Here is a 57,671-nt window from a genome sequence, read left to right on the forward strand (position 1 = left end):
CAGCATCATCATCCCCATTGACATCAGGATCGAGGCCGTCACCATATCAATGACCAGAAAGGGCAGGAATAACAGGAAGCCGATCTCGAAAGCGCGGCGCAGTTCCGAAATCATAAAGGCCGGAATCAAAACCTGCAGCGGCGTGTCCATTGCTTCCTCAACGCGTTCCAGCCCTGTGCGTTTTTCGGCAATACCGAGAAACAGCTCCAGATCTTTTTCACGGACATTTTTCAGCATGAATTTTTTGAAGGGTTCCGTTGTGCGCTCGAAAGCCTGTACTTCTTCAATCTGGTTATTCACCAGCGGTGCGATGCCGTCTTCATAGGCGGCGGTCAGTGTCGGCGACATAATGAAAAAAGTCAGGAACAGCGCGAGGCTGATCAGAACGCTGTTGGGAGGCGTTTGCTGCGTTCCCATCGCCGTCCGCAGGAAAGACAGCACAATGACGATACGGGTGAAAGAGGTCATCATCACCAGAATAGACGGCGCAAGCGACAGCACCGTCATTAAGGCGACAAGCTGGACAACACGTCCGGCCATAGAGCCGCCGCCTCCGCCTGCGACGGCATTTTCACCCAGATCAAGCGTGATGCTTTGCGCCAGCACGGCATCGGGCAGGAACAGCGCCGCGCAGCTAAAAAGCAGCGCTGCAGCAGCAAGCAGGAAATGCAGGGCTTTACGCTTTTTCATGCGCCTCCGGCTCCTGTTTTTCCAGATCTTTTTTATCAAGTGTGATTCCGGCGGCGATAAGGCTTTCGGATTGCGGGCCGAGCATGATCATATAGCCTTTTTTATTATATTCGATCAGGACGAGGCGGCGGCGGTAATCCAGCGGCGTGGAATCAACAACTCTTAAACGCCCGCGGGTATTACTGAAAATTTTCGCGTTTTTTGCGGCACCTGCAACAGCCTGCCCGCCCCAGCGCTTTGCCGCAAAGCCGATGAGATACATCAGGGCGATGACAAAGACAAAGGCGGCAAGAACCTTGAAATAGTAGAAGGAAGAATCCATAAGGGGTCAGTCCGTATCTTTTTCGTCGCCGTCTGTTTCGGATTCAAAATTGCGGATGGCGGCAACCAGCTTGTCCAGAGCGCCGATCAGACCGGAGAGTTTTTCTTCCATCCCTGCGGCTTCATTTTCCGGCAGTTCACCGATATCATTGCAGATGTCCTCGACATTTTTATCAAGCCCGACCAGCGGGATGACTTCGCCTTTTGTAATGCGTCTTTCGCAGTCCTGAATATAGGTTTTGACCTGCTCGATCCGCGCAGTAATTTCCTGTGCCGACATGGGGGCGCCTCGTGCCTTGTGTTAAAGTTTTCCGTTTGCCTTATAAACATAGGCCAAAATTTCGGCAACGGCAACCAAAGCTTCTGAGGGGATGGAACTTTCCGTGCCGATCTGGGCCAGCATTTCGGCAAGATCGCTATCCTCGCGGATTTCGATGCCTTTTTCACGCGCCAGCGCGATGATTTGCTCGGCAATCACGCCATAACCTGACGCGGTGATTTTCGGAAGTTTGAACTCGCCCGTTTCCTCGTCGTAACTTTTCAGTGCGACGGCGGTTTTGCGTTTATCCTTTTCGGAAATCTCATCCGTCATGGAAAGTTACGCCATCGGGTGGCGGTAATCGGCGGAGTAATGTCCGGTGACGTAATGTTCCAACTGGCGTTCGATATCGCCCAGCAGGCTGGAGGCACCGAAACGGAACAGATCGGGCTTTAGCCAGTCATTGCCGAGTTCTTCCTTCATCAGGGCAAGATAAGCCAGCGAATCTTTTGCCGTGGAAATACCGCCTGCGGGTTTATAGCCGATTTTGTAACCGGTCTCGGCGAAATATTCGCGGATCATCCGGACCATCACCAGGGAGACGTCGAGATTGGCATTGATGCTTTCTTTTCCTGTCGAGGTTTTAATGAAATCAGCCCCTGCCATCATGGCGACCATGCTGGCTTTGGCGACATTGCGCATCGTGGCAAGCTCACCCGTTGCGAGAATCGCTTTCAGATGCGCCTCACCGCAAGCAGCGCGGAATTTGGAGACCTCGTCATAAAGACCGCGCCAGTTCTGTGTCAGCACATGGGCGCGGGTGATGACGATATCAATCTCTTTTGCACCCGCTTTGACGGAGGCTTCGATTTCCTTGATACGCTGCGGCATCGGTGACAGCCCGTGCGGGAAGCCTGTGGAAACGGCGGCAACGGGGATATTGGTGCCTTTCAGTTCGGCAACGGCGGTCGGTACCATTTCATGATAGACGCAGACGGCGCCGACGGTTAAATCCAGATCCTGTGCGCCGAGCGCTTCGAGAAGGTCGGTGCGGACAGGGTGTTTTGCTTTGGCGCAAAGGCGGCGGACGCGGCCTTTGGTATCATCGCCGGACAATGTCGTAAGATCCATGCAGGAGATTGCGCGCAAAAGCCATGCGGCCTGCCATTGTTTCTTCACGCTGCGGCGGCCGCCCAGTGTTTTGGTGCGGCGTTCAATGGCGCTGAAATTGGCCTGAATATGATCCAGCCAGTCCAGATTTAAATCCGTTCCGGGGTTGCGGGCATGGGCGTGACCGTCAGTATGGGACGGTTTAACATTTAAATGATGGACAACGGGACCGGCGCCATCGCCTTGCCTCGTTGTTGAGTGCGTTGTTGACATTTGCGCCTCCTTGCAGTATCGATAGGGTGGCATCATAGAGCAAGAGAGCACGGTTTTCAAGCAATTTGCATTTATTGAAGAGAAGGAAGACAGCGACAGTGCGTTTTCTGTTTATACTGAGTTTTTGTATTATCGCATTTACGGCAACCCAGGTCATCGCACAGCGTGACGCGCCGGGCTTTGGCGATCCGACAAAACTGAAAAAATACCATCCCGACCCGTCGCATCTGCCGCCCGGTTACGTTCCGCCCGAAGGCGGGATTACCGATATTCAGGTCATGCGGCAGAACAAGATCGAAAAGGCGCAGCGTGTCGAGATGACATGTTCGTCAAAAGATATTTTTGTTTCCTATCGTACGACCATTCAGCGCGATAATAAATATCACTTTAATGACCCTGATAACGAATATCTGTTTATTGTCGAAGGGTTAACAGAGGTACCGCGCAACGGCTATACGTATAATCTGGTGATGGAGAAGGTAAAAAGCGATACGGTTTACCTGCGCCTGCTGTTGATACCGCCGCCGCCCGGCACGAAGAACAGCCTGAATATTGCCGAGAGAATTCCGTTTGGCGGCAAAGTCGCGCTGGGGAATAACCCTGTGACAAAAGCGCAGTTAACACTGGATTACAGCGACGGAAACACAGCCGTCATTAAATGCAGCAATTAATATTCAACAAGAAAGTAACCGCATTATTCACATGACAACAGCCACCGCAGAGAAAAAAATCACATTTCGCGACCTTGGTTTGAGCGAAGCTATTTTAAAAGCCATTGATGATATGGGTTACGAACACCCGACTCCGATTCAGGAGGCGGCGATTCCGCCTGTGCTGATGATGCGCGACCTTGTCGGCATTGCCCAGACGGGGACGGGGAAAACCGCCTCATTTACCTTGCCGATGATCGAAATTCTGGCCGGTGGTCGTGTGCGTGCGCGGATGCCGCGCTCACTTGTGCTGGCACCGACGCGGGAGCTGGCGATGCAGGTTTCCGAAAATTTTGAACAATACGGCAAATATCTGAACTTGAACCATGCCGTGCTGGTGGGCGGTATTTCCATCGAACCGCAAATCCAGAAACTGGAACGCGGCGTGGATGTTTTGATTGCAACGCCGGGGCGGCTTCTGGATTTGTTCGAGCGCGGCAATGTGCTGCTGGCCGATATTAAAATTCTGGTGATTGACGAAGCCGACCGTATGCTGGATATGGGTTTTATTCCCGATATTGAAAAAATCATCGGTTTTCTGCCTGTGATGCGGCAGACGCTGCTGTTTTCCGCGACGATGGCGGACCCGATCCGTAAATTGTCAAAGAAATTTATGATGAACCCGAAAGAGGTCTCCGTTGCCTTGTCGTCAAAACCGACGGAAACGGTTGACCATGTGATTGTCGAGGTTTCAGAGCGTAATAAGAAAAAATCGCTGGTGAAAATCCTGTCGGACGAAAATGTCACCAATGCTTTTATCTTTTGTAACCGTAAACGCGATATTGACGGGCTGAAACGGTCATTGGAGCGTGAAGGTTTTAAAGATGTGGCGGCGCTGCATGGTGATATGGACCAGCACAGCCGTACCCGCGTGCTGGACAGCTTTAAAAGCGGCGAAACAAAAATCCTTGTCTGCAGTGATGTTGCCGGACGCGGATTGGATGTTGCCGGTATTTCACATGTGTTCAATTACAATGTGCCGCACCATGCCGAGGATTATATTCACCGTATCGGACGGACGGGACGCGCCGGTTTGAAGGGCAAGGCCTTTACCTTTGCCACGCCGGAAGATGTCAAATATGTCGAGAATATCGAGAAATTGATCAAGGGCGGCATTCCGCGTTTTGAAATTGCCGGCGGAAAATCTTCCGAAGGAAAACCTGTGGCCGCAAAAGCCAAAGAACAGGATGAAAGAAAGCCGTCACGTAGCCGCAACACAAAACCCGCAGGGAAAAAACCGCCGCAAGAGAAACCGGCACAGACGGATTCTAAGGCGGATTCCAGAGAAAAATCCGCACAGAAAAAACCCGTGGAAAAACAAGCCGAAAAACACGGCATCCGCAACCAGCGCCCCGCAGCGGCAAAACAACGGGATGGCGGCAGTGACAAGACCAAAGGTTTTGGCGAAGACGTGCCTGATTTCTTTCGTTAATCACGCGCCAATCTGATTACTTTTTCTTTTTTCAGGAAAAAAACAAACGACCTTTACGGGTCGTTAACTTTTGGGATGTTATGCTGTGCGCACTTCACAAAGCAGTTACGCAAACCAAAAACCAAAGGAGCATTTCCCATGGAGATTAAAAACCAGATCATTCTGATTACAGGCGCAAACCGCGGTATTGGCCGTGCCTATGTTGAAGAATTCCTGAAAGACGGCGCAAAGAAAATTTATCTTGGCGTGCGCGACCCTGACACGGTGAAAGAGCTTCTTGGCAAACATCCGGGTAAACTTGAAGTGCTGCGACTTGATGTCACCAGCCCTGCGGATATCCGCGCCGCTGCGGAAAAAGCAAAAGATGTGACACTGCTGATCAGCAATGCCGGTCTGCTGGAATCCGGTGCGCTTTCCGATAAAGAAGCGCCGTCACGCGGCCGCCGTGAAATGGAGGTCAATTATTTCGGCCCGCTCGCGCTTTTGAACGCTTTTGCGCCAATCCTGAAAAACAACGGCGGCGGCGGTTTTCTTGGCGTCTCCTCAATCGCAGGTTTTCTGCCTTTCCCGGGTCTTTCCACCTATACGGCATCAAAATCGGCAATGCATTTCCTGCTGATGCAGGCGCGGACGGAGCTTGGCCTGCAAGGCACAAAAGTATTCGGTGTTTATCCCGGCCCGGTCGATACCGATATGGCGCGCGACATTGATATGCCGAAAGTGTCGCCCGAACATATTGCCAAAGAAACGCTGAAAGGCTTGCGCGAAGACCGCGAAGACATTCTGCCCGATCCTTATGCGCAGGAAATGTATGCGCTGTACCAAAAAGATCCGAAAGAAGTCGAGCGCAAAATGCGCCGCCAGTTCCAGGATATGGTTGAGGCTGCTTAATAAAATTTCCAAAATATCTCGTGCTAAAGCGCCGTCCGTTTCCATGCGGGCGGCGTTTTTTTATGAGGAAAGCGGGCTGCTTGGAGGCCGAAAGAAAGTTTTTCGTAAAGACGGTTTGCGTTTTTTGACCGGCGCGGCATCGGGGTCAACGGAATGGTTGAGCGCGCGCATAAATGTCGAGAAGCCCGTTTGCAGTTCTGCCGTGCTTTTGTCTTTATGATGATCGGCGGAAATTTCGCGGATAACGGGGATCAGTTTTGACAGGCTGTGCGAAAAACCGGGGGCGGCATAATGCATTTTGATACCGGCGGGGTCAACCGCCATCATGCGTAGTAATGCGGCGGTAACGGCATGGCAGTTTTTCGCCTTTTGCGCCAGCGACACACCTTTATAGCGGTTCTCGCTACGGTTAACGGCGGTGCCGACCTCCATTGCCGATAGCCAGAGCGGCATAATATCCTCGAATGAGCCGATTTTGACAGGCACGGTGCGGTCACCCACTTTGCTGCGCCGCGCGCCATCGGTTGCGTAAACTTTGAGTTTGCTGATTTTTTTCTCATAGCCGCAGAATTTTGCGACTCTGTTGAAAACACGGTGTATACCCATATCGGCAGCCAGCAAATTGAAGATATTCAAGACGGATTGACCGCCGAGCCCCAGCTTTTTTTGCAGCGGATGATAAGATGTGCCGTGAATTTCCGAAAGGATTGTGCCGTGATCGGCATCCTTTAACACCAGAAAAGAATGGGAGGCATCGCGCCCAAAAACGAGATTATCAAGATTGCCGAGATCAAGCGGCGTTTCATGCAGGTCGATCCTTAAATTCTCCGGGAAATTTGTTCTGTATTTCAAAACCCTCTTCTCCGCAAAAAAATCAAGTCATGACAATATATTACAGTAAAAATATGAAAAATTTGTCAATTTTGCGGGTTTTTCAGCTTTACGGTTTAAGCCGCATCAGCGAGAAGCGAGATAAAGCGGTTGGTGATGGGATAGCGGCGGTCGCGTCCGAAGGATTTCGGTGTGATTTTAATGCCGGGCGCACCTTGGCGGCGTTTGAATTCCGCGCCGTCCAGAAGGTGCCAGATTTTATTGACCAGTTCCGGCGCGTGGCCGCGGGCGGTAATCTCGTCCAGCCCCAGTTCCTTTTCAATCAGGCAATAGAGAATATCGTCCAGCTCTTCATAAGGCGGCAGGCTGTCTTCGTCTCGCTGATGCGGGCGCAGTTCCGCCGTCGGGGCTTTGGTCAGGACGGTTTCGGGAATAACGCGTCCCTGCGGTCCGCGCGAGAAGTCGGGATAGTTGCTGTTGCGCCAACGCGTTAGCGCATAAACCAGCGTTTTATAAACATCTTTCAGCGGTGCATAGGTGCCGCACATATCGCCATAGAGTGTGGCATAGCCGACGGCGCTTTCCGACTTATTGCCGGTGGACAGCACCATATGTCCCGTCGCATTGGAGAGAGTCATTAAAAACATGCCGCGGCTGCGTGCCTGAATATTTTCCGCTGTGATGCCCTCGATAGCGGCCAGCGGTGCGGCCATACCGGTCAGGGCATCCATTGCCGGTTCAATCGGCACGGTTTCCAGCCGCGCACCCATCAGCATGGCGCAGGTTTTCGCATCTTTCAGACTGTCATCACTGCTATGCGGGGATGGCATGGCAACGCAGAGAACATTCTCCGCACCCAGCGCATCGACAGCCAGTGCCGCCGTCAAAGCACTGTCAATGCCGCCGGACAGGCCGACGAGCACGCCGGAAAAACCGTTCTTTTCCACATAATCGCGCAGACCGAGCTGCAGAGTCTGGTAAATGCCCTGCATATCATCGTAAAGCGGGACGGAGGCAGGGGCATCGGTACAGGCCAGAATGCGCCGCGCATTGCTTTCGGGGTCGGGTGCCCATGAGGTAACGGCGACATGTTCGCAATGCGAGGGGCAGAGCAGAACCTGCTGCCCGTGTTTATCCAGAATGAAAGAACCGCCGTCAAAGACGATTTCATCCTGTCCGCCGGTCTGGTTGATATAGATCAGCGGCAATCCGCTTTCTTTGACGCGGTTTCTGGCATGATCGACACGGGTGTGAAATTTTTCGATTTCAAACGGGCTGCCATTGGCGGCGATCAGGATTTCCGCGCCTGTTTTGCGCAAATGTTCGGTGACGGCAGGTTTCCACATATCCTCACAGGTCATCAGGCCGAGGCGGTAGGATTTGAAATTCACCGGCTCGGGCAGTGGTCCGGCATCGAAAATCCGCACCTCGTCAAAAACGCCGTAATTGGGCAGTTCGTGTTTCGGGCGGACGGCGGTAATATGACGGTTCTCGATAAACAGAATGGCATTGTAAAGCTTGCCGTCCACGGCACGCCACGGCGTGCTGAGCGCCAGCGCGGGGTGAAGATCGGGCAGGTTTTCAAGGATATAATCGACATAGTCATGGACGCGGTTGATGAAAAACGGCTTGCGCGTCAAGTCTTCCAGCGGATAGCCTGTCAGCACCAGCTCGTTAAAAACAACCAGATCGGCCTTACCCGTCAGATCATGGCAGGTGGACAGGATTTTCTCCGCATTTTCTTTTAAAGCGCCAAGAACGGGGTTCAGCTGCGCCAGCGCAATTTTTAACACGCGGCCTGTCCCCAATCTTCGTCATTGCCGCGCAATTCGCGCAGTTTCTCCGCGACCTGAAAGGCCACTTCAATCGCCTGCCGCGCATTCAGACGCGGGTCGCAATGGGTGTGATAACGCTGGGATAAATCCTCGTCACTGATGGCAATGGCACCGCCTGTGCATTCCGTGACATCCTGTCCGGTCATTTCCAGATGGATGCCGCCGGGCCATGATTTCTCCGCCTTATGGACATCAAAGAATTGTTTGATTTCCGTCATCAGATTATCGAATTGGCGGGTTTTGTAACCGCTGGAGGATTTCTCGGTATTGCCGTGCATCGGGTCGCAAATCCATGACACGGTGCGGCCTTCGCGTTTGACCTTGCGGATCAGTTTCGGCAGATATTTTTCCACCTCGCCCGCGCCGAAGCGCGAGATCAGCGTAATGCGTCCGGCTTCGTCCTTCGGGTTCAGCGTATCAATCAGTTTTATCAGCTCGTCAGGTTTCAGGGACGGGCCGCATTTGATGCCGATCGGGTTTTTCACGCCGCGCAGAAATTCGACATGCGCGCCGTCCGGCTGGCGGGTACGGTCACCGATCCACAGGAAATGTGCGGAGACGTCATACCAGTCGCCTGTTGTGGAATCGGTGCGGGTCAGTGCTTCTTCATAGGGCAGCAGCAATGCCTCATGCGAGACAAAGAAATCGGTTTCGCGCAAAGCGGCGGCACTGGCAGTATCCGCGCCGATGGCTGACAGGAAGGCCAGCGCATGTTCGATTTCCCGCGCCACGCGCATATAGCGTTCGCCTTCGGGACTGTCTGCGGCGAAATCCAGAATCCATTTTTTGACGCGGTGCAGATCGGCATAACCGCCGCGGGCAAAACTGCGCAGCAGGTTCAGTGTTGCCGTTGCCTGATTATAGGCCTGCAAAATACGGTTGGGGTCGGGGCTGCGTCCGTCTGCGGAAAATTCCAGCGCATTGACGATATCGCCGCGATAGGCAGGCAGGGTTAATCCGTCTTTGACCTCGACATCGCTGGAGCGCGGCTTGGCAAACTGTCCCGCCATACGTCCCATTTTCACAACCGGCAAGCCGCCGGCATAGGTTAGAATAACGCTCATTTGCAGCAAGACGCGGAAGGTGTCGCGGATATTCTGCGGGTGGAATTCGGCAAAGCTTTCGGCGCAGTCGCCGCCTTGCAGCAGGAAGGCTTTTCCTTCGGCAACTTTGGCCAGTTTGTCCTTTAAATCACGGCTTTCCCCCGCGAAAACCAGCGGCGGCATATTTTTCAGGAAACGCAGGGTTTCTTCCAATTGGCTTTTATCCGGATATTCCGGCAGTTGCTGCGCCGGATGTTTTTTCCAGCTTGTCGGCGTCCATTTTTTCGCGCTCACGTGACTTCATTCCCTCTTTTCGCATTTTTCAGGAGTTCTATTTAACACGAAGTTGCAGGTTTCCAAAAGCATTATTGTATGTTATGCTAAACAACTTTTTAAAATGACTTTATTTACAGCCATTCCCTGCGGGAGGTACCTATGGGCCATATTTTTTACGACCTTGAAACCTCGGATCTCGACCGTAATTTCGGTCAAATTTTTCAAATCGGCATGATCTATACGGATGATGATTTGAACGAGATCGAGCGTAAGGAAATCCGTGCCCGCCGTAACCCGTGGATTGTTCCCTCCCCCGGTGCTTTGTTGACGACAGGCTTTGGCGATGAGGAGCTGGAAGATGAAAAAACCTCGATGTTCGAATTCGTCACCGAGCTGAAATCATGGCTGAATGATAAAGACTGGCCGCTGACTTTCTGGGGTTATAACAGCCTGCGCTTTGACGAGCCTGTTTTGCAAAATGCGCTGCACCAGAATCTGGAAGAGCCGTTCCTAACCTCTTCTGCCAAAAACTGGGGCGAGCCGCGCAACAGTAAATCCGATGTTTTGAGTTTTGTGAAGGCCGTACATATTTATGCGCCTGATGTGCTGACGCTGAAGGAAAAGAACAGCTTTGGCAGTGTTTCGATTTCGCTACTGAAAGTTTGCGGGCAGAACGGTATCGGGCTGAATGAGGAAACCGCCCATGATGCGATGGCCGATATTGAAGCTACGCTGGAGGTTGCGCGTAAACTAAAGAAAGAAGCGCCGAAAATCTGGGACCAGATGATGAAAATGCGCAGCAAGGATGATGTTGAAAACTTTATGAAGGAAAACAGCGTCTTTGCCTATAGCAATGCGCCGCAGCGCGGCAATTTCGTTGCCGAGCATATGATGGCGACGGCAGTGGCGCAAAATGCGGGCTATGCCAATGAGCATATTGTGTTCGATCTGCGTTATGATCCGGCGGAATATCTGGATAAAACCGTGGATGAGTTGGTGGCGCTGCTGAAAACCGAAGATGAAGATCATTGGAAACAGCCGCTGCATACGCTGCGCAAAAACCAGCAGCCGATTTTGATGCCGCAGGAACTCGCCGGGCCGGTCATGCCTGATGATCTGGATGAGGAAACGCTGAAAATGCGGGCGAAGATGGTACACAGCAATGCCGACTTCCAGAAACGCATTGCCGAAGCGGCGAAAAAAGCCCGTCCGGTTTTTGAAGACGGGGCGGAGCCTGAGCAGCAGATTTTCGACTTTGTCGGGCGTGCGCATAACAAGGATGTCAAAAACTGGATGGAAGATTTTAAATCCGGTGACTGGGACCGACGCGCGGAACTGATTAAGGACTTCCCGAAACGGTTTGAACAGGCACTGAAAGACCAGCCGTCAATCCGCCGTTTTCAGACTTTTGCCCAGCGTATCATGTTTGCGGATGCGCCGGAAAAAATGGATGATACGGCGCAACAGAAATATGCGGAGGCGCTGTATAACCGCCTGACGACGGAAGATAAAGATGTGCCGTGGATGACGCTGCCGAAGGCGCGCGCACAGATCGAGGAAATTGTCGAAGACCGCAAAACCAATCCCGATACGCGCTGGAAGGAAAAAACCGATGAGCAGATCGCGGAACTGCGCACATATTATGACCGGCTTGAAACACGGCTAAAGACAGCCGCGTTCGGGGCGAGCGACCCGGGAAACGACAACGCGTCCGAGGCAAATAAGACGGCGCAGAAACAGAACCGTAACCCGAAACGCGGTATGTGACGGCGAAATGGCGCGTTTTCTTTTTATACTGGCGGCGTGTCTTTTTGTTTTTCCCTTTGTAACGGCAGCTTCTGCGGAAGATACGGCTCCGGCTGTTGCGCGTGATGTGTTGTGCAAAATTTTCTTTGAAGACCCCGAAGCTTTTGAAAATGAAGACACCGAAAAATGTGACTGCATTCCCTTCGGCACGGTCGAGGTTTGCCAGTGTTTCGATGGCGGACGGCAGGCTTTGACGCCAAACGGGCAGCCCTGCCTGCGCGACCCTGCCGCCGAAGACCCGCGCCGGGTGAAACCGCTGGAGCGTCCGGATATTGATAACCGTACGGGCGGAGGTTTCAAAACCGTGCCGGTGCGTCATAGCGGCCGCGTTTATCTGAAAACCGTCACGCCTGACGGCAAGCCGCATTCCCTCTCCCGCATGGATGGTGACGCGCTGGATATTGTCTGCCCGCCCGGTTTCGGTGTGGAAGAGCTAAAGCCGGTGATGTAGCAGCGTCTATTTATTTTTTGTTTATTTGTTCCCCGGAAATTCACTGCTGATAATGGAGACTTTGTCGCGCAGCGAGGCGGAGCGGCGGCGGCGGGTGATTTCCATTAACATCAGGCGCGTCAGACCGTGTACTTGCGGATCGGCGGGGTCGAAACGTCCGTTCAACTCGAAAGCGTCAATCAGCTGATGGCGCTGGGTTTTTGAGGCCATGCCGATCATATCGCAGATGATAATACCGCTGAAATTACGGACGCGGATCTGACGCATGGCTTCTTCGGCGGCTTCCATATTGGTGACGAAAGCATCGGCATAGACGGCGTTGACATCAATGACGACGCAGGCTTCCGTTCGTTCAATCACAATATTGCCGCCCGAGGGCAGCGGCACGACTTTTTCATGCAATTCCTGCAAGGCGGAGTGAATGTCATGTGCCTCGAAAAGTGATTTGACGCGGTCTTGCGGCGAGAATTGCGCAACGGTGATTTTCGGCACAAGATCAGGAGCGAATTTGACCGCCCAGGCCTTCGCCTGTTCCAGATGTTTCTGCGTCATGGTTTCGATATGGCCGAGGCCGCGGCGGGCATAATCAATAAAAGCGCGTTCAATGGCGTCCGGCCCCCGCCAGACGCAGCCGGGTGTGTCGGCGGCATGTGCCTGTTTCGCCTTTTCCTTCGCCTCATCCCATTCCGCAACGAGGCTGTCGGCCTCGCAGAGCAGGACATCATTATCGATATCGGGCGCCATCTGGCGGATGACCCAGCCGCCTTTCGGATGGTGTGAGGTCAGTTTCCGGCCGATGAATTCTTCCTGATCCTCGCTGACCCAATGTGACGAGAAAACGCCGACGACATTCGGGCTGTAAAGCAGCGTGCGCCCGGGGATGTGAATTTTTGTCGTCAGGCGGGCGAGTTTTTTGAAGCTTTCATCTTCGGTATCATGGCCTTCGGCTTTTACCTGTACGAACAGCCATTCCCCCGTACCGACCAGAAAGGAGATATCATTCGCGCCGCCATCGGGTTTATAAACATGTTTGGCGGGCAGCATGCCCTGTTTACCGTTGCCGAGATCGACAAAGGCGACGTTCAGCCTTGTATCCACCTGTGTGACGCGTCCGTAATAAATACCCGCCCATTTCGGCGTATTAAAAGCATAGCCGCGCGGGTAATCGAGGAACAGATCCTCCAGCCGGTGGCTTTTCTGCCCGATAACGGCGACATGTGTCTGGTTGTCGACGGTTTCCATGTAAAGATCGAACATTTTTTACTCCCCGGCGTGATAGCCTAATCCATGAAGCATTTGACAGGTTTCGGGCAGTGACAGCCCGACGACATTTGTGTAGGAACCGCTGATAAACGGAATAAAAGCGGCGGCGGGTCCCTGAATGGCATAACCGCCGGCCTTGCCCTCCCAGTCACCGGTGGCAAGATAGGCTTGTTTTTCCGCGGCGGACAGGTTCTTGAATTTTACGATAGTGGTGACAAGTTTGACACTGGTTTTTCCATCCGGAGCGATAACAGCAATACCGCCCAAGACGCGGTGACGTTTCCCGGACAGCAGGTCAAGGCATTTGGCGGCGGTGGCTTCATCTTCGGCCTTCGGCAAAATGCGCCGCCCGCAGGCGACAACCGTATCGGCGGCGAGGACGTAAGCGGTCTTTTCCGTCGCGGCGATTTTTTCCGCTTTACCCAGCGCAATACGTTTTGCGTAAGCGGCAGGCAGTTCGTTTTTTAAAGGGGTTTCGTCAATATCGGCAGGTATAACGCTGCCGGGCCGGAGAGAGACCTGTTCCAGAAGTTGTAAACGTCTTGGAGAAGCGGAGGCCAGAATCAGTTGCGCCATGCCGTGTGACCCGCTTATTTGTGACGGAAAGTAATGCGGCCTTTGGTCAGGTCGTAAGGGGTCATTTCAACGGTGACGCGGTCGCCGACCAGCACGCGGATGCGGTTTTTGCGCATCTTGCCTGATGTATGGGCAAGGATTTCATGCGTGTTGTCTTCCAGCTTGACCCGGAACATCGCATTGGGCAGAAGTTCCGTGACAACACCTTCAAATTCCATCAAGTCTTCTTTTTCGGACATGTTTACCTAAATTCTTGTTGTTAATAGATAATGCGGATATGCAAAACACAGATCAGTGTAAACAAACGCCGTGCCGTTGGCAAATCCGTTTTTACACCATATCCTGCAAGCTTTGTCTTTAATAGCGCAGCCGCTTCGTCGTGTAAAGCCCTGCGTCCCATATCAATGGCTTCTATATGGGCGTGGCTGGAACGGCGCGCGGCTTTGTAATAGCTTTCACAGACGATGAAATAGTCTTTAATCAGCCGGCGGAAGGGCGGCAGCGCAACGGAAAAATCCGTCTCTGCGTCATCTTCCGTGCCTTTCAGCGTGAATTTTACGGCGCGTCCGGCCAGAGATAATGTAACGTTATAGGGGGCGGTGGCCGTTTCGCAATGGAAATCATTGCCGTGCAGAAGATCTTCGATGGCGGTGCGGCGCTCGCGTTCAATTTCCGGGGAAAGCCGGATATTGAGGCTGTCATCAAGAGCGATCTGCGCAATCGTCATGGCGTCTCTTTTCTTTTTATCAGGCGGCGACGCGCTGAAGCTTTGCACCGCAGGCGCCGAGTTTCTGTTCCAGTTTCTCATAGCCGCGGTCAAGATGATAGATGCGGTTGACGACGGTCGTACCGTCAGCGGCCAGCGCCGCCAGAATCAGCGAAACCGAGGCGCGGAGATCGGTTGCCATGACTTCCGCTCCTTTCAGACGCGGCACGCCGCGCACGACGGCGGAGGAACCGTGAACGGCAATATCCGCCCCCATACGCGCCAGTTCCGGCACATGCATAAAGCGGTTTTCAAAAATGGTTTCCTTGACTGTTCCCGCACCTTCGGCAATGGTCAGCATCGCCATCGCCTGCGCTTGTAAATCGGTCGGAAAACCGGGATAAGGCGCGGTTGTAATATCAACGGCATTGAGCGTATTGCCCTTGCGGGTGACGGTGACATTGCCTTTGCCGTCATCTTTTAAGGATACGCCCGCCGTTTCCAGCATCGGAACCAGAGCTTCCAGATGGTCAAGCCGCGCATGTTTCAGTGTGACTTCGCCGCCTGTCATTGCGGCGGCAATGGCGTAAGTGCCTGTTTCGATCCGGTCGGGAATGACGCTGTGACTTGCGCCGGAAAGCGCTTCGACGCCTTCGATTTCAAGTGTTTCCGTTCCCAGTCCGGTGATTTTTGCACCCATGGCGATCAGGCAATCGGCAAGATCGGTAATTTCAGGTTCCAGCGCGGCATTGTGCAGCACGGTGCGGCCTTTGGCCAGCGTTGCCGCCATCAGCAGATTTTCCGTTGCGCCGACGGATTTGGTACGGAAGGTAATTTCCGCGCCTTTTAAGCCGCCTTGCGGTGTGCGGGCATGGATATAACCGTCTTTCAGCTCGATTTCCGCGCCCATTTTACGCAGACCTTCGATATGCAGATCAACAGGGCGTGTGCCGATGGCGCAGCCGCCGGGCAGGGAAACCTTTGCCGTGCCGAAACGCGCCAGAAGCGGCCCCAGCACCAGAACGCTGGCGCGCATTTTGCGGACAAGATCATAAGGGGCGGTGGTGCTGTTAACAGGGGCGGCATCAATGGCCAGCTGTGTGCCTGTGCGGGTGGTTTTTGCGCCCATATTTTCCAGCAAATCAATCAGCGACAGAATGTCGTGCAGTTCCGGCACATTTTCCAGCACCAGCGTATCGGCGCTGAGCAGGGCGGCGCACATTAAAGGCAGGGCGGCGTTTTTTGCGCCGCTGATCGTAATCTCGCCATTCAGCGGATAGCCGCCTTCGATTTCCAGCTTGTCCATCTATCGTCCTTTTCTGTCGTAAAGAGTAGCAGCTAAAGCCTATAGCGCAAAAGCGCCGGAAAGGCAAACAATCCCTGTCTGACAGAATGCCACAAAACACCGGCGGAATTATGGCACGGATAAGGTTATTTTGTGCAAATTTTGTGCAGGGATACAAATAAACGCCCATATTTTCCATAGAAAATATTGCATTGCGGCAATTTTATGCTATAATAGGGTATCGGTGCTTGCATGTTCATTGCGAAATGCGTATAGTTCCGGTGAAGAAAAGGTGTTTTGCGCGGCGGTTCTCTAAGGCGCAGCGCAAAATAGGGAATAGCGGATAATTGCTGAATAGTCAGGGTTATCCCGAAATATTTGCCAAAAGGAGTAATATCATGAGCAAAGTCATTGGTATCGATCTCGGTACGACCAATTCCTGCGTCGCCATTATGGACGGCGATAAACCCAAAGTTATTGAGAATGCAGAAGGCGCGCGGACAACGCCGTCAATGGTTGCTTTTGCCGAAGGCGGCGAGCGCCTTGTCGGACAGCCCGCAAAACGTCAGGCTGTGACCAACCCCGAAAACACGCTGCATGCGATTAAACGCCTGATCGGCCGCCGCTTTGACGAGGCCGAAGTGCAGGATATGGCGAAAAAAGCGCCGTATAAAATCATTAAAGGCGAAAACGGCGATGCCTGGGTTGAGGCGGAAGGCGAAAAATACGCCCCCAGCCAGATCAGCGCCTTTATTCTGCAAAAAATGAAGGAAACGGCGGAAGCTTTCCTCGGCGAAAAAGTCGAGAAAGCCGTTATTACCGTTCCGGCCTATTTTAACGATAGTCAGCGTCAGGCAACGAAAGATGCCGGTAAAATCGCCGGTCTGGAAGTGCTGCGCATTATCAACGAGCCGACAGCGGCAGCGCTGGCTTACGGGCTTGATAAAAAAGAAAACGGTACAATTGTCGTTTATGACCTTGGTGGCGGTACGTTTGATGTCTCCGTCCTCGAAGTCGGTGACGGCGTCTTTGAAGTAAAAGCCACGAATGGTGATACCTTCCTTGGCGGTGAAGATTTTGACCTGCGTATCATCGACTATCTTGCCGATGAGTTCAAAAAGGAAAACGGTATCGATCTGCGCGAAGACAAGCTGGCACTGCAACGCCTGAAAGAGGCGGCGGAGAAAGCCAAGATCGAGCTGTCCTCGACAACGCAGACGGAAGTCAATTTGCCCTTTATCACGGCGGATTCCTCCGGCCCGAAACATTTGACGGTCAAGCTGACCCGCGCGAAACTGGAAGCGCTGGTGGATGATTTCGTTCAGCGTACTTTGAAACCGTGTAAGGCGGCTTTGAAAGATGCGGGCGTAAAAGCCTCGGAAATCAGCGCCGTTATTCTGGTCGGCGGTATGACGCGGATGCCGAAAATTCAGGAAATCGTCAAAGATTTCTTCGGTCAGGAGCCGCATAAAGGCGTGAACCCTGATGAAGTTGTCGCCGATGGTGCGGCTATTCAGGGCGGTGTCCTTTCCGGCGATGTTAAAGACGTGCTGCTGCTGGATGTGACGCCGTTGTCGCTGGGCATCGAAACGCTGGGTGGTGTTTTCACCCGCCTGATCGACCGCAATACGACGATCCCGACCAAAAAATCACAGGTCTTCTCGACCGCCGAAGACGGACAGAGCGCGGTGACCATCCGTGTCTTCCAGGGCGAGCGTGAAATGGCGGCGGATAACAAAATCCTCGGCCAGTTTGACCTTGTCGGTATTCCGGCGGCACCGCGCGGTATTCCGCAGATCGAAGTCACATTTGACATTGATGCAAACGGTATCGTGCAGGTTTCAGCAAAAGATAAGGCGACCGGCAAGGAACAGCAAATCCGTATTCAGGCCTCCGGCGGTTTGTCGGATGCCGATATCGAGAAAATGGTTGAAGAGGCGGAGGCAAATGCTGAAACCGATAAAAAACGCCGCAGCGTTGCCGAAAGCCGAAACCGTGCGGAAAGCCTGATCCACTCGACGGAGAAAACAATCTCCGAGCTGGGGGACAAGCTGGACACGAATGACAAAACCGCAGCGGAAACGGCGATTGCAGATCTGAAAGAGGTTCTGGAAGGCGAAGATACCGATGCCATCACGGAAAAGCTTGAAGTTCTGGAACAGCTGGCGATGAAAATCGGCGAGCAGCTTTACAAAGCGCAGGAAGCCGAAGGTGGTGCGGATGCCGCAGCCGCAGCGGAAGAGTCTGCTGATGAAAATGTTGTCGATGCCGAATTTACCGAGGTTGAGGAAGAAGAAGCCGAAGACAACGGTAAAGGCAAAAAAGGCAAAAAAAGTAAATCCGCATAAAACATGAATCTGTCATCCCGTCCCCGGCGTGAAGCCGGGGCGCGGGAGACGCATGTTACGCACAGATATTGGACCGGACCATGGCAAAAAAAGACCTTTATGACGTGCTGGGCGTTTCAAAAACGGCGACAGCGGATGAGCTGAAAAAAGCCTACCGCAAGCTGGCGATGCAGCATCACCCCGACCGCAATCCCGGTGATGACAGCGCCGAGCAGAAATTCAAGGAAATCAGTGAAGCCTATGACATCCTGAAGGATGACCAGCGCCGTGCGGCTTATGACCGTATGGGCCATGCCGCTTTTGAACAAGGTATGGGCGGGCATCAGGGCGGCGGTTTCGGCGGCGGCTTTCAAGGCGGTTTTCAGGGAAATTTTTCCGATATATTCGAGGAGATGTTCGGCGAATTTATGAATGGCAATGGCGGCGGACGCGGCGGCAGTGCGGCACAGCGCGGCGCGGATATCAGCTATGAAGTTTCCGTCTCGCTGGAAGAATCCTTTGAAGGTGTTGAAAGGCCGATCCGCGTTCCGACATGGCAAAGCTGCGGCACTTGCAGCGGTGCGGGCGCGAAAAAAGGCTCGAAACCCAAAGTGTGCGAAACCTGCGGCGGTATTGGCCGTTTGCGGGCGCAGCAGGGATTTTTCACGATGGAACGCACCTGCCATGATTGCCGCGGCGCCGGGCAGGTGATTTCAGACCCGTGCGAGGATTGCGGCGGGCAGGGCAGAATCAGGAAAGAAAAAACGCTTGAGGTCAATATCCCTGCGGGGATCGAAGACGGTACGCGAATGCGGCTTGGCGGCGAAGGCGAAGCCGGTGTGCGCGGCGGGCCGCCGGGTGACCTTTATATCTTTGTTTCCGTGAAACCGCATGAATTTTTCCAGCGCGACGGTGCGAATTTATACGCGCGCGTTCCCGCCAGTTTTACAACGCTGGCGCTGGGCGGCAAAATCGAAGTGCCGACCATTGAAGGCAAACGGGCGGAGGTCACAATCCCGTCCGGCACGCAGACAGGGCAGCAATTCCGCCTGAAAGGCAAGGGCATGCCCGTGCTCCGCAGCCCCGTGCGCGGCGATCTGTATGTGGAGGTAATGGCGGAAACGCCCGTCCACCTCAGCAAAAAACAGAAAGAACTGCTGGAAGAATTCAGCCATCACGACACCGAGAAAAATACACCGAAAGTGCATAAATTTTTCAAAAAGGTGAAAGACCTTTGGGAAGATTTGACGGAGTAGCGCAACATTCTGCGCGGAAACACTTTTTATTTATTATTTTTCTTTCTGGCTTTTCTGGAGACCTTATCTGCCAGCCCTAAAGCTATGTCAATATAAAGTTCGATAGGCATACCCTCTAAGTCGAAGTCATCCAGATGCACGGCAGTGTTCCTTAGCTTTCTTAAGTAGTTGAATTGGATGTCACTTTCTTCATCAAGAAAATCACCTTTATTTCTTAGAAGTAGCACATGTGATAGCGACTTAGCCTCTTCTATTCCTTCGCTGGCCAGGATTGCCTCGCTGATGGATAGTTCTAAGATTCTGAACGCTTCTATTACTGCTGCGCGGGGTGATATTTCGGCTAAGCTAATTAGAGTCTCGTATTGTTTCCTTAAAGGATTCTTTTCAGAGGGGGGGGATAGTTTTCCAGAAACTTTTTCTAGTTGTTCAATCCCTTCGCGGAATTCAACTTCTGTGTCCTTGTGCTTGAGTTTTTTTATCCTTGATAGTATTTGTGAAAACTCGTTTCTGAATAAATAAACGGTGCTAAAAATAGTGAACGGCCACGCAATGGAGTTTATAATTTCAGAGAAAAATGTTTTCCAGTCCATACTATAAGCTTCTCTTACAGGTAAAGGTTGGTGGTGGGCCCGGAGGGACTTGAACCCCCAACAACACCGTTATGAGCGGTGCGTTCTAACCAGTTGAACTACAGGCCCTTAAGTCGCAGATGGCAGAATCCGCCTTGCGATGGTTAAGTTTATACAATCAAAGATTATATAGCATGGCGGCGGCGGGGATAACAGTTTTTTGTGATGCGCGCCTGCTGCGGTATGGATTCCCGCTTGCGCGGGGATGACAATGCGGCTTGCGGCAACATTGCCCGTCACTCCCGCGCAAGCGGGAGTCTATACGGTGTGCGCAAATCGGCAACAGATTGTGGATTCCCGTTTACACGGGAATGATGGCGCGGTTTGCGGCAACTTTCTCCGTCACTCCCGCGAAAGCGGGAGTCCATACGGTGTGCGCAAATCGGCAACAGATTGTGGATTCCCGTTTACACGGGAATGACGGCGCGGTTTGCGGCAACTTTCTCCGTCACTCCCGCGCAAGCGGGAGTCCATAGGGCGTGTGCAAAAGGCAATGGAGGATGGATTCCCGTTTTCACGGGAATGACGGTTTTTTCTTTTTGTGTCCAGAGAGTTGTGAAGCCCTGCCCGCGCGGGAATGGCGGTGGCGGTGGCGGGTTATTTTTTGGCGGGTTTCTTTACGGCTTTTTTGACGGGCTTTTTTTGCGGCTTTTCTTTTTCTTCTTCCGTTGCGGCGGCGAGCGGCAACAGCAGGGTGACGGCGGTGCCTTTGCCGAGTTCGCTTTCAATTTTGACGTCGCCGCCATGTAAATCGACAATGCGTTTGACGATGGAGAGGCCGAGTCCTGCGCCGCTGCGGCGGTGTTTGCTGTATTTGGCCTTTTCAAAGGGGGAGAAGATATTCTCCATATCCTCTTTCGCAATGCCCGTGCCGGTATCGCTGACGGTAATGGCGATATGGCCTTCTTTGCTGTATTTCTTTGCCGCAATTTCAATGCGTCCGCCATCGGGGCTGAAGGCAATGGCATTACTGACCAGCTTCATCAGCACCTGTTTCAAGCGGCGTTCATCCGCCGTGATCTGGCCGATATTTTTCGGGCATTTGGTGGTGATGTGAATATTGTGTTTGCGCCCCCATTCCATCGCCAGATCTTCGATGTCATGCACCAGCGCATAAACGCTCATCTCCGCAGGGGTCAGTTCCAGATAACCGGCTTCGATCGTTGACAGGTCGAGAATGTCGTCAATCAAATCAGCCAGACGTTTGGCGGCGGAGATCACGCCCTCGGTATATTCTTTCTGCCGCTCATTCAATGTGCCGAAATATTCCTGATCGAGAATTTCGGCAAAACCGGTGATGGCGTTCAGCGGCGTCCGCAGCTGATAGGAGACATTGGCGAGGAAGTCGAGTTTCATGCGCTCGGTTTCTTCCAGCGCGGCATTTTTCTCCAGCAAGGCGTTTTCAACCATCGCTTCATCCGTCACATCGAAATAGCTGTTGAGAATATTGCCGTCCGGCAGCGGCAGCACGGTGTATTCCAGAATTGTACCATTGGCAAGCCGCAGCCGCCCGCTTTTGATGCCGCGCTCCAGCCCGTTCTGGATAATGGTTTCCTTGTCCTTTTCCCATGTTTCCGGCGCGAAATGCGGCGCGAATTGTTCGGCCAGTTTGGTGATATGCGGCGCACCTTCCAGCGATTCCGGCGGCAGACCCCAGAGAGTGCCGAATTTCGGATTCCACAATTTCAGACAGCCGTCGCCGCCGAAAACGGCCAGCCCTTCATTCAGATTATCCAGCGTTTCTTTTTGTACCGCGACCAGCGTGTTATAGGAGGTTTCCAGCTCCAGCCTGCTGGTGACATCCTCATAGGTGATGATCAGCCCGCCCATCGGATGCGGCACAACCGTCATCCGCAGTGCCGTGCCGTCGGGCAGATACAGCATTTCCTCATAAGGTTCCAGCAGCGAGGAAAACAGTTTCAGCCAGTGCTGGCGATATTTTTTAAAATCCGCCTGTTCGGGCAATTTGCGGTTTTCCCTGAAACGGTCGAGAATTTCCGAGAGCTTCGGTTTGGCATTCAGCCATTTGCCGTCCAGATCCCAGAGCTGTTCATAGGCGGTATTGTAAAATTGCAGCCGCATATCGCCGTCAAAAACCGCCGTGGCGGTGCGCAGCTGTTCCAACACGCCGTGATGGGTGGCGATATGGTGCTTTAACTGTGCCTCCATTTCCTCCAGCGCGGTGATGTCATAGGCATAGCCTGTCATGCCCGCCACTTCGGAGACTTCGACAAAACGGCGTTTGCCGTCAACAACCAGATGGCGGCGTTCCGTCTGGATATCATGGCCGGCAAGGGCGCGGCGCGCCAGTGTGCGGCTGCCGCGTTCGCCTTTATTGCCTTTTTTGCCGATAATGGTTGTCGGCAGCTCCTGCTGTTCGGCGACAATGGAGGCCGAGGCTTCGCCCAGCACATCCGTATAGGTTTTATTGCACCATTCGATGTCAAGATCGGGGTTGCGCAGCCAAAGCGGGAAAGGCAGCGCGTTTAAGACATCGCGCCATTTCTTCTCGCGGCTTTCGGTGGTCTTTAAAACCTCGGAGACATCGGACATCTGCTCGGAATCCTGCGTGATATCCTGCAGCCAGATCACATCAAAAACCTCGTCACTTGCCATGCCGGGGAGCTGTCCGCGTTTACCGATCAGGCGCAAGGTGCGACCGCCGCCTTTGCCGTCTTCCGGCAGGCGGGTTTCCAGCTGGAAGGGTTCGCCATATTCGGCAAGATGGGCGTAAAGCCCGTCCAGCGCGGCGGCATCATCGGGTGTCAGGAATTTCTGCACATCCATCACGGTGTCAATGCTTGTCGCGCCGATCATGCGGGCGAATCCCGGTGAAACGGCCTGTGTGCCGATACGGTTCCAGCCGCAATATTCCCACGGGATGGCGCGCAGGAACATTTCCAGCCGCCGGTTTTCACGGGCAAGCTGTTTCAGCTTGGCGCGGCCGGGGACAATGATATCCAGTATGGCGGACAGGACGGGCATATTTGCGGTTAGTTCCTTAAGGCTTTCCCTGTTTTCAGCATATGGTCGATACGGGCGCGGGTTTCGGGCGTTTTGACAAGACGCATAAAGCCTTGCAGTTCCAGCGCCAGCAAATCTTCCTCTGTGAGCGTTTGGGTCACATCACCGTCTTTGCCGCCGCTGAGAACTTCCGTCAGCGCTTCGGAGACGGTGACGTCATGCGGTGTGGCGCGTCCGGCATGGGCAAGCCCGTTGACCGCCATCATCAGTGCCAGTTGTCCCGCAGGGCCGGGCAGGCGCAATTCTTCCCCCTCCGGTGCGGTGTAATGTTTTGCCAGTTCCAGCGCGCGCGCTTTGGCATTGGCCAGCAGGCGGTCACGGTTCATGGTGATGCCGTCACTGTCTTTCAGGAATAGCAGCTGTTTTGCCTCGGCGGCGGATTTTGCGACTTTGGCAAGGCCGATGGTTTCAAAAGCCGCGGCAATCGGCGGTACCGGCCCGCCTGCTTTGCGTTTGTGGTGATGGCGCAGCAGCATTTCCTTGCAGCCGCCCCAGCCGGGAATAATGCCGACGCCGACTTCGACCAGTCCGCAATAGGTTTCGGCATATGCCTCGATACCGTCGCAATGCAGCAGGATTTCGCAGCCGCCGCCCAGCGCCAGACCGGCAGGTGCGCCGATGACGGGGAAAGGCGCGAATTTCAAAGCGCGGTAGGCGCGCTGGCCTTCGGTAATCAGACTTTCAATGGCAGGCCAGTTGCCCTCGTCAACGACGGCCAGCGCCTTGGAAAGATTGGCGCCTGCCGAGAAATTTGTGCCTTCATTATAAACGACCAGCGCTTTATAGTCGGTATCACTGCTGGAAATCTGCTCAATCGCGGCATGGATCATCGCCATAACGTCAAGATCAAGCGCATTCATCTTGGCGGTAAATTCCAGACACAGCACATCATCGCCGATATCCCACAAGGCGGCGGAATCGTTTTTATGCACAGGGGAAGATTTGCGTTTTATATCCTCCAGCAGCAAGACGCCCTTCGCCCGTTCGACAGGATGGTATTGATCGTCAATGCCGAAATAATGCAGCACGCCGTCTTTGGTTTTGTAGAAGTTTTTGCCGTGAATATCTTTCAGCAGGGCGGGGATATCGCGGTCTTCTTCCGCAAGTTTTTCAACCAGCCATGCTGTGCCCAGCGCATCCATCAGCTCGAACGGGCCTTTTGACCAGTTATAGCCCAGCTTCATCGCCTGATCGACGGCGAAAATATTATCGGCGATTTCCGGCACAAGATCGGCGGCATAGCAAAGGGTCTGGCTGAGAACCTGCCATGCATATTGGCCGGCTTTATCCGTACTGCTGACCAGTCCGCGCAAGCCGTCTTTTTTAAAAGCTTCGAGGGCGGGCGGTGCGGCTTTTTCCGACAGGGCGTAATCGCCTGTTTTCAGATTGATGGATTCTTTGACTTTTTTGCCGCCTGCCTTATTCAGACGGTAGAAGCCGCCCTTGCCTTTGCGTCCGGTATAGCCGTCTGCGATCATTTTATCGATCAGGTCGAAATCGCGGTGGATGGCGGCGTAATTATCTGTTGCGGGCAGGGTGGAAAGCAGCGATTTTGCCAGATGCGGCATCAGGTCAATCCCGACCAGATCCAGCAATCCGAAAATCCCCGTTTTCGGGATTCCGACGGGGCGGGACATGACGGCATCGGCTTCCTCCACGGAAACGCCGAGATTGAAAGCTTCATTCATACCGGCCTGCAGCCAGAAGGCACCGATGCGGTTGGCGATAAAGCCGGGCGTATCATTACAGGGCACAATCCCTTTCCCCAGCGCGGCATCACCGAAGGCGAAAATTCTTTTTGTGACGGCGGGGTCCGTTTCGCCGGAGGTGACAAGCTCCAGAAGACGCATATAACGCGGCGGATTGAAGAAATGGGTAATCAAAAAATGCTTTTTAAAACTGTCGGAGCGGCCTTCCGTCAGCAGATGCAGCGGAATGGAGGAGGTGTTGGAGGAAATGACGGCGGTCGGTTTGCGGAATTCCTCGATTCTTTTATACAGTTTTTGCTTGATATCGAGGTTTTCCAAAACAGCCTCGACAATCCAGTCGCAACCGGCAATATCTTTGAGATGGTCTTCGGTGTTTCCGGCATGGATGCGGCGGGCGTTTTTCGGATGCATCAGCGGGGCGGGGTCGGTTTTCAGCATTTTTTCAATCGCTGATTTCGCAAGAATATCGCGGTCAGCCGCATCTTTCGGTACGATATCCAGCAGCAGTACCTCCGTGCCCGCATTGGCGATTTGTGCGGCGATTCCGCTCCCCATCACACCCGCGCCGATGACCGCGACTTTTTTGATTTCCATCTGCTCTCCCCTTCCATATCCCTGTCTTAACTGTCTTGATAGAATATCACTCAGGCTCTTTATTTCAAGTGCATAGCGGCGTATAGTATTTTTATGAGAGAAATCGTTCTGGATACGGAGACAACAGGTTTTGAACCGGCGGAAGGGCACCGTCTGGTCGAGATCGGCTGTGTCGAATTGATGCACCAGATTCCGACCGGCAATACCTATCATGTCTATATTAATCCCGAACGTGAAATGCCGGAGGACGCCTACCGCGTTCACGGCTTGTCCGACGAGTTTTTGGCCGATAAACCCGTTTTTGCCGCTGTGGCGGATGCGTTTCTGGAATTTGTCGGGGATGCGCCGCTGGTCATTCATAATGCGGCCTTTGATATGAATTTTCTGAATGCCGAGCTGGGCTGGGCAAAAAAATCACTGCTGCCGATGGAACAGGCGGTGGATACGCTGCTGATGGCACGGCAAAAATATCCCGGCGCGGCGGCAACGCTGGATGCGCTGTGCCGCCGCTTTGAAATTGATAATTCAAACCGGACATTGCACGGCGCGCTTCTGGATGCCGAATTGCTGGCCGAGGTCTATCTTGAATTGATGGGCGGACGGCAGCACGGGCTGGGATTTTCCGGCGCGGGCGGCGGACAGGACAGTGACAAAAACAACGGAGAATCCGCCGGATTGCAACAGCGGCGCGAAATGCGTGCGGCGCGGGATTTTCCGGTGCCGGAGGCGGAGCTGGCGGCACATCGCGAACTGATCGGCAAACTCGAAAACGCGCTTTGGCAAAACGGTCAGAAAAGCGCGGCGGAGGCGTAGCAAGCACATGTTTTCAAGTGAAATCCTAAAAACCTGGGTGAGCCTTGTTTTCGTCGCCATGCTGGCGGGGGTGATGGATCATATTTTCGGTCTTGATAACGGCATTACCGGCACAATGCTGTATGTCAGCGTTTATGTGATCGGCGCAACCGGTCTGCCCGTCTGGGAAGGCCCTGTGATGAGTTATGCGGAATGGCCTGTACCGAATATGCTGGGCTGTATTCTTGGTATTGCCGTCTGGCTGCTGGTGTTTTACGGCCTCGCCTATCTGCACGCGCAGGATCGCGGCATCAAAAATATGCGGGATGAGCAGGAAAAGAAGATGAAGAAGAAAAAATAACGCTTCTCCGTTTCTCTTTCTTTTTTCTCTCTTCTTATCGTTCTCTAAGGGCGGTGCGGGAGGCTTTGATGAAGGGTTTCAGCAAATAATCCATAATTGATTTTTTACCGGTGATGATATCGACGCCGGCGGTCATGCCGGGGATGATCTGGTGTTCTTTGCCGTTATAGGTCAGCACGGTTTCATTGGTGCGGACGCGGACGCGGTAAAAGCTTTCGCCGCGCTCATCAACAATCGTATCGGCGCTGATATCCACAACTTCGCCATCCAGTCCGCCATAGATGGAAAAATCATAAGCGGTGATTTTGACAACGGCTTTTTGTCCGGGGTAAAGAAAAGCAATGTCGGAGGGGCGCACCTGCGCTTCGATCAGTAGATTATCACCCAGCGGCACGATCTCCAAAATCGGATCACCGGGGCGGACAACGCCGCCGACGGTGGTGATTTTCATGTCTTTGACTGTGCCGTGAACGGGGGAGCGGATTTCCGTACGTTCTTCACGGTCGCGGAACGTCGCCAGTGTTTCCTTTAAAGAGACCATTTCAGGGCGGATACTGGCCAGTTCGCGCTGGGCGCGGGCGCGAAAAGTGTTTTCCTGTTCTTTGATTTTCTCCTCCGCTTCATTGACGGCGGATTCGGAACGCGGCAGTGCCAGGCGCAGCCCGTTCAGCTCGGATTGCTGCTCGGCAAGGCGGCGTTCAATCTGGATCAGCTCGATTTGCGGTGCCGCGCCGCGGGCGACGGCGGGTTTAATCATTTCCTGTTCCTCACGCGTCAGGGCAACGATGCTTCTTAAATCGGAAATACGTTTGCGCAGTTCTGTGACTTCCTGACGGCGTTGCGACAGCTGCTGTTCCAGAACATTGCTCTGGTTGGAGGATTCACGCATATTGGCGTAATAGGCGTCGGTTTCGGCACGGACGGCGTCAGGTGCCTCTTTTATTAATTCATCGGAGAAATGCGGCTCTTTACCTTCAGCTTCGGCTTTCAGGCGTTCCAGTGCCGCCAGCAGCGACACATAGCGTTTGCGCTGTGAGGCATATTCGGATTTCGCTTGCACATTACGCATACGCAAAAGAATCTGATCCGCCTGTACGGTATCGCCCTCATGGACCAGAAATTCCTCGATAATACCGCCTTCCAGACTTTGGATGACCTGTATCTGGCTGGAGGGAATGATTTTTCCGTCACCGCGGGTGACTTCCTCCAGCTCGGTAAAAGCCGCCCATAGCAAGGCAATCACGAAAAATGCGGCGATTGTATAGAGCAGCAGATGTTCGCGGCGCGAAATGCCGTAAACAGACATTTCGTCATTATAATCGCGCGTGACATCCATTTGGCGCAGGTCTTGTGAATCATATTCGCGGCCGCTCATGATCTTGTCCCGTTACCCTTTCTGTTCCGCTGTTCCTGCGGGGCGCATAAACTCGCCCGATTGCAGGCGCTGGATGACCTCATCACGCGGACCCATAGCGATAATGCGTCCGCGATCCATCAAAATCAGTTTATCAACAAGCCCCAGAACCGAGCTTTTATGCGTGATCAGCATCACGGTTTTGTCTTTGCAGACCTCGACCAGATAACGGTAAAGGCGGCGTTCGGAACCGGGGTCGATGGACGCGGTCGGTTCGTCCAGCAAGAGAATTTGCGGATCGTAAAGCAGGGCGCGGGCGATGGCGATGGCCTGACGCTGCCCGCCGGAGAGCAGCTCGCCGCGTTCACCGACATTTGAATCAAGGCCGGCTTCGGAATCGCGCAGGAAGGTCATCACACCGGCCATTTCCGCCGCGCGCAAGACAACGCTGTCCGGCACGGTTTCATGCCCCAATGTGATATTTTCGCGCACCGTGCCGTAAAACAGATAAGGCGTTTGCTGGACAACGCCGATGCTGCGGCGCAGATCGGCGGGGTCAATCTGGCGGACATCCGTGCCGTCCAGCTGTACCGAACCGGCTTCGGGCTGATACAGATTCAATATCAGCCTTTCCAGCGTGGTTTTTCCCGAGCCGACGGCGCCGATAACGCCGATATGTTCGCCGGGTTGAATTTGAAAAGTGATATTGTTCAAAGCGGGAGTCGATTGTCCGGGATAGCGGAAGACAACATCTTTAAAGGAAATATTCCCCTGTACGAGCGGTTTGGAAATAAAGACCTGTTTCGGCGGGCGCTCCACCGGCGTGTCCATCAGCTCTTCCAGACGTTCCAGCGCCTCTTTTGACTGCCCCATTTTCGTCAGCAATCCGGCGACTTGCGCCAGCGGCGCCATCGTGCGGCCTGACAGGATAACGCAGGCAATCAACGCCCCCATTGACATCTCCCCCGCGCTGATAAGATAGGTGCCGTAGACAACAATGCCGACCGTCGCCAGATTGGCGGTCATGGCAGCGAAATTAACGCCGAAAGAGGCGATGCGCCGTGATTCCATCGAAGTATCGGAGGAGAGTTCGACGATTTCCTCCCATTTACGCTGGATATAGCCTTCGGCGGCCTGCACTTTGATGGTTTCAAGGCCGCTGAGAGTTTCAAAAATCAGGCTGCTTTTATGGCCGCCTTCGCGCATGGATTTCGCAATGGTTTTGTTCAGCGGGCGCTGCAGATACCAGCCGAGTGCCAGAACCAGTATGGCCAGCGTCATCGGTACCAGAAAGACCTTGCCGCCGATCAGGAACATTAAAAACAGGAACAGCACTACAAAAGGCAGATCAATCAGCGCGACAATCGTTGCCGAGGTGAAAAAGTCACGGATGGTTTCAAATTCCCGCATATTGGAGGCCAGCGCTCCGGCGCTGGGCGGGCGCGAGCCCATTTTCATGCTGAGCATCTGTTCGAAAATCCGTGCGGAAATCGTGTTATCGGCTTTACGCCCCGCGGCATCCAGAAAGAAGGAGCGCAGATTTTTCAGGATAAAATCGAAGATGAACACAATAAACACGCCGATTGCCAGTACCCAGAGACTAGTGAAGGCATTATTGGGAATGACGCGGTCATAGACATTCATAATAAACAGTGAACTGGCCAGCGCGAACATATTGATCATGACGGCGGCAAGGATGACCTCGTAATAAATTTTGCGGTGCTGCATAATCGCACCCCAGAACCAGTGCCGCGCCTGTTCCTGCTGTTGTTTCTGCCCCGAGCGTTCATCCAGCCTTGCGCGGGCGCGGACAAAAAAGGCATAGCCGCCATGGCGGGCGTCCAGCGCGTCGATTGTCATTTTTACCGGCGCATCCGGCGTTTCGGGAAACAGGACTTCCACCGTGTTTTTATCAATACGGCGGCGCAGGATACAGGCCTGATCGCCTTTCAGAAGAAGGATACAGGGCAGATTGGGCGCACCGGCCAGAAACGGGATATTGCGGCGGACAAGTTTGGCGGTTAGTCCGGCGCGGTCGGCGGCGCGGACAAACACAGCCGGTGTGACAAGGCCGTGCGTCGGAACCGGCAGCCCTGCTGCCAGCGCAACGGCGGTGACGCGGCGTCCGAATTCCCCCGCCAGCATGGCGAGGCATTCCATCAACGGGTCATCCAGTGACAGTCTTTCGGCCTCCATAGCGGCGGGGCCGACGGCGCTTGCTTCCGCCGTATCCGGAGCGGGCTGTTCTGCGGGTTGGGCTGTCTGATTTTTATCTTGGTTTTTATGCGGGTTTTTTTGGGCTTGCGCCATGGCAGCGGCAGGGTTTTTACCGCCGCTTGGCGGCGTGTTATCTGCAGCGCTGTCCGGCTTTTTCGTGTCGTCTTTACCCAAAATCAAAGACCTCCGGAAACCGGATTATGGGGACAGACCCCAAAATCCGGATTGGAAAATGCGTTTTTAGTTCGCGAGGCTGGCTTCGCGCGGACGCTCGACCCCGACGGAGTCCAGCAATTGTCCTTGCAGGGCCAGCAGGCGGTAGATACCGAAGATTTCGGTATAGAGTGCGTTGACATGGCTTGAGCGCGAGACAAAAAGCTCGTTCTGCGCATCAAGAACATCAAGAAGCGTTCTGCGGTCAAGGCTGAACTGGTCAAGATAAACGCCGACGACTTTTTCATTGGCATTTGCCTGTTCCAGAAAACGTGCGGCACGTTCGGAGGCGGCAACCATACCGGCCCATGTGTCGCGGACGTCTTTTTCAACCTGGCGTGCGGCATCGGCGCGGCGTTTTTTGGCAATTGCATGACGATACATGAATTCGCGCTGGCGGGCTTTATCGCCACCGCCGCGGAACAGGTTCCAGCGAACAACGGCCAGTGCCGAAGCGCGGGTGTCACTGCCTTGAATACCGTTAATGTCTTCCGAGGCGGTGCCGTTGACTTCCAGATTAACCTGCGGGTAAAGCGTGGAGCCGGAGCCTTCGAATTCGGCATGGGCAACATCGATATCCGATTCAAAAACGGCCAGTGTCGGGCTTTTTGTTACAGCATCCGTAACGGCGTTTTCAACAGATTGCGGCAGCAGGTCGCGCGGTACATTCGGGAAAACCAGATTTTCCGGCATTTCACCCGCCTGGCGGATGAACAGTGCTTCCGCTTCGCGCAGAGACTGGCGGATCGAAGCTTCCGTCGCGCGAGAAGAGGCCAGACGCGCCTCGGCTTGCGCCAGATCGCCTTCTGTGGCCGTACCGCTGGAAACACCCTGACTGATCGTGTCGAGAATTTTCAGGTGATCCTGCACATTGGCGCGGGAAATTGACAGCAGATCGCGCTGGCGCAAGACATCAAAGAATGCCTCGGTAATGCTGAGACCAAGGAATTCAGCTGTTTCAGCAACGCGGTTGGAGGTTGATTCAACACGCGCCGTTTGGCGTTTGATTTCGCTTTGCGTGCCGTAACCGTCAAATAAAAGCTGTGTCAGCGTTAAGGAAGCGCGGTTATGCCACAGGCTTTCCTCGTTAATGCTGGGGCTGTCAGTATATTCCCAGCCGGTTTCACCGATGAAATCAACGGAGGGCTTCCACAGGGCTTTTGCCTGTTCCAGCTCTTCATCCGTTGCACGGCGGTCATTGGCAACGATGCGGTATTCCGGATTCATAATCAGCCCTTTGCCGATGGCATCCATCAATGTGACATCTTTGTCTTTACCGGATACCTGAATTGCCGGCGTTTCGGCCATAGCAGGAACTGCCATGAGGCAGGATAAAGCAATAGCGGCACCCCATTGCCAAAACTTTTTCCCTGTTCGCTTATACATATTCTTTTTCCTTCATTTCAAGATGATAGGAGGACAACACGCTCCGTTGTCCTCCTTATACAGAAGTCTTTTATATGATGCAATAATCCTTTGCGTTCTGCAATCAAAACTATCCGATTGCGTTTACGCGATTAAAACCCTCCGCTTGCGCCTAGGCGATCAGATTACCGCTTGTAAAGAGGGCATCGATATCAACACTATTGACACCTTCAAGGACGGCAATTGTCTGGAAAGCGCCGCTTCCTGTCGGGTCCACCTGCAGCAGCGTATTGCCGCCATCCGGTGTTGCCTTGACGAAGTCGGACAGCGTATGCGCCAGCGGGTCAAACCCGGCAAGAACATCACTGATATCCAGCGTGTCGCCCTGAGCGATATCAAAATCGGTGATTGTGTTGACGCCCGTATCTCCGGCATGGAAGATAAAGGTATCTGCACCGGAACCGCCGGACAGAACATCATCGCCGTCACCGCCATAGAGCAGATCATCGCCTTCCTGACCGTAGATGAAGTCATTTCCGCCGCCGCCGTAGATTTCGTCATCGCCGCCTGTGCGGGTCTGTCCGGACGGGCCGATTGACTCTGCGGCCAGTTCTTCGGCATGGGATTTGATATACTCGATCGTATCCGCACGCGTCCAGTCAGGGTTGGTTGCGCTTTCGCCGGCTTCAAGACGGGCGAAGACCTCCCAGCCCGATCCGGGCAGTGTGGACAAACCATGTGCCGAAGCAAGACCGTCGGTGAACAAAGCATCACCAAAGATCATATCGCCGCCGTCACCGCCGGTCAGAACATCGTCACCGACGCTGCTCAGCTGGTTCAGCGGGCTGGCGCCTGTCAGCGTTGCCGACAGATCATCAACGGACGCATTCAGCGCATCACCGTTTGAATCGATCAGGTCAAGGCGTCCCAGCGTTGTGGAACTGACACCGATACCGATACCGATGACGGTGCTGAGGCTTTGCAGACTGGCGATCTCATTCGTGCCGTCTGCGGGTGTGCCGTCAGCGCCGATTTCATCCATCACGGTTGCGGCGCTGCCGCTTGATGTGCCGCCGCTGTTATTGACATAGCGGTTGGGCTCACCGTCACTGACGAAATAGGTGTAGTTTTCAGCGCCGGAGATCGGTTCACTGCCGGACAGCCATGCAATCGCATCCTGCATCGGATCCTCGTAATTGGTATATCCGTTTGCGGACAGACCGTTAACGAAGCTGATCGCTGCGGCAAGACCTGCCGCCGTGCCGACGTCAAAGGTTGCACCGGTTTGGGCAGAGGTTGCGAAAGGTACGAAATGAACCTTCACATCACCGCCGTTATAGCTGTTGAAGTCGTTCAGCATGTCTGTCACGGCACTTTTCAGCTGCGTCAGTTTACTGCCGCTCATCGAGCCGCTGACATCAAGGATCAGAGCGATATTATAGTCTTGCTCCTGCGTTTCCATGCTGGCGCCGCCGACATCACCGACCAGAATATCACCGGAACCCGTACCGACGATATCGCCTGTACCGTCCCCGACTTCGTAACTTGTGGTCGAGCTGTCGGCATCATCGACGTTTTTGCCGACTTTCAGAACCGGCGAATCCGCCTTCAAGGTCAGAAGTGCTGTCGAAATATCACCATCGCCATCTGTCAGCGTGTATTCGAACACGTCGCAAATATCGGAAGCCGGTGTTCCCGGATAGCTGTAGGTGACATCATTGAGCAGGAAGGATGAGGCATCCAGACCGCCTGCGGTTTTAACGGAGTAAACGTCAAAGCCTGTGATGTCGCCGCCAAAGCTGCTTGCATCCAGTGTGATGGTAATCACACCGCCGACCGGAGTCGTGCTGCCAATGGCAAATTCGTAATCCACGGGTGTCGGGTTGCCGTCAACATAGACCTTAAAGTCGATGCCGCCATTCAGGTTATTTGCCCCGATATCGGCGATTTTCACCGTGATGGTTTCCGCAGCATGTGCCAGTGCAACATTCAGGGTTTCGCCTGCAGGCCAGACTTTGTCTGATCCGCCGCCTGCGATACCGATGCCGGAGCCGTCCTGCGAGACCCATCTGAGGTCAGCGCCGTTTGTGGAGGTTACGGTGATACCGTCTTTGGTGAATGTGTCGCTTGTTCCGGCAACATCACCGGCAACAGGCGCAAGTGTTCCGCCGCCGCCGGGGATATCGAAACCGCCGGCACCCGGGAACAGCGTGTAGTTATAAGACCCGTCGGAGAAAATCTCCAGCGTGCCGTAATCACCGTCAATCGTGGTCGAGCCGCCATCGGGAACCGCGACAGTGTTTGCGCCGAAGGAGACTTCGGTCACTGTGTTGGCATCATCCTCGCTGAGGCTGTCGGCAGCGCCTGCGCCGCCGTTTTCACCTGTGACGACATCACCATCCGTACCACCCGTAGAGGCGTCGAATTTGTTGAAATCATCATGGGCGACCGGGCCGTCATCAAGGATGGTGACGGTAATTGTGCCCGTATCCGTTCCGCCGCCGCTACCTGTGGCGGTGACGCCGAAATCAATGGTGATATCGTCATTCGGATCCAGCGTATCGGGATGATCCAGCGTGCCGATCAACGTAAAGGCATAAGCGCCGCCGGGCTGCAAGGCCAGCGTAAAGACAGCAACGCCGTTTGCCATACCCGTATAGGTATTGCCGGAGAGCGTGACGGTGACCGGATGACCTTCGGAGGTCAGCGGTACACTTGAAGAAACGCTGCTTTCGCCCGTTGCGGAGAATGTTCCGCTGCCGGATTCGAACGTGGCTGTCACGGCATCATTGTGAACCAGCGATCCCGTATCCAGATTGGTTTCATCCAGCGTCAGGTCGTCGCCTTTCATTTTGACTTCTTCAACCGAGTTGTCTTTCACCTGCAGTTTCAGGATGGCGGTGTCATTATCGCCGTCGCCATCTGTCAGCTCATAGGTGAATTCTTCGGTGACGGTCTGGTTCCACGCAATACCGTGCGCAGGGTCCAGCGTATAGGTGTAAGAGCCGTCGGAGAAGATTTCCAGCGTACCGTAAGTACCGTCAATCGTGACGCTGCCGCCATCGGGCACGGCCTTTGTTGTCGCGCCGAAGCTGATTTCCGTGACGGTATTGGCGTCATCTTCACTGGTGGCATCGGCAGATGCAGCCGGATTGACGCTACCCGCACCGGTGATGACATCACCTGCCGTCGAGGTGTCGGATGTTTCCATCTTCGCGAAATCATCATGAGCCGTTACGCCATCATCATGGACATTGACCGTAATGGTCGTTGTCGCGGATTCACCGTCATTATCGGTGGCGATGGCGCCGAAAGTGAGTTCGATCACATCATCGGGGTCAGCCGGGTTTGCGTGGTCCAGCGTGCCGATAAGTGTGAAAGTGTAATCACCATTTGCCAGTATTTGCAGGGTGAAGACGGTTTCCGTACCGGCCTTACCTGTAAAGGTGTCACCTGTTTGGGTAACGGTGACCGGGATGCCTTCCGAGGTCAGGCTGCCGCCTGCGGCAGAACCGCCAAAGCCGAATGTGCTTGCATCACCTGCGGCGAATGTGCCGGGCGCATCCGCACCGAAATCAGCTGTCAGACTGTCGGAGAAGGTAATGTTACCGGCAGACAAATCCGTTTCATCCACAATAACGGGATCAGGCGTCACAACTTGCGGTACGTCATCAGGCATGATTTTAATCGTCAAATCAGCTGTTGAGGTGTCGCTGTCGCCATCCGTCAGTTCATAAGTAAAGACATCGCTGGGGCAGTCGGGACCGATGGTCAGGTCAAAGACCAGATCGTCGTAATCCTCGTCTCCCAAATTCGGCAGATCTTCAAAACCGATGCGCAGCGAGCCGTCCGGCGCAAGGCCGGAAAGGACACGTACGGTGCCGTCGGGGTTCAGATCAGGGGAGGCATCCGCACGGTCTGTCGTGTGGAAAACCTGATGATGTCCGCCACCGCCCGGAGGATCTTGCAGAACGGTAATCGCACCGCCCGGATCCTGATGCACCAGCGTAATATCTGCGCCGTTGTCATGGATTGTGGCGGGGCGTTCATCCGGCGTACCGATTTTATAGATGAATTCTAGCGAGCCGCCGACAAGATCAAGCGCGCCGTAATTATTCAGCGTGTCGCCATCGGCAATCAGGAAGAAACCGATGCTTTGACCACCGCTGCCGGGAATGTCGAAATCGACCGTATCGCCCGGAGAGGCGGTGTTACCGTTCTGGATAATAAACTGGACTTCACCGATCGTGCCGTCAGCGGCGATGGTGTAAACACCCAGCGTATTGTTATAGCCTGCCGCTTCGGAAACGAAGGTTACCGACCCTGTGGTGTCGTAATCGACATCAAGGCTACCGGAGGCAATACCCAGCTGGCTGTCATAAAGGCCGTAGATTGACGTGCCTTCCACAACCGGCGGGAAGTTATTGGTTTCCGTGAAGTCATAGGAAATCAGATCGCCCCAGTTATTGAACAGCGTATAAGTGTAGGAACCGTCAGAGAACATTTCCAGCGTACCGTAATCACCGTCAATTGTGGCGCTGCCGCCTGCGGGGACATCAACAGATGTGCCGCCGAACTGGATTTCGGTGACGGTATTGGTGTCATCTTCACTCAGCTCGTCTGCGGCGGCTGCCGGATCAACGCTCCCGGCACCGCTGATAACGTTACCGTTTGTTGAATCGCTACCTGTTGTTGCGGCTTCGAAACTGTTGAAATCATCATGGGCGACCGGACCGTCATCAAGGATGGTGACAGTAATTGTGCCGGTATCCGTTCCGCCGCCGCTGCCTGTGGCGGTGACGCCGAAATCGATGGTGATATCGTCATTGTGGTCAAGGATATCGGGATGATCCAGTGTGCCGATCAACGTAAAGGCATATGTGCCGTTCGGTTGCAGAACCAGCGTAAAGACGGTCGCACCGCCCGCCGCCGTACCCGTATAGGTATTGCCGGAGAGTGTGACGGTGACCGGTTGACCTTCGGAGGTCAAAGGCACGCTTGAAGAAACACTGCTTTCGCCCGTTGCCGAGAATGTTCCGCTGCCGGATTCGAATGTGGCTGTTACGGCATCATTATGAACCAGTGCGCCCGTATCCAGATTTGTTTCATCCAGCGTCAGGTCATCGCCTTTCATTTTGACTTCTTCGACAGAATTATCTTTGATCTGCAGTTTCAGAATGGCGGTATCGGCATCGCCGTCGCCATCTGTCAGCTCATAGGTGAATTCCTCGGTGACGGTGTCATTCCATGCAATACCGTGCGCAGGGTCCAGCGTATAGGTGTAGGAACCGTCGGAGAAGATTTCCAGCGAGCCGTAGGTACCGTCAATTGTGACACTGCCGCCGTCGGGCACGGCCAGCGTTGTGCCGCCGAAGCTGATTTCCGTGACGGTATTGGTGTCGTCTTCACTCGGCGCATCCGCGGATGCCGCCGGATTGACGCTGCCCGCACCGGTGATGACGTCACCGGCTGCCGTGGTATCGGAGGTATTCATTTTCGCGAAATCATCATGGGCGACCGGACCGTCATCAAGGATGGTGACGGTAATTGTGCCCGTGTCGGTTCCGCCGCCGCTACCTGTGGCGGTGACGCCGAAATCAATGGTGATATCGTCATTCGGATCCAGCGTATCGGGATGATCCAGTGTGCCGATCAGCGTAAAGGCATAGGTGCCGTCTGTTTGCAGAACCAGCGTAAAGACCGTCGCACCGCCTGCCGCCGTACCCGTATAGGTATTGCCGGACAGGGTCACGGTGACGGGTTGGCCTTCGGAGGTCAGCGGCACACTTGAAGAAACGCTGCTTTCGCCTGTGGCGGAAAATGTTCCGCTACCGGATTCGAATGTGGCTGTCACGGTATCATTATGAACCAGCGATCCCGTATCCAGATTTGTTTCATCCAGCGTCAGGTCGTCGCCTTTCATTTTGACTTCTTCCACGGAATTGTCATGGATTTGAAGTTTCAGAATGGCGGGGTCGCTGTCGCCGTCGGAATCCGTCAGGACATAGGTAAATTCTTCGGTAACAGTGTCATTCCACGCAATACCGTGCGCGGGATCCAGCGTATAGGTGTAGGAGCCATCGGAGAAAATCTCCAGCGTACCGTAAGTACCGTCAATCGTCACGCTGCCGCCGACGGGAACGGCCAGTGTTGTTGCGCCGAAGCTGATTTCGGTGACATCGTTGCCGCCGTCTTCACTCAGCTCATCCGCGGCTGCTGCCGGGTTGACGCTGCCGGCACCGGTGATCACATCACCTGCTGTCGACGTGTCGGAGGTTTCCATTTTTGCAAAATCGTCATTGGCAACCGGGCCGTCATCATAGACGGTAATCAGAATATTGCCGCTGCCGACATCGCCGTCGCTATCCGTGGCGTTGATGCCGAAGCTGATGGTCAGCGTATCATTTGGGTCAGCCGCATTCGGATGCTCCAAAGGCAGGAATTGCGTATAGGTGTAATCGCCATTCGGCAGAATAACCAGTGTAAAGACCGTCGCACCGCCTGCGGTTTCACCCGTATAGGTTCCCGAACCGGCATCAAATGTAATGGTGACGGCTTCACCGCCGGAAATCAGCGGCGCTGTGGAAGACGAGCTGTTGTCACCGGCAACTGTGCCGGGGCCGTCGCCGTCATAATCAACGGTTACCGTATCGCTGACCGTCAGATTGCCGGCATCGAAATTGGTTTCGTCAACGGCCTGCGCGGCCTGACCGATTGTCGGCTGTCCGTCCGCATTGATGGTTAATGTGGCGGGATCGCTGTCGCCGTCGCCATCCGTCAGCAGATAGGTGAAGACATCATCGGCGGGGTTCGTCTCGCCGGTATAAGTGTAAGTATATGTTCCGTCTGCAAAAATCTCGAGCGTACCGTTATTACCGTTAATGGTCACGGATCCCGCTGCCGGAACGGCAACGGTTGTGGCACCGAAAGAAATTTCGGTCACGGTATTGGTATCATCCTGGGACAGGTCATCTGCGGAAGCGGCAGGGGTTGTGCTGCCGGCACCTGTGATCACATTACCTGTCGTGCTGCCTGCGGTTTTAAAGAATGTCGCGAAATCATCATTGGCAACCGGGCCGTCATCGAGAACTGTGACGGTAATAAAGCCGTCAGCCGTTCCGCCGCCGCTGCCTGTGGCCGTGACACCGAAATCAATGGTGATGTCATCATCGGGATCCAGTGTATCGGGGTGATCCAGCGTGCCGATCAGATTAAAGGTGTAATTTCCTGTGGCAGGGTCAAGAACCAATGTAAAGACGGTCGTGCCGCCGGCTGTCGTACCTGTATAGGTGTCGCCTGTCAGTGTGACGGTGACCGGTTGGCCTTCGGAGGTCAGCGGAACGCTGGATGTGACCGTCGCCGCACCTGTTGCGGCGAATGTGCCGGAGCCGGAGCTGAAAGTCGCATTCAAACTATCGGAAACGCTTTGCGTTCCTGCGGCGAGATCGGTTTCATCGACCAGTTCCGCGCCGTCAACCAGCGTGACGGTTTCCGCTTGTTGCAGCGGCGGCTGGTATTCACGGTCGGGCGCGCGGTAATCCAGCGCGGTCGGGTTGATCGGGCCGATATCCTCGAGTCCGTTAAAATCCGTGCTTTGATAGGGTGTCTGGAAACCGAATCCGGTATTGCCGCCACCGCCTGCGGCGTCACCTGCGGCAGGCTCGATCTCGGTCAATTGTGTTGCCAGCGAGACCATGGAGGGGAAATCCGAAACCTTGACGGGTGATCCGTCAGGCAGCTGCAGTTCCGTTGCATCTGCGACGACGCTGTAATTCGGAATGATAATCTGTGCCCCGTCACCAAAGCTGATGACAAGATTGTTGTTGATAACACCGGCATCCTGCGGCGCGTCAATGCCGAATCCAAGCGTATAGCTTTTACCGGCATCCATTGAAATCGTAACGGTTTCTCCTGCGCCCGGTTTCTGGATGACTTCGGGGGCGGGTTCCTGATAGCCAAGCTGTGTCGGATCGACCGTTCCCTGTGCTTCAAGATTTTGCGTATCGGTATTGGCGACCTGGTCGGCAGAGGCGACAACTTCGCTTTCCTCTGTTTTTTCAGCGGCTTCTTCACCGGCGGCGGGGGCAATCTCGTTCATGTCTGCAGCGGCGACATCCTGATCATAGGAAACGGAAGAGGACAGGCTGGATACCAAAACGCTGAGGTCGATGACATCACCGCCCGAGATTTGAACGGTCGGCGGGTTTTCGGCACCCAGTGTTGCGGCGTAATCTTCGATAATAAGGCTGGAACCGTCTTTAAAGCCGATGCTTAAGGCGCCCTCGGTATTGACGGAGACTTTGCTGAGCTCGGTGGTGGGGAAATCCAGAAGTACCCGTTCCGTACCGGAAATCTCGACACTTGCCGTCATTCCCGCATCCGGTTTTCCAAAAACGGTGACGTTTTGATTGCCGGTTTCAATATTCTGTTCGATTGCCATGTTCTCGTACCTCTTTTGCCTTTATTTCCCTGCTTTTGCGTGGTCGCTTATTCGTGCGGCTTGCACCCTTCAAGATTTTGTCCCTGCCGGAAACCGGAAAACCCCGAATTTCCCCCATGTTCTAAGCATTTCCAATACCAAAGTAAAACAATAAATCTAAAAAACCCTTAACGCTTCTGAAAAAAACAAGCATAAGCCACTGGCTGATGCTTGATTCTATCGCGGAAACCATAAAGATTCTGCAGAGTTATAACATTCTTTTGACATATTGTCAAACTGATAATTATGTTTAATCAGGTGTGGAAATCAGTTCTTCGGGGCAGAGAATCGCGGCAGTTCATAACCGCATTTTTTCTCGGTCTCTTTCTGTTCTTTGAGGTAGTTGGAAAAAGTGTCGATACGGCTGTGTTTTGTGTCCGCTTTTTTGACGGCGGCTTCCAATGTGTCGCGCACCGTGCTGCTGAACAGCGCCTGCATATCGCTTATCACATCTGTTGCTGTCTTTCCGCGCGGCACAACACGTCCGTTGACCTTTTCGGCATTGGCTTTGACCAGATCGTCAATGACCGCGCCGTAATTTTCGATGGCGGTTTTGTTGAACATGGCGTGCAGCTCCTCATGTTCTGTGACGTCATCCTTGTAACAGCTGTGATCCAGCAGCTCCGCGGCGGTCTGGATTTTCTGCGAGAAGGTGACGTCGATATCAATGTCTTTTAGATGGACGCAATCCTCGCCATTAACGCGATAGGTTGTGCCGCTGACATTGACGCTATAGCTGTAATTGCCGCTGGTGACGCCAAGCGTCTGGGTGGAGTCGGGAAGGAAGTTGTGATGTAACGCATCCAGATCGGCGACCGTCAGACTGGTATGGTCGTAAACGGTTTCCTTGACGGTGACGGTGCTGTTGATCTGCGGTTCTGCTGTGACATGCGTACAGCTGTCAAGGCGGCGCAGCGGCAGTTCCGACAAATTGCGGTAGCTGTATTGAAAGCTGGTTGCCGCGCTGCGCATTTCACTGCTGGTCGCGGTTTCGGAGGGGTGATAGCTTTGCGCTTCTGCGGTTGCGGGAATCGCAACGGCGGCGAAAACGGCGGAAAGCGCCGCCGCACGCAGATATTTGCGTGGTGTTTTCTTTCCCTGTTTTTGCGGCCTTTTCTGCGGCATCATTATGTCTTTCCTGTGATGTCCGTCAGCGTAAAGGAGATACGGTAAATCTGTCAAGAATATTGCGGAATCGACTCGAAATACGACATATTCTGTTTCCATTTTCGCCCTGTTTTTATGAAAAAATGGCGGGTTTTTCATGGGTTAACTCTATGATAAATATAGCGGAAATGTGCATTATATTTGTCTTTACAGCCCTATCCCGCCTGTGCTACTAATTTATGGCTCTTACAAGCAACAGGATATATCAAATTTATATGGTTACTCGCGGACGGTCGAAACCGCTGCGGGATATTGTGAACAGGTAATAAAACCCGTTTTTTAAAGTATCTTCCAGGAAAGAAAGGTAGTGCTCCCATGGCTGAAAAGAAGAAAGTAACGAAGAAATCTGCGGCTTCAACTCCCGCATCGAAAAAATCGACACCGGCTTCGACAGAGAGAACCGTTGTGATTGCAGGTTACGTTCGCTCCCCCTTCACGCCCGCACATAAAGGCGAGCTGAAAGATGTGCGCCCGGATGATCTGGTAGCGCAAACCATTAACGGCCTTTTGAAAAAAACCGGTGTTGATCCCAATCTGATCGAAGATGTCAAACTCGGCACGGCCTTTCCCGAAGCGGAGCAAGGTCTGAATGTCGGCCGTAATATCAACTTCCTGACCGATTTGCCGAAAGAAACCGCCGGTGTGACGATTAACCGTTTCTGCGGTTCCTCCATGCAGGCCATTCATGATGCCGCCGGTATGATTGCGCTGGGTTCCGCCGATGCCGTGATTGCGGCAGGTGTTGAATCAATGTCGCGTGTGCCGATGGGCGGTTTTAACCCCGCGCCGAATCCGGATATCTACGAAAACCGTCCGGGCGTTTATATGGGTATGGGGGAAACGGCCGAGATCGTTGCCGACAAATATCATGTCGGCCGCGAGGAGCAGGAAGACCTGGCTGTCTCTTCACATGAGAAAGCCAATAAAGCCGATATCGCCGGATTGTTCCGCGATGAAATCGTCGAGATTACCAAAAAAGACGGCAGCAAAGTCGATCATGACGGCTGTATTCGTCCGGGTACCAGCAAAGAAGGTCTGTCCAAACTGAAAACCGCCTTCAAAAAAGAAGCCGATGGCGGCACGGTCACAGCCGGTACATCTTCGCCGCTGACGGATGGCGCGTCCGCCGTTCTGGTCACGACCGAAGAATTTGCCAAGAAACACGGTCTGCCGATTCTGGCGAAAATCAAATCCACGGCTGTTTCGGGCTGCGATCCGGAAACCATGGGTATGGGTCCGGTTGAAGCCACGAAAAAAGCGCTGAAACGCGCCAATCTGGATATCAGCGATATTGATGTTGTGGAAATCAACGAAGCCTTTGCGGCGCAGGGACTTGCCTGCCTGAAAGAGCTGGGTATTGATCTGGATAAAGTCAATAAGGATGGCGGCGCGATTGCCATGGGTCACCCGCTGGGAGCTTCCGGCGCGCGTATCACCGGTAAAGCGGCGCAAATCCTGAAGCGTGACGGCGGACGTTACGCGCTGGCGACGATGTGCATCGGCGGCGGTCAAGGGATTGCCACCATTCTGGAACATCCGTCCAATGATAATAAAAAGCCGAAACCGGCACCTGCGAAAACAATGGAAAAGCCTGCGGAAAAACCTGTGGCGCGCAAGCGTTCATGGAACCCGTTTAAACGCGGCTAAGCCTTAAGAGTTGTCCCGGCGCTTTTTCGAACGAGGCGCCGGGCATCTTAAGTTTTTGAAAACAGGTATTTTTACGGAATTTTGAATTTAAAGGGGTTTTTAAGATGGAAGTCAAAAAAGCAGTTGTCATCGGCGCGGGCGTCATGGGTGCGGGAATTGCCGCACAGCTGGCCAATGCCGGTATCGAAGTCGAGCTTCTCGATATTGTGCCGAAACCGAAAGAGGGACAGCCGCCGGTTGAAGACCGCGATGTGATTGCCAAATCCGCGCTGGCGCGTCTTGCCAAAGACAAACCCGCTGCCTTGATGCATCCGAAAAATGCGCGTCTGATCCGCCCCGGTAATACCGAGGACCATATGGATCGCCTGAAAGATGCCGATCTGATTATCGAGGCTGTCATCGAAAACCCGAAAATCAAATCCGCGCTGTTCACGAAAATTGACGAGAACCGTAAGCCGGGCGCGATTGTGGCCTCCAACACCTCGACCATTCCTTTGAAAGACCTGGTGGATGGCCAATCCGAAGAATTCAAAAAAGATTTCATGATCACCCACTTCTTTAACCCGCCGCGCTATATGCCGCTGCTGGAGCTGATTACCTCGGAAGATAACGATCCGAAAACCGTTGCCGATCTGACCCGCTTTATGGATGAGAAAATGGGTAAAGGCGTTATCAATTGTAACGACACGCCCGGCTTTATCGCCAACCGTATCGGGACTTTCTGGCTGCAGGCTGCGATCAATGAAGCCTTTGACCGCGGCATTGATGTTGAAGTTGCGGATGCGCTGATCGGTAAGCCGATGGGTATTCCGAAAACCGGCGTTTTCGCGCTGGTGGATATGGTCGGTCTGGATCTGATGCCGCATATCAGTGCCAGCCTGCTGGAAAAACTGCCGGATGAAGACGGCTATTGCAAAATTCACCGTGAAATCGAGCTGATCGACAAAATGATCGAAGACGGTTACACGGGCCGTAAAGGGAAAGGCGGTTTCTATCGTCTGAATACCGAAGGCGGCAAAAAGGTCAAGGAAGTGATTGATCTGCAAACAGGCGAATATCATGAAGCCACACGTCCGAAACCGAAAGCATCCGCCAAAGGCATCAAAAAAGGCCTGAAAGCCATGCTGGAAGATAAAAGCAAGGAAGGCCGGTATTCATGGGCCGTTCTGAAGCAGACGCTGGTTTATGCCGCGGAACATGCCGAGGAAGTTGCCGGTAATATCACCGCCGTCGATGACGCGATGAAAATGGGCTATAACTGGAAAAAAGGCCCGTTCGAGCTGGTTGACCAGCTGGGCGCGGACTGGTTTGTAAAAAAACTGGAAGCCGAAGGCGAAGCCGTTCCCGCATTGCTGAAAACCGCTGCGGAAAAAGGCGGATTCTACCGCGTTGATAACGGCAAATTGCAGCATCTGGGTATTGACGGCACATACCGCAATATCGAGCGCCCCGAAGGTGTGCTGCTGCTGTCGGATGTGAAACGCGCCTCGAAACCCGTTTTGCAAAACAAATCCGCGAAAGTCTGGGATATCGGCGACAGCGTTTTGTGTCTGGAATTTACCTCGCCCAATAACTCCATTGACGAGCATATTCTGGATATGATGAACAAAACCATCGATCTGATCGAGGACAAGAACAACCGTTACAAAGGTCTTGTCATTCATAACGAAGGCGATAATTTCTCCGTCGGTGCGAATCTGAAACGTGCCGTGATTGCGGTGAAAACCTTCCGTTACGGCGCGGTCGAGAAAATGGTCAAACAGGGACAGGACACGTTCAAGCGTTTGAAATATGCGAATTTCCCCGTTGTCGGCGCACCTGCCGGAATGGCGCTGGGCGGCGGTTGTGAAACCCTGCTGCATTGTGACGGCGTTCAGGCACATGCCGAGACCTATATCGGCCTGGTTGAACTGGGCGTTGGTTTGATCCCCGCATGGGGCGGCTGTACGGAAATGCTGACACGTGCGACGCAGAACCCGAAGATGCCGGGCGGCCCGATGCCGCCGGTTGCGAAAACCTTTGAAACCATCGGTACGGCAAAGGTTTCGACCTCTGCCGCCGAGGCGAAAGACCTGCTGTTCCTGCGTAAGGAAGACAAAATCAGCATGAACAAACAGCGCCTGCTGGCCGATGCCAAAACGCGCGTTCAGGATATGCTGAAAAACGGTTACACGCCGGAAGAGCCGAAAAACATGCGCCTGCCGGGTAAGACCGGTCATTCCGCCCTGAATATGGCGATTGACGGTTTCTATTCGCAGGGGCTGTCCACACCTTATGATGTTGTGCTGGCTGACCAGCTGGCCGAAGTTCTGACGGGCGGCAAAAAAGGCGACCAGACGGTTGAAATGACGCAGGATGAAATCCGCGATCTGGAACGGCAGAATTTCGTGCGCCTGATCAAGGAAAAGCGGACATTCAAACGCATCATGCATATGCTGAACACGAATAAGCCGCTGCGTGAAGGACCCGACCCGAAACACCGCAGCACACATCAGCTGCGTGCGGAAATGCGCAAGCCGAGCCTGTTCAAACGCATTACCTCGCCTTTCAGCTCAGCCGCTGAAAAGCCGGTGAAGACCAAACCGACTTGCGAGGTAAAGCCGCAAAACGACGCGCCGAAAGAAGCCGCAAATACGGATAAAGCGCCGGAGGCGAAACAGGATAACAAACCGCAGGCACAGCCTGCTGCGACGAAAGATAAAAAAGCCGGAAACAAGCCGTAAGATTTAAGCGGAATCCTGCTTGACAGTTTTACCGCTTTCGCGTATTTTTCGGTTTATTCATGACTTTCATGAGTCGCGGGTGTAGCTCAGGGGTAGAGCGCAACCTTGCCAAGGTTGAAGTCGAGAGTTCGAATCTCTTCACCCGCTCCATGAAAAAGCCGCCTTCGGGCGGCTTTTTTCATGGATGGGGTCAAGCAGTGGACGAACTCTTTCAGGAGGCGTTCATAAGGCGTGCCGCAGGCACGACCCGCCTCCCGTTCGACGGCTTGCGCAAGCAAGACGCGGCGTCGCGCAGCGACGTCAATCTCTTCACTTATAGGAAAGAAATGTTTTAATGATCAAATACGGCATTATTACTATTTTTTGTCTGGGTATTTATTCCTCGGTCGCATTTGCATCACAGCAGAAAAATGCGGCCACCTGTAGCCCAGAAAAAGCCGTATATAAGCCACATCCGAAATACAAGCTTTTGGAAAATGAAGGAATTGATTTAACTCTCACAATCTCCCGAGAGGGGGTAACAAACCCAGATGTGTACGGACATTATGCGGATTTTGTTATAGATGTTTACGATGTAAAAAAGCAGCATCTGCGGGCAAAGATTAAACTTCGATGGTCTTGCAGCGGGGGTTCTTACCCAACGTGCTCCACAGGAATTGGTAATGGACGAAATTTGGCAGTGGTTGGGCTGGATAAAGACTATGGGGGAGGACCCCCTAGGACGGCTGGCGAATACTCCTCCCACACTCTTGTTTTTCCGTGGATGGGCTCCTCTGTACATTACTCGTTTATGTATCCGGATAAGCGGAAGCGCTATTACTTTCCTCAAGAGGAAGATGTGGATCACCCTTACTTTTTCTTCCCTGAAGTATGGTTGTTTGAAAGTTGCAAAGCCCCATAACTTGACATAACCCAAAATTTATCATAATCTTTCCTCTTTCAAAACGACTCATACTTAAAAAACATGAAGGAGGAAAATTCATGTCCGACAAAAAACTCACCGACCAGCACAAAGACGCGCTGAAACCTGCCGCAAAATCCGCGGAAGATTTCGGCCCCTATATCGAAACCGATCCGGCTGCCAATGATGCGGCCAATCAGGCGATTTCGATCATTATGGGTGATCTGCCTTATTCCGAAGATGATGATGCGGAATGGGGCGTGCCGAAAGCCGTGCTGGAAAAGGCGGGCAAGGCGCTGGCCAACCGCTATATTTTCGCGGTTGAGGATATGGATGGCGAGATTGCCGTCATGACCTCCCCCTTGCGTTATTTTGTCGAGAACGGCTGCTGCAGTGACCAGACCGGCCCGATCAGCGATTTGATTCCCAAAGGCGGCGAGCTGATGGAATCAAGCTGGGAAATCTACGAAAAAGGCGTTGATACCGCCGTAGATGCCGCGAAATATATGCAGAAACAGGGCTTTTTCTGGAATAAGGACTTCCAGAACTTTATCGATGCTTCGCAAACCGCAGACATCGCCAAGGCGTTGGCACCTGCTGAAAAGCCCGCAAATAAATCCGGCGCGAAACCGAAATTTTAATCTACGGGTATTCGGGGGCTATTTTTTGGCGAGGTCTGACATGCATTGCCATGCCAGCTCGTTAATCCAGTCGGACAGCGTGTAATACCAGTGGTTATGCCCCGTCAGCTCGATATAAGCGGCGGGGTGTCCCGCATCGGCGAAAAGCTGTGCGGCGTAACGGGCGCGGATGGCGGGCATTGATGCATCATCGGAGCCGTTGATGACGCAGAGCGGAATCTTCCGCTTTGACGCCTTGATGACAGGCAGGAATTTCTTATTCGTCACCATCCCCGCATGCATGGCGGCAGCGGCAAGATTTTGAGAAAAAGGGCAACCAGCGGCAGCCCGACAACCGCGCCGTTGGAATGGCCGAACAGGTAAATCCTGCGCGCATCGACGCGTTTATCCTGCTGCAGGAATTGCAGCAGCGCGGCGATAAAGGCCTTATCCGCGTCAAAATCCCAGTAATGATCGACCGCGTCAGGCGCGACGAGAATCATGCCGTGACGTTCGGCGGATTTGCGCCAGCTGTCAGCCATTGAAATACCGTCCCTCTCCGCCCCGTGCAGCAGAATCATGGCGGGGGCATGCGGTTTCAGGCTGCGCGGCACATAGAGGTAAAACACACGTTTCTTTTCGGCAATGCCCAGCGCGTATTTTTCAAGCCCGACCGGGCTGGGCGTATAGGGCATGATATAGCGCGATGCCGGAATCGGCGGCGTAATCATATGAGTGGTCAGCTTTTCAGCGGCAACAGCCTGCGGCGTGAAGAACAGCAGCAGCAAAGACAAAGAAGTAAAAACAGAAAAAATGCGCGTCAATATTTTGCTCCCGTCATAAAAAATTACCGTGACGACTGGGCATAGTATAAAAGTTCTGCGGTGAAACTGCGAGTCGGTTCGGTGTCTTTTAAAAAATTACTCTGCGGTTTCCTGAAGGTGACGGAGGAGTTCGGGATCATGCGGGCTGCGGATGGCGCTGCGGATAAAACCGGAAATATTGTCGGTAAACGGGCGCAGATTGAGACCTTTTTCATTTGTCTTCAGGTGCTTGCCGTGAACCAGAACGGTGACAGGCAGATTGCTGTGGTGATGGTTTTCTTTGTAGAAAAATCTTACTTCGCAAAGATCCCATTGCCGCAGATCGCCGTCACTGATCCATGTCGCCATCGGGTCGTGATCGGGGTTTATATCTTCCTGTTTGTATTCACAGAGGACGCTAGTGCGGTACATGTTTGATGTTGCACCATTCACTTCAAAAAAGACGCGCCGTGCGGGTTCCCATCCTATATAGTCGCTGCTGTTTCTTCGGGGCGGAAATAATCCGATATAGCGCAAAAACCGTTGCTTTAGGCTGAGGGGTAGGCGGTAGTGCGGTATAAAAGAGGCGAATTCCGCTTGTTTTTGTCGAATTGGGAGGGTTTTTCCCGATTTGGCGGCGGCGGTGTAGGTGTCTTGTGATATGAGGGGCGCGTTGATGATGATTTTAACGGCATTCTCGTAAATATCCGGGATGTTAGGCCCTTTCTTTGTATGTATGTAGCAGCCCCCGTGATCAGTCGCGGGGTAGTTATGAAACAGGCTGTGAACATTGCCGTCATAACTGACCTGTTTGTCTTCAATAAGGTGACAGAGGGGTTGCCATGTGTCGTAAACGGCAAAGACAGTAAAAGGCTTTCCCTTGAGGAGGGATTGATGGGCTGTTTTCGTAAGAAAATAATCACTGGAGACTTTGAAAAAACGGTTGCCTGCCAGAAGAAAAACCGATTTCTGTTCTGTTTCTTCGCAGCGTAAGTAATAAGATCGACTTACAAGACAGGCATTTGCGGAATGCGGATATATCAAAATCAGCAAAAGGGTAAGCAGGAAGAGCTGTTTTTTCATCTATCTGTGCTTTGCCAAAGGAAGAATGAAAACCACCTTTAGTATAAAGGGGTTGATAAGAAACCGCGAGTCGGTTTCGCGGGATTATTTGCCGTTCAGGCGGGCGGCGTTTTTGGCGACTTCGCGGCGCAGCGGGCTGACCGGAGAGAGTAGTTTGTTTTTCAGCGCCGTATGCGGAACCTCTTTTTGGTAATAGGCCTCGGAATTTAACGCGATTTGTCTGCCGTCTTTGAAGAATCCGGCGACGACGGCGCGGGCGTTTTTCTCCCCCGCTTCGCCCGGCGGGGCGAGTTCTTCGCGGGCCAGCGCAATGGTAAGATGGTCATCGGCCTGATGTATCAGCACATGCGGGACCTTTTCATCATGCAGATATTGCAGGAAAGCCGCGCCGATTTCTGCGGGTTTGAAATCCTGTTTCTTGTGTTCGAGAATATTGCCGTCGCGGTCTTTCAGCACTTCTTCGATCGCCGCATTGCCAAAGCTGAGCGTGACGACCATCGCCTGTTCGGCATAGAGATTTGCCTTTTCAACGGCTTTTTGAAAATCATCTTTCATGCGGCGGAATCCCTTTCGCGCGGTGTTGGTTTTTCACCCGCAAAGATAACGTGATATGGTAAATTTGTCAAATAACGGCAGGGGAATTTTGCGGTAATTACTTGTTTTTACTTAAGAAAGATGCTGGCGTGGATTGAGTGCGTTACGACCCTGCCGCAGCTCGAAATGCAGCTGCGGGGCGGCGACATTGCCGCTTTTGCCGACGGTGCCCAGCACCTGTCCGCGCGTGACGCGGTCGCCGCGGCTGACGCTTGCATTCTGCAAATGGCCATAGGCGCTGACCCAGCCATTGCCGTGACGCACCAGTACCAGATTGCCGAAGCTTGCCAGCTCGTTTCCGACATAGACGACGGTGCCGTCGGCGGCGGCTTTCACAGGCGTACCGCCCGGCGCACCGATATTGATGCCGTCATTATGCAGACCGCCTTCTTTCGGGCCGTAATCGGAGAGGATTTTACCTTTGACAGGCCAGATAAAATAATCGGCACCGCTGGCTTTATGCGGTTTTGCCAGCTGTTGCGGCGCGGCAGGTGGCGGGGTCGGGCTGCGCAGAACTCTTGCAGAGGTAGGGGCGGGGGGCGGGGGCGGCGGCGCGATTATTGCCGCTATCCAGCCATGTGGTCTGTGTGCCGCTATAGCGGTTATCATTTAAGTCCTGCGTTTCGATGGAGGAGCGGGAGGAGATCCGCGCATTCGGACTGACGGCATCGCTGTTTTGATAGGCGGCGGGCTGCAGACCGGGCTGCGTATTTTGCGGCAGCGCATAGGCGGTGGTATCGGTATAGGCGTAAGAATCCGGCAGGCGTAAAAGCTGCCCCGGTGCAATACGGTAAGGCGGAGACAGATTATTCATACGGACAAGGCCGTTCATATCAACACGGAACATTTGTGCGATACTGTAGAGCGTATCCCGTTCGCGTACACGGTAATCGCGCGGCTGCGGCAGTGATAATCTTTGTCCCGAAACCAGCGTATAGGGCGCATTGAGGCCGTTTTCCTCAATCAGTTTCGCCGGATTCAGATTGTAATTTTTGGCAATAGTGTAAACCGTGTCATCGCGGTGGACAAGGACGGTTCCTGCGACTTCCGCCGTGTTCATACCGTGATGGGTGACGGCGACCTCGGGCTTCGGTTTCGGTGTACAGCCGGAAATGACGGCGGCGCTCAGACCAACACACAGGAGCAGTGAGAAAACGCGGCGTATTTTGCTTTTCATCATAAATCTCCTTTCCGGCGGTTCCGGTTTTTAAATCCCCGCGAGGCTGAGATCGCCTGCAAAAGGAAGCGAAAACTCGTTCTCTTTCGCCGTCTCTTCTTTGGGGGGAGGATTGTTTTTTTGCGCCGTCTTGTGCGGCGACTCCGTTTCTTCAAGATTATCGGGGGCGATATCAGGCAGGAGCGGCACGAAACGCACCGGCATCATTTTTTCGCTTTCATAGCCGTCTTCTGTACGGGTGATGCGGTAAATAAACTGGTCACCGTTTTGCTTGCCCAGCGGAATAACGAGAAGCCCGCCGATGGATAATTGATCCAGCAGCGCTTTCGGCGGTTCCTGCGAGGCGGCGGCGGTGACGATAATACGGTCGAACGGCGCCTGTTCCGGCCAGCCTTTCATGCCGTCACCTGCAACGGTGGTAATATTATGCAGGCGCAGCTGTTTAAAACGCGCCTCGGCAATATCCAGCAGCGGGCGGTGGCGTTCAATACTGTAAACGCGGCGGCACAGCCGCGACAGAATGGCGGCCTGATAGCCCGATCCTGTGCCGACCTCCAGCACTTTATGGCGGTCGCTGAGTTTCATGGCCTGCGTCATGGCGGCGACAACCAGCGGCTGGCTGATGGTTTGGCCGCGCCCGATCGGCAGGGCGATATCTTCATAAGCCTGATCGATAAAGGTTTCCGGCACAAAAGCTTCGCGCGGGATGCGCTCAATCGCGCCCAGCACGGCGCGGTCGGTAATGCCGGAGCGGCGCAGTTTCATCAAAAGCCGGATGCGGCGCGCCGCTGTTGTGATATCGGGAGGGCTCATGATCCGATTTTCTCCTTCAGGGCTTCCAGCGTTTTGTGATGGGTCAGATTCAGCGTTAGCGGTGTAATGGTGATATAGCCTGATGTCAGGGCCGCGGCATCATAATCCATACCGGCATGATCCGTCGCCTGTGGCGGGCCGATCCAGAAATATTTGCGTCCGCGCGGATCCATACATTCAATCACATCATCACTTGAAGCTTCGTAATGGCCTTGCGGTACGACGACAATGCCTTTCGGCTCCGCATCGCCGCGCGGCAGATTGACATTCAGCAGCGTGTTTTTTTCGATCTCGAACCCGGCCAGTTTTTTTAAGACTTCCGGCACCCATTTCTGGGCGATGTCCCAGTTGATATCCCCGTGCCCGCCGCCGATATGCTGGCTGAAGGCAATTGCGGGACAGCCGAGCAAAGTGGCTTCGATCGCAACGGCGATTGTACCGGAATAGGTGACATCATCGGCGGCGTTTTTGCCGTGATTAATGCCGGAGACGACCAGATCGGGCGGCGCATCTTTCATCACATGCTGAATGCCCATCACGACGCAATCCGTCGGTGTGCCGTAAACGGAGAAATGATTATCATCATAGCGCTGGATTCGCAGCGGCCTGTGGATGGTCAGGGAATGTCCGGCAGCGGATTGTTCGCTTTCCGGCGCGACAACGCAGTGGCGGGCGCCCAGAGAAATAACACATTCCTCCAGCACCTTGATGCCTTGCGAGTGAATTCCGTCATCATTTGAGATCATGATCTGCGCCTTGGCGAGATCCGCGGGTATATGAGGCATGTACGTCAACCTTGCTTCGTCAGGACGATATTATTGTTTTTGGTGTTTGTTTTAGAAATCCGCGCGGGGGCGGATAACGCAAGGAAAAGAACATCCCCCGCGCTTACTATACAGTATAGGCAAAAGCGGATGCGGCGTAAACCGTCTTCTTTCAGATGTTTTAAAGCGCGGCGGCGATAATGTCGCAAAATTCCTGCCCGTTCAGGCTGGCACCGCCGACAAGTACGCCGTCGACATTTGCGCAGGACAGGATTTGCGCGGCATTGGCGCCTTTGACGGAACCGCCATAGAGCAGATGCGTTGCGGCAATCACCGGAAAGCTTTTTTCCAGCAACCCGCGAATAAAGCCGTGCATGGCTTCGATATCTTCAATCGTTGCCGTCAGCCCCGTGCCGATCGCCCAGACAGGTTCATAGGCAATGACGGTGTTTCCGGCCAGAATTGTGTCCGGCAGAGATTGCATGATTTGCGCTTTGACGGTTTTTTCCGCTTCGCCGGACTGACGCTGGGCGGCGGTTTCACCGACGCAGACAACAGCCGTCATACCTGCGCGGTGGGTGGCTGCGGTTTTGGCGGCAACCAGCTCATCCGTTTCGCCATGAATGGCGCGGCGTTCGGAATGTCCGGCAATAATATAGGAACAACCTGCATCTTTCAGCATTTCGGCGGAAAGATCACCGGTGAACGCGCCGGATGTTTCCGGATGGCAATCCTGTCCGCCCAGAAAAACGGGGGAAGATTTTGTGACGCTGTGAAGTGCGGAGACCAATGTCGCGGGCGGCGCAATCAGTATCTCGGCCTTACCGTTCAGAGCGGATTTGTTTTCGGTGACGAAATCCGCGATATGCTTGGCGCGCGGCAGTCCGTCCGTTGACAAACCGTTCATTTTCCAGTTTCCGGCAATCAGTTTCGTATTCGCCATAACTTCTACCCTTTACCCTTTATTTTTTAATGAAACATGTGCATAAATATAACGACCGGAATTTTGAAGACAAGGAAAAAGGAAAAACGTCATGTTACAAGCCATGCGTGAAGGTATGAATTCATGGATTTTGAAGACGGTTCTCATCCTGCTATTGGGCGGGGCGATGGGCGGTCTTGTGCTGATGGATACGATTTCCTTTTGGCGGACGGGTGTCTCCCGCGGCTCTGTTGCCAATGTTGCCGGAGAAGAAATAAGTTTTGTCGAATTTGACCGCCAATACCGTATGGATCTGCGCCGCATTCCGCCGGAACTGTCGCAAAAGCCGGATGTCCGTGCCGTTGTCGCGCGCGATACGCTGCAGGAACAGATGCAGAAACGTCTGCTGGTAAAAGCCACGGCGGATAGCGGTTTGATTGTCGGCGATGTTGTGGCGGCGGAGCGCATTCGCGAATATCTAAAACCCCTGACCGATCAGGGGGCGCTGGAAAGTGTGGCGCTGGCCACGGTTTTGCAGCAGCGCCAGCTGAGCGAAAAGGCGCTGGTCGATACGCTGCGGCAGGAGCTGGCGGTCGAAATTATGATGTCGGCACTGGTTGTGCCTGTGACCGCACCGCCGCAGGAGGTGCTGGACTGGCTGCAATATGATATGGAGACGCGGGCGGGCGAATATATCCGTATTTCCGGCGCGGGTTTTAAAGCCGATGCCCCGGATGAGGAAAGCCTGCAGAAATTCCATGCCGATAAAACGGCGTTATGGATGTCGCCGGAATACCGTTCCTTTTCCCTTCTTGTCCTGACGCCGGAAAAAGTCCTCACGGAGATAGAGGGAATCGAGATTGTCAGCGATGACGCGTTGAAAAAAACATATGAAGACCATATCGCCGATTATACCGAGGCCGATAAACGCACGGTGACGCAAGCGGTTTTCGGCGGGGAAGAAGATGCGAAAGCGGTCTTTGCGCTGTTGAAAGACGGAAAAGCCAAAACACTGGCCGAAGCGGCGGAAAAATCCGGCACGGAAGATGCCCAGATCATGGAAGCGGAAGAGCATACGGCGCAATCGATTTTCCCCGAAGAAATCTCTGACGCGGTTTTCGGTTTTGAGAAAGACAAAGGTGTGGTCGGTCCGATTAAATCGCCGCTGGGTTGGCATGTTGTGAATATCACGGCGACGGCGCGGGGCAATGTGACCTCATTTGACGAGGTGAAAGAAACGCTGCGCAGTGACTGGATACTGGATCATGCCTCTGACCCGCTTTATACGAAAGTCAGCGAGCTGGAAGATATGTTCGCGGGCGGTGCCAGCGTGCAGGAGGCGGCGGAATTTATGCAGATCGGCTTTGATAATGTGCCGTTCCTGACATCTATGGGTGCCGCTGCGGATGGTAAAGCCTATCCGCTGGAGCCGGCGAAACATGCGCAGGCGGTGCTGGAAAAAGTCTTTGCCATGAGCAAGGATGACGAGATCAAGGCTGAGGTGCTGGAAATGGATGACGGCAGTTTCATCGCCGTCAGTCTGGACGAGGTAAAACCCGCGCAGAAAATCCCTTATGAAGATGTCGCGGAAAATGTCCGCGAAACCTGGGTAAAAAGCGAAAAGAAAAAGCAGATGCGCGACCGCGCCGAAAAAAATTGCGGATGCCGTGCGAACGGATGGTAAAACGCTGGCAGCGGCGGCAAAAGAATTCGGCTATAGCACGGCGCAGATTTCGCTCCGCAGCCGTTCCAAAATGCATTTGACGGAGGATGGTAAAAACGCCGTGCCGACCGAGGCTGTCACCAAGCTGTTTGACCTGACGGCGGAAGGTGATGCGGCTGCGCTGCAATCGGGCGATGATATTGTGGTTGTGACGCTGACAAAACGTGACCTTCCCGATCTGGGAGATGATGCTGCCGCTGCTGCGGTATCGGAAGCGGCCATCAGCCGTGCCATGATCGAGCGCGGCTTGCGCGATGATATCGTGCGGCAGTTTCTGGCGGCGATCGAGAAAAAATACGGCGTTCAGGTCAATGAATTCAGTTTTGAAAAGCAATACGGCAAGGCCGCGCAGGAAGAGGCTTTAGGTACTTATTAAAAGGGATGATTGCTATGCGGAGAGGTTTTCTCCGTCCGGTAATATGTTCTTTTTTGCTGCGGTAATTTCTCTGGGCCAGCGGCGGTGCAGCCACAGCCATTGTTCCGGTCTTTCATGAATCCAGCCTTCCAGCATATGGTTCATATCCTGCAATAACTGCCGGATATCCTGATCCGTATCCCCCTTTTTTTGACCTCCAGCGCCGGATAAACCGTGACGCGGAAGGCTGTGCCTTTGATGCGCTCAATCCGTGCGGGGTAAAGCGGACAGTCATGTTTCAAGGCCAGCTGTGCCGGAAAAGGGATGGTCATGGCATCATGGCCGAAAAACGGTACGGCAATGCCTTCATTCAGTTTCTGGTCGATCATAATGGCCAGCGTTTTTTTATCTTTGACCAGACGCATCATTTCAATCGCGGCGCTGCGTTTCTTATGAATCTGCCCCTCTGCCCCGCTTTCCCGCGCGCGGGAGAGCAGCCGGTCAACCAGCGGGTTGTTCAGCCGCCGATAGGTCAGATAAGCCTCGAATCCGCGCTGTTGTCTGACGCTGGCCAGCCCGACTTCCCAATTACCCAGATGGGCGGCAACCAGTATGGCGGGGGCGTCGCTTTGCGCGATCGTCTCCAATATGTCACCGCCGACAAGTTCCGCTTTTTTCCCCAGCGCAACCAGATGAGGGTATTCGGCGATTGTGCGCCCCATATTGTCCCACATTTTGCGGATCAGATCTTTTTTTTCGGCGTCGGTTTTATCGGGGAAGGCCAGTGCCAGATTCTCATAGGCTTTTTTACTGGCGCCAAGATGCGGCCCGATCATGCGTCCGATAAAGCCGCCGGTGGCGGAGGCCGCGTTGACGGGCAGCAGTTTAAAGAAACCGTAAAGCGTGTAAGCCGCGGCGGCTTCGATGCCATAGCGGATTTTGCGCAAAAGCGGAATAGGCAGTTCCTGCGGTGTTGTCTGTTGCATCAGCCGTGGTTTCTAGCTTGTTTTTTGCAGTTTTGATTTCAGGAAGGCTGTTATAGCCTGTTCGTCCTGCCATTGTAAAGCAACGGGAAGGGTTTTGACAGACTCCCTTATTTTTGCGGGCAGGCGGACGGCGTCTTTCTCGGTTGTGATCAGCGCGGCATTATGGCGGCGGGCGGCGGCCAGTAATGTTTTGATATCTTCACGGCGATAGGCGTAATGATCGGGAAAGGGAAAGAATTCCGCGACATCCGCGCCGCATGTTTCCAGTGTTTCGCGGAATTTTTGCGGCAGGCCGATTCCCGCAAAGCCGACAAATGCGCCGTCAAAGGAAGGATTTTGCGGCTGTAGATCTGCGAAAAAACAGGATTTTGGTAGCCGTATTGCTGTAATTTTTGCCGCCAGTCTTCGCGGCTGTTTTCATCCTTTATGCCCAGTAAAATACAGGCATCGGCGCGTTTTAAGCCGTTTTGGGGCAGCTCGCGCAGCGGTCCGGCAGGGAAAACCGCACCATTGCCGAAACCGGCTGCGGCATCAATAACCAGAAAAGACAGGTTCTTATGCAATGACGGATTTTGAAAACCGTCATCCATGATAATGGCACCCGCGCCGCCTTCTTCTGCGGCGACGGCACCTGCCGCACGTTTGCGGGCGACCCAGCAAGGCGCATGGCGTGCCAGCAGCAGCGGTTCATCCCCGATCTCCCGAAAGCCGTGCTGTGCGGGTTTGACAAGTACCGGGCCTTTTAACCGTCCGCCGTAACCGCGGGTCAGGAAATGCGGCAGAAAGCCGAGATCATGCAGGATATGGGAGACGGCAATTGCGACAGGGGTCTTCCCGCTGCCGCCCATCGTGATATTGCCGATACACAGGACGGGAACGGTGCCGTGATGCGGAGATGTTAAGGCGCGGCGTAACCGTGACAGGCGGTCATACAGCCATGCCAGCGGTTTTAAACCGGGCGGCGGGGCGGCTGTGCCATACCAGAAAGCGGGGGTTTTGCGCATCATGTCTCCTTTTTACAAGAAACTTTACCGCAGCTTTGACGGGGATGCCAGCGTTAAGGATGTGTTTCTTAACGGAATTTTAGAACGGGACTGATAATCTGGAAGAAGGAATAATGAAGGAGAAGTCATGGCTCTGCGATATACATCCGTTCTTCCCAATGATTTGCTATTGCGCGATATCAAGGCGCATATGGACTGGTTTGAGACTGTGTTGCGGCGGTCTTTCTTTCCCGCCGCCGTTACGGAAGACGGCGAGGCGCCTGCCATTCCCGCCATTTTTGTCAAATGGTGCGGTGATAATACGCATAAAG

The 57,671-nt window shown here is 53.8% G+C and carries 48 protein-coding genes, 2 tRNA genes and 1 pseudogene (2 of these 51 only partly in view); 17 read left to right on the forward strand and 34 right to left on the reverse strand.

The window, feature by feature from the left end; all coding sequences use genetic code 11:
• The 5 genes in view from fliP to deoC are tightly spaced (at most 21 nt apart) and all read right to left on the reverse strand, a layout consistent with a single transcriptional unit that may run on beyond the window.
• Positions 1 to 690 carry the 5' portion of a flagellar type III secretion system pore protein FliP gene (gene fliP / locus HND56_12555; GenBank protein QKK06458.1) on the reverse strand. The gene continues 102 nt to the left of window position 1, outside the view, so the window shows 690 of its 792 coding nt (coding positions 1-690); it begins with the start codon at positions 688 to 690; its stop codon lies off the left edge, out of view.
• Positions 677 to 1,012: a FliO/MopB family protein gene (locus tag HND56_12560; protein ID QKK06459.1), complete on the reverse strand. Its 336-nt coding sequence runs from the start codon at positions 1,010 to 1,012 to the stop codon at positions 677 to 679. The genes fliP and HND56_12560 overlap by 14 nt, the downstream gene beginning before the upstream one ends.
• A gap of 6 nt (positions 1,013 to 1,018) precedes the next feature.
• Entirely contained in the window at positions 1,019 to 1,291 is a 273-nt protein-coding gene (locus tag HND56_12565; GenBank protein QKK06460.1) for a hypothetical protein, read from the reverse strand.
• A gap of 21 nt (positions 1,292 to 1,312) precedes the next feature.
• Positions 1,313 to 1,603, reverse strand: coding sequence for a hypothetical protein (locus HND56_12570; protein QKK06461.1), 291 nt, complete (start codon positions 1,601 to 1,603; stop codon positions 1,313 to 1,315).
• 6 nt (positions 1,604 to 1,609) lie between these two features.
• A complete protein-coding gene (deoC, locus tag HND56_12575; GenBank protein ID QKK06462.1) occupies positions 1,610 to 2,653 on the reverse strand; it encodes a deoxyribose-phosphate aldolase in 1,044 nt (347 codons plus the stop codon).
• A 98-nt stretch (positions 2,654 to 2,751) separates the two neighbouring features.
• Here deoC and HND56_12580 point away from each other — a divergent pair, with 98 nt between their 5' ends.
• The 3 genes from HND56_12580 to HND56_12590 all read left to right on the forward strand — a co-directional run bounded on the left by HND56_12580 (position 2,752) and on the right by HND56_12590 (position 5,686).
• Positions 2,752 to 3,324 carry a hypothetical protein gene (locus tag HND56_12580; protein QKK06463.1) on the forward strand — a complete coding sequence of 191 codons (573 nt, stop codon included), beginning with the start codon at positions 2,752 to 2,754 and terminating at the stop codon, positions 3,322 to 3,324.
• A gap of 31 nt (positions 3,325 to 3,355) precedes the next feature.
• Positions 3,356 to 4,795 carry a DEAD/DEAH box helicase gene (locus HND56_12585; protein ID QKK06464.1) on the forward strand — a complete coding sequence of 480 codons (1,440 nt, stop codon included), beginning with the start codon at positions 3,356 to 3,358 and terminating at the stop codon, positions 4,793 to 4,795.
• A gap of 138 nt (positions 4,796 to 4,933) precedes the next feature.
• Positions 4,934 to 5,686, forward strand: a complete 753-nt coding sequence (locus HND56_12590; GenBank protein QKK06465.1) for an SDR family oxidoreductase — start codon at positions 4,934 to 4,936, stop codon at positions 5,684 to 5,686.
• 60 nt (positions 5,687 to 5,746) lie between these two features.
• On the opposite strand, the gene HND56_12595 is transcribed toward HND56_12590, so the two are convergent.
• The 3 genes from HND56_12595 to HND56_12605 form a co-directional block, all read right to left on the reverse strand.
• On the reverse strand, positions 5,747 to 6,538 hold the full coding sequence (locus HND56_12595; GenBank protein ID QKK06466.1) for a hypothetical protein: 792 nt from the start codon (positions 6,536 to 6,538) through the stop codon (positions 5,747 to 5,749).
• Between the two features lie 95 nt (positions 6,539 to 6,633).
• Positions 6,634 to 8,325: an NAD+ synthase gene (locus HND56_12600; GenBank protein ID QKK06467.1), complete on the reverse strand. Its 1,692-nt coding sequence runs from the start codon at positions 8,323 to 8,325 to the stop codon at positions 6,634 to 6,636.
• Positions 8,304 to 9,689 carry a 3-deoxy-7-phosphoheptulonate synthase class II gene (locus tag HND56_12605; GenBank protein QKK06468.1) on the reverse strand — a complete coding sequence of 462 codons (1,386 nt, stop codon included), beginning with the start codon at positions 9,687 to 9,689 and terminating at the stop codon, positions 8,304 to 8,306. The genes HND56_12600 and HND56_12605 overlap by 22 nt, the downstream gene beginning before the upstream one ends.
• 141 nt (positions 9,690 to 9,830) lie before the next feature.
• On the opposite strand from HND56_12605, the gene HND56_12610 reads away from it, so the two are divergent.
• Positions 9,831 to 11,438: a hypothetical protein gene (locus HND56_12610; GenBank protein QKK06469.1), complete on the forward strand. Its 1,608-nt coding sequence runs from the start codon at positions 9,831 to 9,833 to the stop codon at positions 11,436 to 11,438.
• 7 nt (positions 11,439 to 11,445) lie between these two features.
• The gene (locus HND56_12615; GenBank protein QKK06470.1) at positions 11,446 to 11,928 is read left to right on the forward strand and encodes a hypothetical protein; all 483 of its coding nucleotides are present in this window, start codon (positions 11,446 to 11,448) and stop codon (positions 11,926 to 11,928) included.
• A 21-nt stretch (positions 11,929 to 11,949) separates the two neighbouring features.
• Here HND56_12615 and HND56_12620 read toward each other — a convergent pair whose 3' ends face one another.
• The 5 genes from HND56_12620 to murA are packed head-to-tail and all read right to left on the reverse strand — an operon-like array spanning position 11,950 to position 15,779.
• Positions 11,950 to 13,185: a hypothetical protein gene (locus HND56_12620; protein QKK06471.1), complete on the reverse strand. Its 1,236-nt coding sequence runs from the start codon at positions 13,183 to 13,185 to the stop codon at positions 11,950 to 11,952.
• Between the two features lie 3 nt (positions 13,186 to 13,188).
• The gene (maf, locus tag HND56_12625; GenBank protein ID QKK06472.1) at positions 13,189 to 13,767 is read right to left on the reverse strand and encodes a septum formation protein Maf; all 579 of its coding nucleotides are present in this window, start codon (positions 13,765 to 13,767) and stop codon (positions 13,189 to 13,191) included.
• A gap of 14 nt (positions 13,768 to 13,781) precedes the next feature.
• A complete protein-coding gene (gene infA / locus HND56_12630) occupies positions 13,782 to 14,006 on the reverse strand; it encodes a translation initiation factor IF-1 (GenBank protein QKK06473.1) in 225 nt (74 codons plus the stop codon).
• Positions 14,007 to 14,026: 20 nt separating this feature from the next.
• Positions 14,027 to 14,494: a UPF0262 family protein gene (locus tag HND56_12635; GenBank protein QKK06474.1), complete on the reverse strand. Its 468-nt coding sequence runs from the start codon at positions 14,492 to 14,494 to the stop codon at positions 14,027 to 14,029.
• Positions 14,495 to 14,513: 19 nt separating this feature from the next.
• Entirely contained in the window at positions 14,514 to 15,779 is a 1,266-nt protein-coding gene (gene murA, locus HND56_12640) for a UDP-N-acetylglucosamine 1-carboxyvinyltransferase (protein QKK06475.1), read from the reverse strand.
• A gap of 377 nt (positions 15,780 to 16,156) precedes the next feature.
• Between murA and dnaK the strand changes: the two genes are divergently transcribed.
• Positions 16,157 to 18,106, forward strand: a complete 1,950-nt coding sequence (gene dnaK, locus HND56_12645) for a molecular chaperone DnaK (GenBank protein ID QKK06476.1) — start codon at positions 16,157 to 16,159, stop codon at positions 18,104 to 18,106.
• An 80-nt stretch (positions 18,107 to 18,186) separates the two neighbouring features.
• Complete coding sequence (gene dnaJ, locus HND56_12650) at positions 18,187 to 19,341, forward strand: molecular chaperone DnaJ (GenBank protein QKK06477.1); 1,155 nt, start codon at positions 18,187 to 18,189, stop codon at positions 19,339 to 19,341.
• Positions 19,342 to 19,367: 26 nt separating this feature from the next.
• Here dnaJ and HND56_12655 read toward each other — a convergent pair whose 3' ends face one another.
• The 4 genes from HND56_12655 to HND56_12670 all read right to left on the reverse strand — a co-directional run bounded on the left by HND56_12655 (position 19,368) and on the right by HND56_12670 (position 25,297).
• On the reverse strand, positions 19,368 to 19,931 hold the full coding sequence (locus HND56_12655) for a hypothetical protein (GenBank protein QKK06478.1): 564 nt from the start codon (positions 19,929 to 19,931) through the stop codon (positions 19,368 to 19,370).
• 31 nt (positions 19,932 to 19,962) lie between these two features.
• Positions 19,963 to 20,039 (reverse strand) — tRNA-Met (locus HND56_12660).
• A 528-nt stretch (positions 20,040 to 20,567) separates the two neighbouring features.
• Positions 20,568 to 22,955 (reverse strand): PAS domain-containing protein, encoded by a 2,388-nt coding sequence (locus HND56_12665; GenBank protein ID QKK06479.1) that lies wholly within the window; start codon positions 22,953 to 22,955, stop codon positions 20,568 to 20,570.
• An 8-nt stretch (positions 22,956 to 22,963) separates the two neighbouring features.
• On the reverse strand, positions 22,964 to 25,297 hold the full coding sequence (locus HND56_12670) for a 3-hydroxyacyl-CoA dehydrogenase (protein QKK06480.1): 2,334 nt from the start codon (positions 25,295 to 25,297) through the stop codon (positions 22,964 to 22,966).
• Between the two features lie 93 nt (positions 25,298 to 25,390).
• On the opposite strand from HND56_12670, the gene dnaQ reads away from it, so the two are divergent.
• Together dnaQ and HND56_12680 are read left to right on the forward strand one after the other, a co-directional pair.
• Positions 25,391 to 26,110, forward strand: coding sequence for a DNA polymerase III subunit epsilon (dnaQ, locus tag HND56_12675; protein QKK06481.1), 720 nt, complete (start codon positions 25,391 to 25,393; stop codon positions 26,108 to 26,110).
• Between the two features lie 7 nt (positions 26,111 to 26,117).
• The gene (locus HND56_12680) at positions 26,118 to 26,450 is read left to right on the forward strand and encodes a hypothetical protein (protein ID QKK06482.1); all 333 of its coding nucleotides are present in this window, start codon (positions 26,118 to 26,120) and stop codon (positions 26,448 to 26,450) included.
• A 34-nt stretch (positions 26,451 to 26,484) separates the two neighbouring features.
• On the opposite strand, the gene HND56_12685 is transcribed toward HND56_12680, so the two are convergent.
• From HND56_12685 to HND56_12705, 5 genes are all read right to left on the reverse strand, one after another.
• A complete protein-coding gene (locus HND56_12685) occupies positions 26,485 to 27,825 on the reverse strand; it encodes an HlyD family type I secretion periplasmic adaptor subunit (protein QKK06483.1) in 1,341 nt (446 codons plus the stop codon).
• Positions 27,826 to 27,837: 12 nt separating this feature from the next.
• Positions 27,838 to 30,114 (reverse strand): type I secretion system permease/ATPase, encoded by a 2,277-nt coding sequence (locus HND56_12690; protein QKK06658.1) that lies wholly within the window; start codon positions 30,112 to 30,114, stop codon positions 27,838 to 27,840.
• Positions 30,115 to 30,261: 147 nt separating this feature from the next.
• Positions 30,262 to 31,620 carry a TolC family outer membrane protein gene (locus HND56_12695; protein ID QKK06484.1) on the reverse strand — a complete coding sequence of 453 codons (1,359 nt, stop codon included), beginning with the start codon at positions 31,618 to 31,620 and terminating at the stop codon, positions 30,262 to 30,264.
• Between the two features lie 151 nt (positions 31,621 to 31,771).
• The gene (locus HND56_12700; protein QKK06485.1) at positions 31,772 to 40,039 is read right to left on the reverse strand and encodes a type I secretion C-terminal target domain-containing protein; all 8,268 of its coding nucleotides are present in this window, start codon (positions 40,037 to 40,039) and stop codon (positions 31,772 to 31,774) included.
• A 306-nt stretch (positions 40,040 to 40,345) separates the two neighbouring features.
• Positions 40,346 to 41,206: a hypothetical protein gene (locus tag HND56_12705; GenBank protein ID QKK06486.1), complete on the reverse strand. Its 861-nt coding sequence runs from the start codon at positions 41,204 to 41,206 to the stop codon at positions 40,346 to 40,348.
• Positions 41,207 to 41,560: 354 nt separating this feature from the next.
• Between HND56_12705 and HND56_12710 the strand changes: the two genes are divergently transcribed.
• The 5 genes from HND56_12710 to HND56_12730 all read left to right on the forward strand — a co-directional run bounded on the left by HND56_12710 (position 41,561) and on the right by HND56_12730 (position 47,157).
• On the forward strand, positions 41,561 to 42,892 hold the full coding sequence (locus HND56_12710; GenBank protein QKK06487.1) for a thiolase family protein: 1,332 nt from the start codon (positions 41,561 to 41,563) through the stop codon (positions 42,890 to 42,892).
• A gap of 104 nt (positions 42,893 to 42,996) precedes the next feature.
• Positions 42,997 to 45,615, forward strand: coding sequence for a 3-hydroxyacyl-CoA dehydrogenase (locus HND56_12715; GenBank protein ID QKK06488.1), 2,619 nt, complete (start codon positions 42,997 to 42,999; stop codon positions 45,613 to 45,615).
• Positions 45,616 to 45,690: 75 nt separating this feature from the next.
• Positions 45,691 to 45,765, forward strand: a tRNA-Gly gene (locus tag HND56_12720).
• A 184-nt stretch (positions 45,766 to 45,949) separates the two neighbouring features.
• Positions 45,950 to 46,516, forward strand: a complete 567-nt coding sequence (locus HND56_12725) for a hypothetical protein (protein ID QKK06489.1) — start codon at positions 45,950 to 45,952, stop codon at positions 46,514 to 46,516.
• An 80-nt stretch (positions 46,517 to 46,596) separates the two neighbouring features.
• Positions 46,597 to 47,157: a hypothetical protein gene (locus HND56_12730; GenBank protein QKK06490.1), complete on the forward strand. Its 561-nt coding sequence runs from the start codon at positions 46,597 to 46,599 to the stop codon at positions 47,155 to 47,157.
• An 18-nt stretch (positions 47,158 to 47,175) separates the two neighbouring features.
• Here the strand turns inward: HND56_12730 and HND56_12735 are convergent, their stop codons facing one another.
• The 8 genes from HND56_12735 to HND56_12770 all read right to left on the reverse strand — a co-directional run bounded on the left by HND56_12735 (position 47,176) and on the right by HND56_12770 (position 53,313).
• On the reverse strand, positions 47,176 to 47,427 hold the full coding sequence (locus HND56_12735; GenBank protein QKK06491.1) for a hypothetical protein: 252 nt from the start codon (positions 47,425 to 47,427) through the stop codon (positions 47,176 to 47,178).
• Complete coding sequence (locus tag HND56_12740) at positions 47,421 to 47,960, reverse strand: hypothetical protein (protein QKK06492.1); 540 nt, start codon at positions 47,958 to 47,960, stop codon at positions 47,421 to 47,423. Before HND56_12740 ends, HND56_12735 begins: the two co-directional genes overlap by 7 nt.
• A 96-nt stretch (positions 47,961 to 48,056) precedes the next feature.
• The gene (locus HND56_12745; GenBank protein QKK06493.1) at positions 48,057 to 49,022 is read right to left on the reverse strand and encodes a hypothetical protein; all 966 of its coding nucleotides are present in this window, start codon (positions 49,020 to 49,022) and stop codon (positions 48,057 to 48,059) included.
• A gap of 84 nt (positions 49,023 to 49,106) precedes the next feature.
• On the reverse strand, positions 49,107 to 49,577 hold the full coding sequence (locus tag HND56_12750; GenBank protein ID QKK06494.1) for a hypothetical protein: 471 nt from the start codon (positions 49,575 to 49,577) through the stop codon (positions 49,107 to 49,109).
• A gap of 496 nt (positions 49,578 to 50,073) precedes the next feature.
• On the reverse strand, positions 50,074 to 50,796 hold the full coding sequence (locus HND56_12755) for a LysM peptidoglycan-binding domain-containing protein (protein ID QKK06495.1): 723 nt from the start codon (positions 50,794 to 50,796) through the stop codon (positions 50,074 to 50,076).
• A gap of 27 nt (positions 50,797 to 50,823) precedes the next feature.
• The gene (locus HND56_12760; protein ID QKK06496.1) at positions 50,824 to 51,606 is read right to left on the reverse strand and encodes a protein-L-isoaspartate(D-aspartate) O-methyltransferase; all 783 of its coding nucleotides are present in this window, start codon (positions 51,604 to 51,606) and stop codon (positions 50,824 to 50,826) included.
• Positions 51,603 to 52,391 (reverse strand): 5'/3'-nucleotidase SurE, encoded by a 789-nt coding sequence (gene surE, locus HND56_12765; GenBank protein QKK06497.1) that lies wholly within the window; start codon positions 52,389 to 52,391, stop codon positions 51,603 to 51,605. Before surE ends, HND56_12760 begins: the two co-directional genes overlap by 4 nt.
• 160 nt (positions 52,392 to 52,551) lie before the next feature.
• Complete coding sequence (locus HND56_12770; protein QKK06498.1) at positions 52,552 to 53,313, reverse strand: triose-phosphate isomerase; 762 nt, start codon at positions 53,311 to 53,313, stop codon at positions 52,552 to 52,554.
• Between the two features lie 91 nt (positions 53,314 to 53,404).
• Between HND56_12770 and HND56_12775 the strand changes: the two genes are divergently transcribed.
• The gene (locus tag HND56_12775; GenBank protein ID QKK06499.1) at positions 53,405 to 54,976 is read left to right on the forward strand and encodes a hypothetical protein; all 1,572 of its coding nucleotides are present in this window, start codon (positions 53,405 to 53,407) and stop codon (positions 54,974 to 54,976) included.
• Complete coding sequence (locus HND56_12780; protein QKK06500.1) at positions 54,960 to 55,391, forward strand: hypothetical protein; 432 nt, start codon at positions 54,960 to 54,962, stop codon at positions 55,389 to 55,391. The genes HND56_12775 and HND56_12780 overlap by 17 nt, the downstream gene beginning before the upstream one ends.
• A gap of 12 nt (positions 55,392 to 55,403) precedes the next feature.
• Here HND56_12780 and HND56_12785 read toward each other — a convergent pair whose 3' ends face one another.
• The 4 genes and pseudogenes from HND56_12785 to lpxK form a co-directional block, all read right to left on the reverse strand.
• Positions 55,404 to 55,535: a hypothetical protein gene (locus tag HND56_12785; GenBank protein QKK06501.1), complete on the reverse strand. Its 132-nt coding sequence runs from the start codon at positions 55,533 to 55,535 to the stop codon at positions 55,404 to 55,406.
• Positions 55,532 to 56,356, reverse strand: a complete 825-nt coding sequence (locus tag HND56_12790) for a hypothetical protein (GenBank protein ID QKK06502.1) — start codon at positions 56,354 to 56,356, stop codon at positions 55,532 to 55,534. The genes HND56_12785 and HND56_12790 overlap by 4 nt, the downstream gene beginning before the upstream one ends.
• A 12-nt stretch (positions 56,357 to 56,368) precedes the next feature.
• Positions 56,369 to 56,758, reverse strand: a complete 390-nt coding sequence (locus HND56_12795; protein QKK06659.1) for a hypothetical protein — start codon at positions 56,756 to 56,758, stop codon at positions 56,369 to 56,371.
• Between the two features lie 26 nt (positions 56,759 to 56,784).
• Positions 56,785 to 57,360 (reverse strand): annotated as a pseudogene (gene lpxK, locus HND56_12800) (tetraacyldisaccharide 4'-kinase).
• Positions 57,361 to 57,487: 127 nt separating this feature from the next.
• On the opposite strand from lpxK, the gene HND56_12805 reads away from it, so the two are divergent.
• Positions 57,488 to 57,671: the 5' portion of a hypothetical protein gene (locus tag HND56_12805; GenBank protein QKK06503.1), read on the forward strand. 449 nt of this gene lie beyond the right edge of the window; the window shows 184 of its 633 coding nt (coding positions 1-184); it begins with the start codon at positions 57,488 to 57,490; its stop codon lies beyond the right edge, outside the window.

Source organism: Pseudomonadota bacterium, assembly GCA_013285465.1.
Lineage (GTDB): Bacteria > Pseudomonadota > Alphaproteobacteria > Micavibrionales > CSBR16-224 > CSBR16-224.

Excerpts from the sequence above, each read along its gene's own strand:
- HND56_12760 (QKK06496.1), bottom strand. The coding sequence starts at position 51,606 with ATGAGCCCTCCCGATATCACAACAGCGGCGCGCCGCATCCGGCTTTTG.
- HND56_12710 (QKK06487.1), top strand. The coding sequence starts at position 41,561 with ATGGCTGAAAAGAAGAAAGTAACGAAGAAATCTGCGGCTTCAACTCCC.
- HND56_12755 (QKK06495.1), bottom strand. The coding sequence starts at position 50,796 with ATGATGAAAAGCAAAATACGCCGCGTTTTCTCACTGCTCCTGTGTGTT.
- HND56_12715 (QKK06488.1), top strand. The coding sequence starts at position 42,997 with ATGGAAGTCAAAAAAGCAGTTGTCATCGGCGCGGGCGTCATGGGTGCG.
- HND56_12665 (QKK06479.1), bottom strand. The coding sequence starts at position 22,955 with ATGCCCGTCCTGTCCGCCATACTGGATATCATTGTCCCCGGCCGCGCC.
- HND56_12705 (QKK06486.1), bottom strand. The coding sequence starts at position 41,206 with ATGATGCCGCAGAAAAGGCCGCAAAAACAGGGAAAGAAAACACCACGC.
- HND56_12560 (QKK06459.1), bottom strand. The coding sequence starts at position 1,012 with ATGGATTCTTCCTTCTACTATTTCAAGGTTCTTGCCGCCTTTGTCTTT.
- HND56_12770 (QKK06498.1), bottom strand. The coding sequence starts at position 53,313 with ATGGCGAATACGAAACTGATTGCCGGAAACTGGAAAATGAACGGTTTG.
- dnaK (QKK06476.1), top strand. The coding sequence starts at position 16,157 with ATGAGCAAAGTCATTGGTATCGATCTCGGTACGACCAATTCCTGCGTC.
- HND56_12785 (QKK06501.1), bottom strand. The coding sequence starts at position 55,535 with ATGAACCATATGCTGGAAGGCTGGATTCATGAAAGACCGGAACAATGG.
- HND56_12615 (QKK06470.1), top strand. The coding sequence starts at position 11,446 with ATGGCGCGTTTTCTTTTTATACTGGCGGCGTGTCTTTTTGTTTTTCCC.
- HND56_12750 (QKK06494.1), bottom strand. The coding sequence starts at position 49,577 with ATGAAAGATGATTTTCAAAAAGCCGTTGAAAAGGCAAATCTCTATGCC.
- HND56_12670 (QKK06480.1), bottom strand. The coding sequence starts at position 25,297 with ATGGAAATCAAAAAAGTCGCGGTCATCGGCGCGGGTGTGATGGGGAGC.
- dnaQ (QKK06481.1), top strand. The coding sequence starts at position 25,391 with ATGAGAGAAATCGTTCTGGATACGGAGACAACAGGTTTTGAACCGGCG.
- HND56_12565 (QKK06460.1), bottom strand. The coding sequence starts at position 1,291 with ATGTCGGCACAGGAAATTACTGCGCGGATCGAGCAGGTCAAAACCTAT.
- HND56_12725 (QKK06489.1), top strand. The coding sequence starts at position 45,950 with ATGATCAAATACGGCATTATTACTATTTTTTGTCTGGGTATTTATTCC.
- dnaJ (QKK06477.1), top strand. The coding sequence starts at position 18,187 with ATGGCAAAAAAAGACCTTTATGACGTGCTGGGCGTTTCAAAAACGGCG.
- HND56_12620 (QKK06471.1), bottom strand. The coding sequence starts at position 13,185 with ATGTTCGATCTTTACATGGAAACCGTCGACAACCAGACACATGTCGCC.
- HND56_12635 (QKK06474.1), bottom strand. The coding sequence starts at position 14,494 with ATGACGATTGCGCAGATCGCTCTTGATGACAGCCTCAATATCCGGCTT.
- HND56_12590 (QKK06465.1), top strand. The coding sequence starts at position 4,934 with ATGGAGATTAAAAACCAGATCATTCTGATTACAGGCGCAAACCGCGGT.
- HND56_12585 (QKK06464.1), top strand. The coding sequence starts at position 3,356 with ATGACAACAGCCACCGCAGAGAAAAAAATCACATTTCGCGACCTTGGT.
- maf (QKK06472.1), bottom strand. The coding sequence starts at position 13,767 with ATGGCGCAACTGATTCTGGCCTCCGCTTCTCCAAGACGTTTACAACTT.
- surE (QKK06497.1), bottom strand. The coding sequence starts at position 52,391 with ATGCCTCATATACCCGCGGATCTCGCCAAGGCGCAGATCATGATCTCA.
- HND56_12775 (QKK06499.1), top strand. The coding sequence starts at position 53,405 with ATGTTACAAGCCATGCGTGAAGGTATGAATTCATGGATTTTGAAGACG.
- infA (QKK06473.1), bottom strand. The coding sequence starts at position 14,006 with ATGTCCGAAAAAGAAGACTTGATGGAATTTGAAGGTGTTGTCACGGAA.
- deoC (QKK06462.1), bottom strand. The coding sequence starts at position 2,653 with ATGTCAACAACGCACTCAACAACGAGGCAAGGCGATGGCGCCGGTCCC.
- HND56_12695 (QKK06484.1), bottom strand. The coding sequence starts at position 31,620 with ATGTATAAGCGAACAGGGAAAAAGTTTTGGCAATGGGGTGCCGCTATT.
- HND56_12690 (QKK06658.1), bottom strand. The coding sequence starts at position 30,114 with ATGGCGCAAGCCCAAAAAAACCCGCATAAAAACCAAGATAAAAATCAG.
- HND56_12735 (QKK06491.1), bottom strand. The coding sequence starts at position 47,427 with ATGGTGACGAATAAGAAATTCCTGCCTGTCATCAAGGCGTCAAAGCGG.
- HND56_12745 (QKK06493.1), bottom strand. The coding sequence starts at position 49,022 with ATGAAAAAACAGCTCTTCCTGCTTACCCTTTTGCTGATTTTGATATAT.
- HND56_12680 (QKK06482.1), top strand. The coding sequence starts at position 26,118 with ATGTTTTCAAGTGAAATCCTAAAAACCTGGGTGAGCCTTGTTTTCGTC.
- HND56_12790 (QKK06502.1), bottom strand. The coding sequence starts at position 56,356 with ATGCAACAGACAACACCGCAGGAACTGCCTATTCCGCTTTTGCGCAAA.
- HND56_12700 (QKK06485.1), bottom strand. The coding sequence starts at position 40,039 with ATGGCAATCGAACAGAATATTGAAACCGGCAATCAAAACGTCACCGTT.
- HND56_12730 (QKK06490.1), top strand. The coding sequence starts at position 46,597 with ATGTCCGACAAAAAACTCACCGACCAGCACAAAGACGCGCTGAAACCT.
- murA (QKK06475.1), bottom strand. The coding sequence starts at position 15,779 with ATGGACAAGCTGGAAATCGAAGGCGGCTATCCGCTGAATGGCGAGATT.
- HND56_12610 (QKK06469.1), top strand. The coding sequence starts at position 9,831 with ATGGGCCATATTTTTTACGACCTTGAAACCTCGGATCTCGACCGTAAT.
- HND56_12655 (QKK06478.1), bottom strand. The coding sequence starts at position 19,931 with ATGGACTGGAAAACATTTTTCTCTGAAATTATAAACTCCATTGCGTGG.
- HND56_12570 (QKK06461.1), bottom strand. The coding sequence starts at position 1,603 with ATGACGGATGAGATTTCCGAAAAGGATAAACGCAAAACCGCCGTCGCA.
- HND56_12685 (QKK06483.1), bottom strand. The coding sequence starts at position 27,825 with ATGAGCGGCCGCGAATATGATTCACAAGACCTGCGCCAAATGGATGTC.